47 protein-coding genes are annotated in these 52,159 nt (G+C 72.5%); 17 read left to right on the top strand and 30 right to left on the bottom strand.

The window, feature by feature from the left end:
- Nucleotides 1-604: 604 nt before the first annotated feature.
- Entirely contained in the window at nucleotides 605-1,606 is a 1,002-nt protein-coding gene (gene trpS / locus ACWC91_RS33545) for a tryptophan--tRNA ligase (RefSeq protein WP_225076865.1), read from the top strand.
- A gap of 47 nt (nucleotides 1,607-1,653) precedes the next feature.
- On the opposite strand, the gene proC is transcribed toward trpS, so the two are convergent.
- The 6 genes from proC to ACWC91_RS33515 form a co-directional block, all read right to left on the bottom strand.
- The gene (gene proC / locus ACWC91_RS33540) at nucleotides 1,654-2,463 is read right to left on the bottom strand and encodes a pyrroline-5-carboxylate reductase (RefSeq protein ID WP_225076866.1); all 810 of its coding nucleotides are present in this window, start codon (nucleotides 2,461-2,463) and stop codon (nucleotides 1,654-1,656) included.
- Between the two features lie 77 nt (nucleotides 2,464-2,540).
- Nucleotides 2,541-3,314 (bottom strand): ABC transporter permease, encoded by a 774-nt coding sequence (locus ACWC91_RS33535; protein WP_225076867.1) that lies wholly within the window; start codon nucleotides 3,312-3,314, stop codon nucleotides 2,541-2,543.
- Nucleotides 3,311-4,108 (bottom strand): ABC transporter ATP-binding protein, encoded by a 798-nt coding sequence (locus ACWC91_RS33530; RefSeq protein WP_225076868.1) that lies wholly within the window; start codon nucleotides 4,106-4,108, stop codon nucleotides 3,311-3,313. Before ACWC91_RS33530 ends, ACWC91_RS33535 begins: the two co-directional genes overlap by 4 nt.
- 59 nt (nucleotides 4,109-4,167) lie before the next feature.
- Nucleotides 4,168-4,947: a class I SAM-dependent methyltransferase gene (locus ACWC91_RS33525; protein ID WP_450644028.1), complete on the bottom strand. Its 780-nt coding sequence runs from the start codon at nucleotides 4,945-4,947 to the stop codon at nucleotides 4,168-4,170.
- Between the two features lie 85 nt (nucleotides 4,948-5,032).
- Nucleotides 5,033-5,536 (bottom strand): EamA/RhaT family transporter, encoded by a 504-nt coding sequence (locus ACWC91_RS33520; RefSeq protein ID WP_281157304.1) that lies wholly within the window; start codon nucleotides 5,534-5,536, stop codon nucleotides 5,033-5,035.
- 43 nt (nucleotides 5,537-5,579) lie between these two features.
- On the bottom strand, nucleotides 5,580-5,918 hold the full coding sequence (locus ACWC91_RS33515) for an SH3 domain-containing protein (protein ID WP_281157306.1): 339 nt from the start codon (nucleotides 5,916-5,918) through the stop codon (nucleotides 5,580-5,582).
- Between the two features lie 182 nt (nucleotides 5,919-6,100).
- Here ACWC91_RS33515 and ACWC91_RS33510 point away from each other — a divergent pair, with 182 nt between their 5' ends.
- The gene (locus tag ACWC91_RS33510; RefSeq protein ID WP_450644025.1) at nucleotides 6,101-8,311 is read left to right on the top strand and encodes a serine/threonine-protein kinase; all 2,211 of its coding nucleotides are present in this window, start codon (nucleotides 6,101-6,103) and stop codon (nucleotides 8,309-8,311) included.
- Between the two features lie 119 nt (nucleotides 8,312-8,430).
- On the opposite strand, the gene ilvD is transcribed toward ACWC91_RS33510, so the two are convergent.
- The 4 genes from ilvD to ACWC91_RS33490 all read right to left on the bottom strand — a co-directional run bounded on the left by ilvD (nucleotide 8,431) and on the right by ACWC91_RS33490 (nucleotide 12,976).
- Nucleotides 8,431-10,284: a dihydroxy-acid dehydratase gene (gene ilvD, locus ACWC91_RS33505; protein ID WP_225076873.1), complete on the bottom strand. Its 1,854-nt coding sequence runs from the start codon at nucleotides 10,282-10,284 to the stop codon at nucleotides 8,431-8,433.
- 272 nt (nucleotides 10,285-10,556) lie between these two features.
- Nucleotides 10,557-11,162, bottom strand: a complete 606-nt coding sequence (locus ACWC91_RS33500; protein WP_225076874.1) for a TetR/AcrR family transcriptional regulator — start codon at nucleotides 11,160-11,162, stop codon at nucleotides 10,557-10,559.
- A complete protein-coding gene (locus ACWC91_RS33495) occupies nucleotides 11,159-11,986 on the bottom strand; it encodes a sugar phosphate isomerase/epimerase family protein (protein WP_225076875.1) in 828 nt (275 codons plus the stop codon). The genes ACWC91_RS33500 and ACWC91_RS33495 overlap by 4 nt, the downstream gene beginning before the upstream one ends.
- A gap of 63 nt (nucleotides 11,987-12,049) precedes the next feature.
- On the bottom strand, nucleotides 12,050-12,976 hold the full coding sequence (locus ACWC91_RS33490) for a Ppx/GppA phosphatase family protein (protein WP_281157309.1): 927 nt from the start codon (nucleotides 12,974-12,976) through the stop codon (nucleotides 12,050-12,052).
- Between the two features lie 107 nt (nucleotides 12,977-13,083).
- Here ACWC91_RS33490 and ACWC91_RS33485 point away from each other — a divergent pair, with 107 nt between their 5' ends.
- Nucleotides 13,084-13,914 (top strand): hypothetical protein, encoded by an 831-nt coding sequence (locus ACWC91_RS33485; RefSeq protein ID WP_225076877.1) that lies wholly within the window; start codon nucleotides 13,084-13,086, stop codon nucleotides 13,912-13,914.
- Nucleotides 13,915-14,009: 95 nt separating this feature from the next.
- On the opposite strand, the gene ACWC91_RS33480 is transcribed toward ACWC91_RS33485, so the two are convergent.
- Complete coding sequence (locus ACWC91_RS33480; RefSeq protein ID WP_225076878.1) at nucleotides 14,010-15,827, bottom strand: BACON domain-containing protein; 1,818 nt, start codon at nucleotides 15,825-15,827, stop codon at nucleotides 14,010-14,012.
- 257 nt (nucleotides 15,828-16,084) lie between these two features.
- Here ACWC91_RS33480 and radA point away from each other — a divergent pair, with 257 nt between their 5' ends.
- Nucleotides 16,085-17,494 carry a DNA repair protein RadA gene (gene radA, locus ACWC91_RS33475; RefSeq protein WP_225076879.1) on the top strand — a complete coding sequence of 470 codons (1,410 nt, stop codon included), beginning with the start codon at nucleotides 16,085-16,087 and terminating at the stop codon, nucleotides 17,492-17,494.
- Nucleotides 17,495-17,575: 81 nt separating this feature from the next.
- A complete protein-coding gene (disA, locus tag ACWC91_RS33470) occupies nucleotides 17,576-18,700 on the top strand; it encodes a DNA integrity scanning diadenylate cyclase DisA (protein WP_141359566.1) in 1,125 nt (374 codons plus the stop codon).
- Nucleotides 18,701-18,859: 159 nt separating this feature from the next.
- Here disA and ACWC91_RS33465 read toward each other — a convergent pair whose 3' ends face one another.
- Nucleotides 18,860-19,711 carry a hypothetical protein gene (locus ACWC91_RS33465; protein ID WP_450640238.1) on the bottom strand — a complete coding sequence of 284 codons (852 nt, stop codon included), beginning with the start codon at nucleotides 19,709-19,711 and terminating at the stop codon, nucleotides 18,860-18,862.
- A gap of 203 nt (nucleotides 19,712-19,914) precedes the next feature.
- On the opposite strand from ACWC91_RS33465, the gene ACWC91_RS33460 reads away from it, so the two are divergent.
- The 5 genes from ACWC91_RS33460 to cseC all read left to right on the top strand — a co-directional run bounded on the left by ACWC91_RS33460 (nucleotide 19,915) and on the right by cseC (nucleotide 24,770).
- A complete protein-coding gene (locus ACWC91_RS33460; protein ID WP_225076881.1) occupies nucleotides 19,915-20,901 on the top strand; it encodes an HhH-GPD family protein in 987 nt (328 codons plus the stop codon).
- Between the two features lie 390 nt (nucleotides 20,902-21,291).
- Nucleotides 21,292-21,831 (top strand): SigE family RNA polymerase sigma factor, encoded by a 540-nt coding sequence (locus ACWC91_RS33455; protein ID WP_100568556.1) that lies wholly within the window; start codon nucleotides 21,292-21,294, stop codon nucleotides 21,829-21,831.
- Nucleotides 21,819-22,484: a hypothetical protein gene (locus ACWC91_RS33450; protein ID WP_225076882.1), complete on the top strand. Its 666-nt coding sequence runs from the start codon at nucleotides 21,819-21,821 to the stop codon at nucleotides 22,482-22,484. The genes ACWC91_RS33455 and ACWC91_RS33450 overlap by 13 nt, the downstream gene beginning before the upstream one ends.
- 223 nt (nucleotides 22,485-22,707) lie before the next feature.
- Nucleotides 22,708-23,409 (top strand): two-component system response regulator CseB, encoded by a 702-nt coding sequence (gene cseB, locus ACWC91_RS33445; RefSeq protein ID WP_141359570.1) that lies wholly within the window; start codon nucleotides 22,708-22,710, stop codon nucleotides 23,407-23,409.
- Between the two features lie 11 nt (nucleotides 23,410-23,420).
- Complete coding sequence (cseC, locus tag ACWC91_RS33440; protein WP_281157055.1) at nucleotides 23,421-24,770, top strand: two-component system sensor histidine kinase CseC; 1,350 nt, start codon at nucleotides 23,421-23,423, stop codon at nucleotides 24,768-24,770.
- A gap of 261 nt (nucleotides 24,771-25,031) precedes the next feature.
- Here cseC and ACWC91_RS33435 read toward each other — a convergent pair whose 3' ends face one another.
- Entirely contained in the window at nucleotides 25,032-26,624 is a 1,593-nt protein-coding gene (locus ACWC91_RS33435) for an MDR family MFS transporter (RefSeq protein WP_225076884.1), read from the bottom strand.
- A gap of 150 nt (nucleotides 26,625-26,774) precedes the next feature.
- Here ACWC91_RS33435 and ACWC91_RS33430 point away from each other — a divergent pair, with 150 nt between their 5' ends.
- Complete coding sequence (locus tag ACWC91_RS33430) at nucleotides 26,775-27,371, top strand: TetR/AcrR family transcriptional regulator (RefSeq protein ID WP_225076885.1); 597 nt, start codon at nucleotides 26,775-26,777, stop codon at nucleotides 27,369-27,371.
- Nucleotides 27,372-27,429: 58 nt separating this feature from the next.
- Here ACWC91_RS33430 and ACWC91_RS33425 read toward each other — a convergent pair whose 3' ends face one another.
- Both ACWC91_RS33425 and ACWC91_RS33420 read right to left on the bottom strand, forming a co-directional pair.
- On the bottom strand, nucleotides 27,430-28,008 hold the full coding sequence (locus ACWC91_RS33425) for a M23 family metallopeptidase (protein ID WP_225076886.1): 579 nt from the start codon (nucleotides 28,006-28,008) through the stop codon (nucleotides 27,430-27,432).
- A 436-nt stretch (nucleotides 28,009-28,444) separates the two neighbouring features.
- A complete protein-coding gene (locus ACWC91_RS33420) occupies nucleotides 28,445-30,970 on the bottom strand; it encodes an ATP-dependent Clp protease ATP-binding subunit (protein ID WP_141359575.1) in 2,526 nt (841 codons plus the stop codon).
- A 452-nt stretch (nucleotides 30,971-31,422) separates the two neighbouring features.
- On the opposite strand from ACWC91_RS33420, the gene ACWC91_RS33415 reads away from it, so the two are divergent.
- Nucleotides 31,423-32,109: an SCO3374 family protein gene (locus ACWC91_RS33415; RefSeq protein WP_450640233.1), complete on the top strand. Its 687-nt coding sequence runs from the start codon at nucleotides 31,423-31,425 to the stop codon at nucleotides 32,107-32,109.
- On the opposite strand, the gene ACWC91_RS33410 is transcribed toward ACWC91_RS33415, so the two are convergent.
- From ACWC91_RS33410 to ACWC91_RS33365, 10 genes are all read right to left on the bottom strand, one after another.
- Nucleotides 32,088-32,423, bottom strand: coding sequence for a histone-like nucleoid-structuring protein Lsr2 (locus tag ACWC91_RS33410; protein ID WP_141359577.1), 336 nt, complete (start codon nucleotides 32,421-32,423; stop codon nucleotides 32,088-32,090). The two genes, ACWC91_RS33415 and ACWC91_RS33410, sit on opposite strands and share 22 nt — an antisense overlap.
- A gap of 217 nt (nucleotides 32,424-32,640) precedes the next feature.
- The gene (locus ACWC91_RS33405) at nucleotides 32,641-33,174 is read right to left on the bottom strand and encodes an amino-acid N-acetyltransferase (RefSeq protein ID WP_141359578.1); all 534 of its coding nucleotides are present in this window, start codon (nucleotides 33,172-33,174) and stop codon (nucleotides 32,641-32,643) included.
- 9 nt (nucleotides 33,175-33,183) lie between these two features.
- A complete protein-coding gene (locus tag ACWC91_RS33400; RefSeq protein ID WP_450640242.1) occupies nucleotides 33,184-33,648 on the bottom strand; it encodes a BlaI/MecI/CopY family transcriptional regulator in 465 nt (154 codons plus the stop codon).
- Nucleotides 33,649-33,810: 162 nt separating this feature from the next.
- Nucleotides 33,811-33,999 carry a hypothetical protein gene (locus ACWC91_RS33395; protein ID WP_450640231.1) on the bottom strand — a complete coding sequence of 63 codons (189 nt, stop codon included), beginning with the start codon at nucleotides 33,997-33,999 and terminating at the stop codon, nucleotides 33,811-33,813.
- 54 nt (nucleotides 34,000-34,053) lie between these two features.
- Nucleotides 34,054-34,824 carry a hypothetical protein gene (locus ACWC91_RS33390; protein ID WP_450640230.1) on the bottom strand — a complete coding sequence of 257 codons (771 nt, stop codon included), beginning with the start codon at nucleotides 34,822-34,824 and terminating at the stop codon, nucleotides 34,054-34,056.
- Between the two features lie 76 nt (nucleotides 34,825-34,900).
- A complete protein-coding gene (locus tag ACWC91_RS33385; RefSeq protein WP_376503261.1) occupies nucleotides 34,901-35,698 on the bottom strand; it encodes a type III pantothenate kinase in 798 nt (265 codons plus the stop codon).
- A 5-nt stretch (nucleotides 35,699-35,703) separates the two neighbouring features.
- On the bottom strand, nucleotides 35,704-36,681 hold the full coding sequence (nadC, locus tag ACWC91_RS33380) for a carboxylating nicotinate-nucleotide diphosphorylase (protein WP_376503263.1): 978 nt from the start codon (nucleotides 36,679-36,681) through the stop codon (nucleotides 35,704-35,706).
- Nucleotides 36,682-36,686: 5 nt separating this feature from the next.
- Nucleotides 36,687-38,417, bottom strand: a complete 1,731-nt coding sequence (locus tag ACWC91_RS33375; protein WP_450640227.1) for an L-aspartate oxidase — start codon at nucleotides 38,415-38,417, stop codon at nucleotides 36,687-36,689.
- On the bottom strand, nucleotides 38,414-39,424 hold the full coding sequence (gene panC, locus ACWC91_RS33370) for a pantoate--beta-alanine ligase (protein WP_225077071.1): 1,011 nt from the start codon (nucleotides 39,422-39,424) through the stop codon (nucleotides 38,414-38,416). Before panC ends, ACWC91_RS33375 begins: the two co-directional genes overlap by 4 nt.
- Nucleotides 39,425-39,432: 8 nt before the next feature.
- A complete protein-coding gene (locus tag ACWC91_RS33365) occupies nucleotides 39,433-40,365 on the bottom strand; it encodes a Rossmann-like and DUF2520 domain-containing protein (RefSeq protein WP_225076894.1) in 933 nt (310 codons plus the stop codon).
- A gap of 197 nt (nucleotides 40,366-40,562) precedes the next feature.
- On the opposite strand from ACWC91_RS33365, the gene ACWC91_RS33360 reads away from it, so the two are divergent.
- Both ACWC91_RS33360 and ACWC91_RS33355 read left to right on the top strand, forming a co-directional pair.
- Complete coding sequence (locus tag ACWC91_RS33360; RefSeq protein WP_450640226.1) at nucleotides 40,563-41,768, top strand: threonine aldolase family protein; 1,206 nt, start codon at nucleotides 40,563-40,565, stop codon at nucleotides 41,766-41,768.
- A 668-nt stretch (nucleotides 41,769-42,436) separates the two neighbouring features.
- Nucleotides 42,437-43,543, top strand: a complete 1,107-nt coding sequence (locus tag ACWC91_RS33355; protein WP_450640224.1) for a DUF5937 family protein — start codon at nucleotides 42,437-42,439, stop codon at nucleotides 43,541-43,543.
- Here the strand turns inward: ACWC91_RS33355 and ACWC91_RS33350 are convergent.
- From ACWC91_RS33350 to ACWC91_RS33340, 3 genes are all read right to left on the bottom strand, one after another.
- On the bottom strand, nucleotides 43,540-44,208 hold the full coding sequence (locus ACWC91_RS33350) for an AAA family ATPase (RefSeq protein WP_225076897.1): 669 nt from the start codon (nucleotides 44,206-44,208) through the stop codon (nucleotides 43,540-43,542). The genes ACWC91_RS33355 and ACWC91_RS33350 overlap by 4 nt on opposite strands.
- Before the next feature lie 32 nt (nucleotides 44,209-44,240).
- The gene (locus ACWC91_RS33345; RefSeq protein ID WP_141359589.1) at nucleotides 44,241-44,912 is read right to left on the bottom strand and encodes a response regulator transcription factor; all 672 of its coding nucleotides are present in this window, start codon (nucleotides 44,910-44,912) and stop codon (nucleotides 44,241-44,243) included.
- A 97-nt stretch (nucleotides 44,913-45,009) separates the two neighbouring features.
- Entirely contained in the window at nucleotides 45,010-46,215 is a 1,206-nt protein-coding gene (locus ACWC91_RS33340) for a sensor histidine kinase (protein ID WP_225076898.1), read from the bottom strand.
- Nucleotides 46,216-46,353: 138 nt separating this feature from the next.
- On the opposite strand from ACWC91_RS33340, the gene ACWC91_RS33335 reads away from it, so the two are divergent.
- On the top strand, nucleotides 46,354-47,463 hold the full coding sequence (locus tag ACWC91_RS33335) for an SAM-dependent methyltransferase (protein WP_450640223.1): 1,110 nt from the start codon (nucleotides 46,354-46,356) through the stop codon (nucleotides 47,461-47,463).
- On the opposite strand, the gene ACWC91_RS33330 is transcribed toward ACWC91_RS33335, so the two are convergent.
- Nucleotides 47,428-48,579: an NADH-quinone oxidoreductase subunit D gene (locus ACWC91_RS33330; RefSeq protein ID WP_225076899.1), complete on the bottom strand. Its 1,152-nt coding sequence runs from the start codon at nucleotides 48,577-48,579 to the stop codon at nucleotides 47,428-47,430. The genes ACWC91_RS33335 and ACWC91_RS33330 overlap by 36 nt on opposite strands.
- Nucleotides 48,580-48,610: 31 nt before the next feature.
- On the opposite strand from ACWC91_RS33330, the gene ACWC91_RS33325 reads away from it, so the two are divergent.
- Together ACWC91_RS33325 and ACWC91_RS33320 are read left to right on the top strand one after the other, a co-directional pair.
- Nucleotides 48,611-49,117 (top strand): PH domain-containing protein, encoded by a 507-nt coding sequence (locus ACWC91_RS33325; RefSeq protein ID WP_450640220.1) that lies wholly within the window; start codon nucleotides 48,611-48,613, stop codon nucleotides 49,115-49,117.
- A 128-nt stretch (nucleotides 49,118-49,245) separates the two neighbouring features.
- Nucleotides 49,246-50,583, top strand: a complete 1,338-nt coding sequence (locus ACWC91_RS33320) for a PH domain-containing protein (protein WP_450726157.1) — start codon at nucleotides 49,246-49,248, stop codon at nucleotides 50,581-50,583.
- Between the two features lie 98 nt (nucleotides 50,584-50,681).
- On the opposite strand, the gene ACWC91_RS33315 is transcribed toward ACWC91_RS33320, so the two are convergent.
- The gene (locus ACWC91_RS33315; protein WP_450640217.1) at nucleotides 50,682-52,100 is read right to left on the bottom strand and encodes a hypothetical protein; all 1,419 of its coding nucleotides are present in this window, start codon (nucleotides 52,098-52,100) and stop codon (nucleotides 50,682-50,684) included.
- Nucleotides 52,101-52,159 lie beyond the last annotated feature (59 nt).

The raw sequence follows: 52,159 nt of genomic DNA, 5'->3' as shown, positions 1-52,159 counted from the left end.
TTCCCTTCGGTGTTTCCGACTCTATCAGATCTTTTTCCGATCCGATTTCCTCGGCGCTTTCCAGTTCTTCGCTCTCGCGTTTCCCTTTCCGGCGGCTCCGACTCTATCAGATCCTTTCTCGACCTGATCCCCAGTCAGCGGGGTTTGTCTTCGCGACCGTTGGGCCGTTCCGACGAGTGAGACTTTAGCGGATTCCCTGCTCCCGTGCGAATCGGGGGCTGCGTCCTTTCGGGCGCGGATTCCTCATTCCATGAATACGCATGCCATGCCGCGACAACAGACAGACTGCGACTGCCGTCGAGTAAGGGCTGGTACTTAGGAATGGTTGTCCGGGGACCGACCGAAGTCGGCTCTCACGTCGGGCAACTCGGAGAACACTACGTATCCCTGCGAGGTGTGTCAACTCACGGGCGGACGGCACCCCGAGGTCCTATCCTGGGGCCATGACTACGCGTACGTGCACCTGTCTGTGGTGGGCCGCCTGACGGCGGCCGTACTCACGTATGCATCCAACGGCCGCCACCTCGGCGGCCGTTCTCGTATCTCCCTCCAGGACTCCGGGGGCCGGCCGAGCGGGGACGGCGGCTCGACCAGGAGGTGGAGTGTGGAGAGGACTCGGGTCTTCAGCGGGGTCAAGCCGACGGGACACCTGACGCTGGGGAACTACCTGGGCGCCATGCGGCGGTGGGCCGAGGTGGACCAGCACCGGTCGGAGGCGCTGTTCTGCGTCGTCGACCTGCATGCGCTGACCGTGGACCACGACCCGGCGCGGGTGCGCAGACTCAGCCGGCAGGCGGCGACGCTGCTGCTGGCGGCGGGGCTCGATCCGGAACTGTGCACCCTGTTCGTGCAGAGCCACGTGGACGAACACGCCCGGCTGTCGTACCTGCTGGAGTGCGTGGCCACGGACGGCGAGATGCGGCGGATGATCCAGTACAAGGAGAAGGCGGCGCGCGAGCAGCGGCGGGGCGGGAGCGTACGGCTGTCGCTGCTGACGTATCCGGTGCTGATGGCGGCGGACATCCTGGCGTACGGAACGGACGAGGTGCCGGTCGGTGACGACCAGACGCAGCACGTGGAGCTGACCCGTGATCTGGCGGTGCGGTTCAACCAGCGGTACGGGCACACGTTCGTGGTGCCGAAGGCGACGCCTCCGAAGGTGGGGGCGCGGGTGATGAACCTCCAGGACCCGGTGTCGAAGATGGGGAAGTCGGACGACTCCGGGCCGGGCATCGTCTATCTGCTCGACGAGCCGGAGGTCGTGGAGAAGAAGGTCATGCGGGCGGTGACCGACAGCGGGCGGGACGTCGTCTACGACCCGCAGGAGCGGCCCGGCCTGGCCAATCTGCTGGAGATCCTGGCCGCTTGTCAGGGCGGGAACCCGGAAGCCCTGGGCGGTGTATATGAGTCGTACGGCGCTTTGAAGAAGGACACCGCGGAGGCCGTGGTCGAGCTTCTCAGGCCGGTACAGGCAAGGCACAGGGAGCTGTGCGCGGATCCCGCGTATGTGGAAGGGGTGTTGCGCAGGGGTGCGGAGAAGGCCAGGGAGATGGCGCGGCCGAGAGTGGACGCGGCGTACCGGGCGATCGGGTTGCTGCCCGCCTGAGGGGAGGGCGGCTGGGCGGGCGGCCTGCGCCGACCGCCCGGTGCCGGTCAGTTGTTGCCGGAGGCCAGCTCGCGGCTGCGGTCGCGGGCGGCTTCCAGCGCGGCGATGAGCGCGGCGCGCACGCCGTGGTTCTCCAGTTCGCGGATGGCGTTGATCGTCGTGCCGGCCGGCGAGGTGACGTTCTCGCGGAGTTTCACGGGGGGCTCCCCGCTGTCGCGGAGCATCACCGCGGCGCCGATCGCGGACTGGACGATCAGGTCGTGGGCCTTGTCCCGGGGCAGGCCGAGGAGGATGCCGGCGTCGGTCATGGCCTCGACCAGGTAGAAGAAGTAGGCCGGGCCCGAGCCGGAGAGGGCGGTGCAGGCGTCCTGCTGGGACTCGGGGACGCGGAGCGTCTTGCCCACGGCGCCGAAGATCTCCTCGGCGTGGGCGAGGTGTTCGGCGGTGGCGTGGGTGCCGGCGGAGATGACGGACATGGCCTCGTCGACCAGGGCGGGGGTGTTGGTCATGACGCGGACGACCGGGGTGCCGGAGGCCAGGCGCTCCTCGAAGAAGGAGGTGGGGATGCCCGCGGCGCCGCTGATGACCAGACGGTCGGCGGGGACGTGCGGGGCGAGTTCGTCGAGGAGGGTGCCCATGTCCTGGGGCTTGACGGTGAGGATCAGGGTGTCGGCGGTTTTCGCCGCTTCCGCGTTGGTGACCGGGGTGACTCCGTGGCGGGCGCGGAGTTCTTCGGCCCGTTCCGGGCGGCGGGCGGTGACCAGCAGGTCGGCGGGGGTCCAGCCGGCTCGGATCATTCCGCTGAGCAGGGCTTCGCCGATCTTTCCGGTGCCGAGAACTGCGACTTTCTGGCTCATGGTGCTCATCCTCGCACCGGTGGTCCGAAGTGCGGGTGGACCGTCCGGCTGGCGGGACACCCTCCGGTCCTGTGGGGCTATGCGGTTCGCCGCCTGAGGGTGGCCGCTCCCAGGCCGAGGACGAGCAGGGCGCAGCCCGCCACGATCAGCGCGTCGCGTACGAACGTCGTCGTCACCTCGGTGTGGCGCAGGACCTCGTTCATGGCGTCGACCGCGTAGGACATCGGGAGGACGTCGGAGACGGCCTCCAGGACGGGGTGCATGTCGGACCGCGGAGTGAACAGGCCGCAGAGGAGGAGCTGAGGGAAGATCACCGCCGGCATGAACTGGACCGCCTGGAACTCGGAGGCGGCGAAGGCGGAGACGAAGAGGCCGAGGGCGGTGCCGAGCAGTGCGTCGAGGAGGGCGACCAGCAGGAGCAGCCAGGGCGAGCCGGTGACGTCCAGGCCGAGGAACCAGACGGCCAGTCCCGTGGCCAGCGCGGACTGGACGATCGCGAGGGCGCCGAAGGCGAGCGCGTAGCCGGCGATGAGGTCGCCCTTGCCGAGCGGCATGGCGAGGAGGCGTTCGAGCGTGCCGGAGGTGCGTTCGCGCAGGGTGGCGATCGAGGTCACCAGGAACATGGTGATCAGCGGGAAGATGCCGAGGAGCGAGGCGCCGATGTTGTCGAAGGTGCGCGGGCTGCCGTCGAAGACGTAGCGCAGCAGGAGCAGCATCACACAGGGGACCAGCAGCATCAGTGCGATGGTGCGCGGGTCGTGGCGGAGCTGGCGCAGTACCCGGGCCGCGGTGGCGGTGGTGCGGGCGGCGCTCAGGGCGCGGGGGGCGTGGGGCGCGGTGGTCGTGCTCATCGTGCTGTCTCCTTGGCGCGGCCTGCTGCGACCGCCTCGTCGACCAGGTGCAGGAAGGCCGCCTCGACGGTCTCGGTGCCGGTGCGGGACCGGAGTGCTTCGGGGGTGTCGTCGGCGAGGATCCGGCCCTCGCGCATGAGGAGGAGCTGGTGGCAGCGCTCGGCCTCGTCCATGACGTGGGAGGAGACGAGGAGGGTGGCGCCTCGGGTGGCGGCGATGTCGTGGAAGAGGTTCCACAGGTCGCGGCGCAGCACGGGGTCGAGGCCGACGGTCGGTTCGTCGAGGACCAGCAGTTCGGGGGTGCCGAGGAGGGCGACCGCGAGGGAGACGCGGCTGCGCTGGCCGCCGGAGAGGTTGCCGGCGAGGGCGTCGGCGTGGCCGGTGAGGTCGACGTCGGCGATGGCCCGGCCGACGTTGTCCCGGCGGCGTTCGGCCGCCGCGCGGCCGGGGTCGAGGATCGCGGCGAAGTATTCGAGGTTCTGGCGGACGGTCAGGTCGTCGTAGACGGAGGGGGCTTGGGTGACGTAGCCGATGCGGTTGCGGAGGGTGGCGTGGCCGGCGGGCAGGCCGAGGATCTCCAGGGTGCCGTCGACCTTGGCCTGGGTGCCGGCGATGGCGCGCATGAGCGTGGACTTGCCGCAGCCGGAGGGGCCGAGGAGGCCGGTGATGCGGCCGCGCGGGACGGTGAAGCCGAGGCCCCGCAGGACGGTGCGGGGGCCTCGGACCACGGTGAGTGCTTCGGCTCGGACGGCATCCGTTTCGGGGCGGGGTGGCCCCGAAGAAATATTCATCATGCGATGATTAATGCGCGCTGGAGAGGGCGCCGTCAAGTGGGGTGAGGGGATGAGCAGCGTCAGGGTGTGGTGGCGACGAGGAGGAGGACGTCGTAGGTCTCCTCCACGAAACCGTCCGGGAAGACCTCCAGCAGGTGGTCGCGCTCCTCGGCGAGGAAGGCGTCCCTGTGTCCCTCGGGGCAGACCAGAAGGCGTGAGTGGCTGCCGAGGTTGGCGAGGTGGGTGTCGAGCGGGACCCGGCGGCTCCAGCGGACCTCGCGACGGGTGAAGCGGAGTCGTTCGGTGTGCTGTGCCTTGACGGCGCGGGCGGCGGCCGCCCCCTTCTCGGCGTAGGGGTCGATGCTGAAGAGGCGGCAGATGCGGTCGTTCTGCCGCGCGATCCACTCGATGTCGGCGGCGTCCCTGTTCCACCACAGCGCCAGGGCACCGCCCGGTCGCAGTACCCGCAGGGCCTCCGGGACGGCCCGGTCGGGGTCCGTCCAGTGCCAGGACTGGGCGTAGGTGAGGAGGTCTGCGCAGGAGTCGGCGAGCGGGAGGGCGTTGCCGTCGCCCCGCACGATCGGGATGCCGGGGCGGGTGAGGCGGAAGTGGGCCGCCATGCCGTCGCCGGGCTCGACGGCCAGCACTTCGGCGCCGCGCTCGTGCAGCAGGGCCGTCGAGATGCCGGTCCCGGCGCCGATGTCCGCGACGCGGGCGCCGGCGAGTGGCCGGCCGGTGAGTTCCTCCAGCGCGTCGAAGAGGGCGGGCGGATAGGAGGGGCGGTTCGCCGCGTACTGGGCCGCTGCGGCGTTGAAGGAGCGCGCTCGGTCCGCGTGAGTGGGCGGCGGAGATGAGGTCATACGGCCATCGTGCGACCTCGTGACCTCCCCGTGACAGGGGGTTCCGGCCGCGCGGACCGGTTCGCCGGCCGCGCGGCCCCCGCGGTCAGGAGCGGCGGCGCTTCTTGGAGGGGTTGCCGGAGCGGCGGGTGGTCCGGCGTTCGTACTGTTCGCGGGCCTGTTCGTACTCCTTGCGGTGCAGCTTCTCGCCGGGGGCCTCGACGAGCGAGCGGAAGAAGTAGGCGAGGAGGGAGCCGATGAAGCCGACGGCGAGCAGGCCGCGCAGGGAGGACTGGCGGTCGGGGTCGGGACGCTTCCCGAAACCGTCCCAGGTGTTGCGGAAGGCGAGCGCGCTGCACACCGCGAACATCACCACGACCAGGAGTTCCACGAAGGCGCCCGAGCCGGCGATCTGGAGTCCCTGGTAGGCGAAGCGGAGCACGAAGCAGGAGACGGCGGCCGCGGCGAGTGAGCCAGCGGCGACGCCGATACGGCGGGCGGTGTAGCCGTCGTCGTGGTCCACCCAGGTGGTGCCGAAGAAGCGCAGGGGCTCGGGGCGGGGCCCTGCGGAGCCCGCGGGGGTGCCCGGGGTGCCGTTGTCGTCGCTCACGGGTCGATTATGGCTCCGGGGTGCCCGCGGGCTCCGTCGGGGATCAGCCGCAGCGGCCGGCCACGTAGCCGTCGCTGCCCGTCCTCACATAGGTGTCCGAGACGTACTGGCCGCTTCCGATGTTGTTCCAGATGTTCGACGTGCCGTAGTAGCCCGACACGGTCGTACCCGGCGTCTGGCAGTAGACCGGCACCTGGGCGCCCGCGCCCAGGGTGCGGACGATGCTGTAGCCGGTGCCGGGGCCGCTGCGGACGTTGAGCTGGACGCCCGGCGCGACCGGGTAGTACTGCACGGCCGCCGCGGTCGCGACGGTTGCCGCCGCCGCGTCGCCGGCCTCCTCGGCACGCTCCCCGGCTTGTTCTTGGGCACGGTCGACAGACATGAGAAACCTCCCCCGTAACACCCCATGACTGCCATGGGCCCCGTTTGATTCCCCGGGAACGCGTTGCGAAACACATGTACGCGATTCGCACGTGGAGTCCCGCAAGCCGCCTCGGCCCGGTTCGGGTCATCGACTAGGCTCCGTGCGTCGCACGCGCGAACGAACAGCACGGGGGGTGGTCCATGACGCCACGGCGCAACACCGGTGCGGGCGCGGAAGCGGAACTTCCGGAGTACGCCGGTCACTACCGCCTCGAGTCGTGCCTGGGCTCCGGCGGCATGGGCGTGGTGCATCTGGCCCGCAGCACCTCGGGTCTGCGGCTCGCGGTGAAGGTCGTGCACGCCCAGTACGCCTGGGACCCCGAGTTCAGGGGGCGGTTCCGGCAGGAGGTCGCGGCGGCCCGGAGGGTCAGCGGCGCCTTCACCGCGCCCGTCGTCGACGCCGACCCGGAGGCCGAACGGCCCTGGATGGCCACCCTGTTCATTCCCGGCCCCACGCTCGCCGACCAGGTGAAGCAGAACGGGCCGCTGCCTCCCGCCCAGTTGCGGCGGCTGATGGCGGGGCTCGCCGAGGCGCTGCGCGACATCCACCGGGTGGGGGTCGTCCACCGCGATCTCAAGCCGAGCAACGTGCTGCTCGCCGAGGACGGGCCGAAAGTCATCGACTTCGGCATCTCCCGCCCGAAGGACAGCGAACTGCGCACCGAGACCGGCAAGTTGATCGGTACGCCGCCCTTCATGGCGCCCGAGCAGTTCCGCCGGCCGCGGGAGGTCGGTCCGGCGGCGGACATCTTCGCGCTCGGCTCCGTGCTGGTGCACGCGGCGACCGGGCGGGGGCCGTTCGACTCCGACAGCCCGTACATCGTCGCCTACCAGGTCGTGCACGACGAGCCCGACCTGACCGAGGTGCCGGAGGACCTGGCGCCGCTGGTGCTGCGCTGCCTGGCCAAGGAGCCCGAGGACCGGCCCACCCCGGACGAGCTGATGCGCGAACTGCGCTCGGCGGCCGCCTCGTACGACACGCAGGCGTTCATACCGGAGCCGCGGACCCCTGGGACCGGGGTGTTCTCCGGAACCGGCGGGACGGACGCGGACGGGAACCACGGCGGTGACGCGTCCCCGGCCGGGCCCCCTGACGAGGACGCCGGGGGGAAGCCGGAAGACCGTACGGGGCGGCGGTCCGGGCGGCTGACGGGGATCCTCACCGGGCGGCGCCCGCGGTCTCGGCGGCTCGCCGTGGCCGCCGGGGCCCTCGGCCTGGTCGTCGGCGGCGGACTCGCCACGGTCCAGTTGCTCGACCTCGGGATGTCTCCGCACGACTCGGCGCCGGAGAGCACTCTGCCCGGAGCCACCGCGGCCGCGTTCTCCGAGTGGGTATCCAGGCCCGTGTCCGGCGACGGCACCTCCCAGTGTTCGTACGGGGCCGGAAAGCTGTTCTGCGCGCGGCCCGGACTGGTCTACGCCCTCGATCCGGCGAACGGAAGCCTGCTGTGGCGGCACTCCGTACCCAAGATGGTCACCGGTGTGCCGCCGGTCGTCGCGGGTGGTCTGGTGCAGCCGATGACGGACCACGGCCGGCGTCTGGAGGCGCTGGACCCGGACTCGGGCAGGCCGCGCTGGCAGTCGGACGTGCCGGCCTACAGCGGAGTGCGCAGCGTCGGCGGAATGGTGCTGCTCACCGGCACGGACGGGCTGGTGCGCGCGGTCGACGCCGCGTCGGGCGAGACCAAGTGGAGCCGGCCGGTGCCCGGTCTTCCCCTGCCGCACTTCTTCGCGTTCGCCGGGGATCCGCTGGCGTACGCGGTGAGCTCGTCGCCCGACGGGACGTCCACCCGGGTCGTCGCGGTGGACCCGGCGACGGGCGATGTGCGCTGGGAGGCCCGACTGCCCGGAATGCTGACGCCCGTCGGCGGCCGGGACGGCTCCCTCGTCCTGCTCTCCGCCGAGCCTGCCTTCGGCCGGGTGGACGCCGTGGTCCGCTACACGCCGCGGACCGAGGCGTCGGTACGGGTCGCGCTGCCCGTTCCCCGCGACACGGTGCAGGCGAGCGTGCGCGGCGACGTGGTGCACCTGCTGGGCGGCGGCGGCTCGCTGGACGCGGTCGACCTGGCGGCGCGGAAGGTGCGGTGGCGGCTGGAGACGGCCGTGAGCCGGGGTTCCACGCCGATCGCCGACGCCCGCCACGTGTACTTCCTCGCCGGGGACGGGCGGCTGCTGGCGGTCGGGGCGCGCACCGGGCGGATCGTCGGCCAGACCCAGCCGCGGCTCGGCGCGCACACGGACCGGGTGGCGGCGGAGCTGCCCGCGCCCGTGATCGTCAAGGGCCGTGTCTACTCCGGAGCCCCCGACGGCACCGTCTTCGCCGTCGACGGCCACGACCCGTCGTCCTGGTGACCCGACGAAGGGGGGCCGCCTCGCGAGAGGCGGCCCCCTTCGGGTCCGCGTGTTCAGGCCGCGTCAGCCGTCAGCCGTCAGCCGTCAGCCGTCAGCCGTCAGCCGTCAGCCGTCAGCCGTCAGCCCAGCTTCGACACGTCCCGCACGGCGCCCTTGTCGGCGCTGGTGGCCATCGCGGCGTAGGCCCGCAGCGCCGCCGACACCTTCCGGTCGCGGTCCTTCGGGACGTACGCGCCGTTCAGGGCCTGCTCACGGCGGGACAGCTCCGCGTCGTCGACGAGCAGGTCGATGGAGCGGTTCGGGATGTCGATACGGATGCGGTCGCCGTCCTCGACGAACGCGATCGTGCCACCGGAGGCCGCCTCGGGCGAGGCGTGGCCGATGGACAGGCCCGAGGTGCCGCCGGAGAAGCGGCCGTCCGTGATCAGCGCGCAGCTCTTGCCCAGGCCGCGGCCCTTCAGGTACGAGGTCGGGTAGAGCATCTCCTGCATGCCGGGGCCGCCCTTGGGGCCCTCGTAGCGGATGACGACGACGTCGCCCTCCTTGATCTGCTGGGTGAGGATCTTCTGGACGGCCTCCTCCTGCGACTCGCAGACGACCGCCGGGCCCTCGAAGGTCCAGATCGACTCGTCGACGCCCGCGGTCTTCACCACGCAGCCGTCCACGGCCAGGTTGCCCTTGAGCACCGCCAGGCCGCCGTCCTTGGAGTAGGCGTGCTCGGCGGAGCGGATGCAGCCGTCGGCGGCGTCGGTGTCCAGAGCCTCCCAGCGCTCGGACTGGGAGAAGGCCTCCGCCGAGCGCACACAGCCCGGGGCCGCGTGCCACAGCTCGACCGCCTCCGGGGACGGAGAGCCGCCGCGCACGTCCCAGGTCTTGAGCCAGTCCCCCAGGGAGGGGCTGTGCACCGCGTGCACGTCCTCGTTCAGCAGGCCCGCGCGGTGCAGCTCGCCGAGCAGGGCGGGGATTCCGCCGGCGCGGTGCACGTCCTCCATGTAGTACGTGCGGTTCTTGGTGACGTTCGGCGCCACCTTCGCCAGGCAGGGCACCCTGCGGGAGACGGCGTCGATCTGCTCCAGGCCGAACTCGACACCGGCCTCCTGGGCCGCCGCCAGCAGGTGCAGGATCGTGTTGGTGGAGCCGCCCATCGCGATGTCCAGGGCCATCGCGTTCTCGAAGGCCGCGAAGGTGGCGATGTTGCGGGGCAGGACCGTCTCGTCGTCCTGCTCGTAGTGGCGGCGGACGAGGTCCATCACCGTGCGGGCCGCGTTCTCGTACAGGGCGCGGCGGGCGGTGTGGGTGGCGAGGACCGAGCCGTTGCCCGGCAGGGACAGACCGATCGCCTCGGTCAGGCAGTTCATCGAGTTGGCGGTGAACATGCCGGAACAGGAGCCGCAGGTCGGACAGGCGTTCTCCTCGATGCGGAGGATGTCCTCGTCGGAGATCTTGTCGTTGGCGGCGTCGGCGATCGCGTCGATGAGGTCGAGCGTGCGGACGGTGCCGTCGACGAGCGTGGCACGGCCGGCCTCCATGGGCCCGCCGGAGACGAAGACCGTGGGGATGTTCAGGCGCAGGGCCGCCATCAGCATGCCCGGGGTGATCTTGTCGCAGTTGGAGATGCAGATCAGGGCGTCGGCGCAGTGCGCCTCGACCATGTACTCGACGCTGTCCGCGATCAGGTCGCGCGAGGGCAGCGAGTACAGCATGCCGCCGTGGCCCATGGCGATGCCGTCGTCGACCGCGATGGTGTTGAACTCGCGCGGGATGCCGCCCGCCTCCCGGACCGCCTCGCTGACGATCCGGCCGACCGGCTGGAGGTGGGTGTGACCGGGCACGAACTCCGTGAAGCTGTTGGCGACCGCGATGATCGGCTTCCGGCCGATGTCCGCACCGGGTACACCGGAGGCGCGCATAAGGGCGCGGGCGCCCGCCATGTTGCGGCCGTGGGTGACTGTGCGGGACCTCAGCTCGGGCATCGTCGCTAGCTCCTTCGGGAAGTTCTGCCGGGCGGCAGGGAGTCGCCGGCAGAGTTCTGGCTCAGTCGAGCCTACGCCGGTCATCCAGGGGTCGGGACGCGCTGTCCGGAATACGGGACGCGTGTCTCGGTGCGGCGGGGCTGCGCGTCCCGGATCGCCGGGGCGCACACATCGCGCGACGGGCTACGCGTCCCGGAGCGGCAGGGGCGCACACATCGCGCGACGGGACTACGCGTCCCGGAGCGGCGCGACGCGCGAAAGCCGTCCGGGCGTCACGTCCCCGTGAGGTGCCGCTGCACCACGGGTGCCACCCGCGCGATGATCTGCTCCACGTCCGCCGTCGCCAGCGGCTCCACCTTGATCACGTACCGCAGGATCGCGCAGCCCACCAGCTGCGCGGCCGCCAGCTCGGCGCGCAGCTCCGCGTCGGGCAGGTCGAACCGGCCGGCGATGCGCCGCAGCAGCTGCGAGACGATCAGGCGGCGGAAGACGGCGGCCGCGGTGTCGTTGCTCAGCGCGGAGCGGACGATCGCCAGCAGGGGCGTACGGGTGGCCGGTCTCTCCCAGATGCCGAAGAAGAAGCGGGCGAACCGCTCTCCGACGCCGTCGAGCGGACCGTCGACGAGCGCCTCAGGGGCGTTCAGCGCGGGCGCGAGGACGACCTCGATCGCCGCCTCGAACACCTGCTCCTTGGTGCCGAAGTAGTGGTGGACCAGGGCGGAGTCCACTCCGGCGGCCTTGGCGATGCCGCGTACCGAGGTCTTCTCGTAGCCGCGCTCGGAGAACTCCTCGCGGGCCACGGTCAGGATGCGGTCGCGGGTGTCGGCGGCCTCCTCGCGGCGGGGGCGGCCACGGCGGCGGGTGGTGGCGCCGGTCATCGCCCGGACACCTTCACCGCGGAGGCCAGGTGCAGCCGGGTGAAGGCCAGGGCCTCGGCGAGGTCGGCCTCGCGCTCGGCGCTGGACATGGCCCGGCGGGTGTTGACCTCGATCACGACATGGCCGTCGAAACCACTGGTGGCGAGACGTTCCAGCAGTTCGGCGCAGGGCTGGGAGCCACGGCCGGGCACCAGGTGCTCGTCCTTCGCCGAGCCCCTGCCGTCGGCGAGGTGCACATGGCCGAGCCGGCCGCCCATGCGGTCGGCCATCTGGAGCGCGTCGGTGCGGGCCGTCGCGGCATGGCTGAGATCGATCGTGAAGTGGCGGTAGTCGTCCTTCGTGACGTCCCAGCCGGGGGCGTAGGCGAGCATCTCGCGGTCGCGGTAGCGCCAGGGGTACATGTTCTCCACCGCGAAGCGCACATCCGTCTCGCTCGCCATCCGCCAGACCCCGGCGACGAAGTCACGGGCGTACTGGCGCTGCCAGCGGAAGGGAGGGTGGACCACGACCGTGCTCGCGCCGAGCTTCTCCGCGGCCGCCCGGGCGCGCTGGAGCTTGGTCCAGGGGTCGGTGGACCACACCCGCTGGGTGATCAGCAGGCAGGGGGCGTGCACGGCGAGGATCGGTATCCGGTGGTAGTCGCTGAGTCTGCGCAGCGCCTCGATGTCCTGGCTGACCGGGTCGGTCCACACCATGACCTCGACGCCGTCGTATCCGAGGCGTGCGGCGATCTCGAAGGCCGTCGCCGTCGACTCCGGGTAGACGGAGGCCGTCGAAAGCGCGACCTTCGCATCCGGAATGCGTACGGGTTCGGGTTCCACCACGAGGGACAGGTTACGGGGTGCGGTGGGTGGGGGTGGGGCCCTCGGCCGCCGTTGTGGTCTTCGTCATCCCATGTGGTCGAGACGCCGCAGGATCACTCCCTCCCTGAGGGCCCACGGGCATATCTCCAGGCGTTCCACGCCGAAGAGGTCCATGGCGCCCTCGGCGACCAGGGCTCCCGCCAGGAGCTGTCCGGCCCGGCCGTCGGAGACTCCGGGGAGCTCGGAGCGCTCGCCGGACGTCATGCCGGACAGCCGCGGCACCCACGACTCCAGGGACTCCCGCTTCAGCTCGCGCTGGACGTACAGCCCCTCGGCGGAGCGTGGGGCGCCGGCCAGCCGTGCGAGCTGTTTGAAGGTCTTCGAGGTGGCGACGACGTGGTCGGGGGCGCCGAAGCGGCTGAACTCGCCGACCGTCCGCGCGATCTCGGCGCGCACATGGCGCCGCAGCGCCCTGACGTCGTCCGCGGTGGGCGGGTCGCCGGGCAGCCAGCCGGCGGTGAGCCGGCCCGCGCCGAGCGGCAGCGACACGGCCGCGTCGGGCTCCTCGTCGATGCCGTAGGCGATCTCCAGTGAGCCGCCGCCGATGTCCAGGACCAGCAGTTTCCCGGCCGACCAGCCGAACCAGCGGCGGGCGGCGAGGAAGGTGAGGCGGGCCTCCTCCGCGCCGCTGAGCACCTGGAGCCTGACCCCGGTCTCCTCCTGCACGCGGGCGAGGACGTCGTCGGCGTTGTCCGCCTCGCGCACGGCGGAGGTGGCGAACGGCAGCAGGTCCTCGACGCCCTTGTCCTCGGCGGCCTGGAGTGCTTCGCGGACCACGGCGACGAGTCTGTCGACGCCGTCGGAGCCGATCGCGCCGCTTGCGTCGAGGAGCTGTGCGAGCCGCAGTTCGGCCTTGTGCGAGTGCGCGGGCAGCGGGCGCGCGCCGGGGTGCGCGTCGACCACCAGCAGATGCACCGTGTTCGAGCCCACGTCGAGGACACCGAGTCTCATGTACGGAACGCTACTGCCACCTGGCACGTCGTCCGTCCCCGATGCCCTGTGCGAGGCACCGCTCGGGAGGGTCCCGGCACGGCTGCCCGGCGACTTACCCTGGACGGGTGCCAAAGACGAAAAAGGCGAAGACCGATAAATCGGCGAACCCGGCGAAAGCAGTGAAGCCGAAGAAGCGGGGCGCGGAATCCGACGAGAAGGGGCTCGACTTCCCGCGCGCGTGGGTGGAGTTCCCGGATCCGGCGGACGACGAGCAGGTCTTCCGCTGTGATCTGACATGGCTGACCTCTCGTTGGACCTGCATCTTCGGAAGCGGCTGCCAGGGCATCCAGGCGGGCCGCGCGGACGACGGGTGCTGCACCCTGGGCGCCCACTTCTCCGACGAGGACGACGAGAAGCGGGTCGCCGAGCACGTGGCGAGGCTCACACCGGACATCTGGCAGAACCATGCCGAGGGCGTGGAGCACGGCTGGGTGGCCGAGGACGAGGAGGGCTCCCGGCAGACGCGCCCCTTCCATGGCTCGTGCATCTTCCAGAACCGGCCCGGCTTTGCCGGCGGCATGGGCTGCTCGCTGCACATCCTCGCCCTGCGAGAGGGCCGCGAGCCGCTGGAGACGAAGCCGGACGTGTGCTGGCAGCTGCCGATCCGGCGGACCTTCGAGTGGATCGACCGGCCCGACGACACACGCGTGCTGCAGGTGTCGATCGGGGAGTACGACCGCAGGGGCTGGGGTCCGGGCGGTCACGACCTGCACTGGTGGTGCACCTCGGCGACGTCTGCGCACGGCGCGGGCGAGCCGGTGTACGTCTCCTACCGGGCCGAGCTGACCGAGCTGATGGGCAAGGCCGGCTACGACCGCCTGGTCGAGCTGTGCGAGCAGCGTCTGGCCTCCGGGCTGCCGCTGGTGGCACCGCATCCGGCGGATCCGGCCGTCTGACGGGCCGCCGGCCGCCGCCTCGGCGGCTGGCCGGAAGGCCCCGCAGGTGCCCGGGCCCGATCGCCGGCTGTGGACCCGCCGGCGATCGGGGCCCGCTACCGGCGGCCGCCCGCAGAGGCCGGGGCCGGGCATCCGCGGTCGCGCTTGGCGTGCCGGCCCGAGCCGTCGCACCCCCTGCCCTCGCGCCGTCCTCCCGGCCGGCCCTCGGCCGCGCCGGGTGTGTCGCCGCCCGCGGAGGGCGGCGGCGTGCTGTCCGGGTCGGTCGGCGACGGCTCGGTGGGAGTGGGCGTGGGGTCGGTCGTCGGCGGCGGGTCGGTCGGGGTGGGTGTGGGCTCGGAGGGCGCCGGAGTGGTCGGCGTGGGGCGCGGGCCGGACGTCGCGGACGGGTCGGCCGGGTGCCTGGGCCCGGCTCCGGAGGGCCTGGGTGCCGTGCCGTAGCCGTCGATGGAGACGACGGCACCGGCGGGCGCGATCGCCACGCGCGCGCTCCAGCGGCCGGAGGGCTCGCGCAGGTGGTCGACGTACACCTTGATCGTCAACGACTCGCCGGGCTGGAGGGTTCCCGACGAGCGGCTCGGGTAGAGCCAGGCCGCTCCGGTGGACGCGGACCAGTGGACCGGGCCTGGCCCGGCGGCGGTGAGCGTGATCAGGGTGGTGTCACCGGTGTTGTCGGCGCTCACCGTCAGGCGGCCGTCCTTGCGGCCGGTGCCGGTGACGCTGATGACCTCCACGGAGACGTCCGGCCGGCCGCTCGTGCCGAAGCGGGTGCCGGGCCCGGGCCCCGCGTTGCCGGTGTTCTCGTAGCCCCTGCCGGCCCCGTCGCCGCCGAGGGCGCCGGGGCCGTGCCCCTCGTGCGCGCTGGCGGCGGGACCGTCGGGGCCCTCGCCGACCGGGCCGCCGCGGTAGGCGGCCCACACGGCCAGCACCGGCGCGGCCACCACCGTGGCCACCACCGTGGTCGTGACGGCACGCGCGCGGAGCCGGTCCCTGCGGGCGGCGCGGTCCTTCGGGTCCATCGGGAAGCCGCGCCGGTCGAAGCGGGGAGCGGTGCTCCGCGCGCGCGGGTGGTGGGCCAGGGCCTTGTGCAGGGCCGCGCGGGGCGCGGGCAGTACGGGCAGTTCGGCGGGGGTGACGGTGGCGCCGGGCCACTGACCGGGCAGGGCGCGCTCGGCGGTGCGGCGGCAGTGCGGGCAGTCGTCGACGTGCCGGACGAGTTCGCGCCGCAGTGCCGCGCCGAGGACGAGCCGGCTGTCCCCGGTGAGGCGGGACACGCTCGGGCAGGTGCCGGTCTCCACCACGGCGAGCGCCGCGCGGGTGCGCTCCACCTCGCAGGCGGCCGCGGCGAGCAGTTCCCGCGCGGCGGCGAGGCCCATGCCGAGGACGGCGGCGACCTCGTGTGCGGCGAGGTGGTGGCGTACGGCGAGTTCGAGCGCCTCGCGCTGCTCCGGGGTGGTGCCGGCGGCCTCCGGCCAGGCGAGCTGGGCGAGTTCGCGGCGCCGCTCCCGCCGGACCTCGTCGGGGACGGGCGGCGGCACGGCCCGCGCGGCGGCGTGCCGGCCGTCGCCGGTGCGGCCCGCGGCGTGCGTGCCCTGACGTTTCTGCTTGGCCTCGGCCAGCTTGCGCAGGCACGCCCAGCGGGCCAGCGCGTACAGCCAGGCCCGGCGTTCGCCCGCGGTCCCGGGTGCGCGCTGCCCGCGCCGCTCGGCGAACACCAGCGCGTCCCCGAGGGCGGCGGTCGCCGCCTCGTGGTCGCACAGCACGGACAGGCAGTAGGTGAACAGGCCGTCGAGATAAGGCTCGTAGCGCGCGGGCAGGCGGCACGCCACGGCGTGCGCGGCAGCGCGGTCGCGCGCCTCGCGGTGTGCCCGGTGCGCACCGGTCGTGCGGGTCGAGGTGTCCGGACTGCTGCTCATCACCTGTGCGACCGTAGGCGGCCCGGGATCGTCCCTCTGTGCACCTTGAGCACTTTTAATCCGTACGGGTGAAACGATCCCTCTTAAGGGGAACGGAACCTCGGGTTCCATGACCCGTTCGAGTGTGCCCGCCCGACGACGACCGGGCGCGGGGCCGGCCCGGGGTCCCGCACGATGTCCGGCACAGGGTCCGGCGCGGGGCACGTACCGGACCACCGGCGGCCGGGCTGTCGGTGCCGGCGGTTACGGTTTTCTCCATGGCTGCCCGTACCAAGACCACCAAGGACCGCCCGTCCTACCGCTGCACGGAGTGCGGCTGGCAGACGGCCAAGTGGCTCGGCCGCTGCCCCGAGTGCCAGGCCTGGGGCACGGTCGAGGAGTACGGCACGCCCGCGGTCCGTACGACGGCGCCGGGCCGGGTCACCACCTCCGCGGTGCCCATCGGCCAGGTCGACGGCCGCCAGGCCACCGCCCGCTCCACCGGCGTGCCCGAACTCGACCGGGTCCTGGGTGGCGGGCTGGTCCCCGGCGCCGTCGTCCTCCTCGCGGGCGAGCCCGGAGTCGGCAAGTCCACGCTGCTGCTGGACGTGGCGGCCAAGTCCGCCAGCGACGAGCACCGCACGCTCTACGTCACGGGCGAGGAGTCCGCCAGCCAGGTCCGCCTGCGCGCCGACCGCATCGGCGCCATCGACGACCACCTGTATCTGGCCGCCGAGACCGATCTGGCCGCCGTCCTCGGCCACTTGGACGCGGTCAAGCCCTCCCTGCTCATCCTGGACTCGGTGCAGACGGTCGCCTCGCCCGAGATCGACGGCGCGCCCGGCGGAATGGCGCAGGTCCGCGAGGTCGCGGGCGCGCTGATCCGCGCCTCCAAGGAACGCGGCATGTCCACGCTCCTGGTGGGCCACGTCACCAAGGACGGCGCCATCGCGGGCCCGCGCCTGCTGGAGCACCTGGTCGACGTGGTGCTGCACTTCGAGGGCGACCGGCACGCGCGCCTGCGCCTGGTCCGCGGCGTCAAGAACCGCTACGGCGCGACGGACGAGGTCGGCTGCTTCGAACTGCACGACGAGGGCATCACCGGTCTGGCCGACCCGAGCGGCCTGTTCCTGACCCGCCGGGCGGAGCCCGTGCCCGGCACCTGCCTGACCGTCACCCTGGAGGGCCGCCGCCCCCTGGTCGCGGAAGTGCAGGCGCTCACCGTCGACTCCCAGATCCCCTCCCCGCGCCGCACGACGTCGGGCCTGGAGACCTCCCGGGTCTCGATGATGCTGGCCGTGCTGGAGCAGCGGGGCCGGATCAGCGCGCTGGGCAAGCGGGACATCTACTCGGCGACGGTCGGCGGGGTGAAGCTCTCCGAGCCGGCCGCGGACCTCGCGGTCGCCCTCGCGCTGGCCTCGGCGGCGAGCGACACCCCGCTGCCGAAGAACCTGGTCGCGATCGGCGAGGTGGGTCTGGCGGGCGAGGTCAGACGGGTCACCGGCGTGCAGCGCCGGCTCGCCGAGGCCCACCGCCTGGGCTTCACTCACGCCCTCGTGCCGGGCGACCCGGGCAAGGTCCCGGCGGGGATGAAGGTCCTGGAAGTGGCCGACATAGGCGACGCGCTGCGGGTCCTGCCCCGCTCGCGTCGCCGGGACGCCCCACGGGAGCAGGAGGAGCGCCGGTAGACTTTGCCCTGGTCTCGCCCGTCCGTACGACCGAGTGTGCGAAACGGCAGCGCCTGAAGAACCTGCGACCGGAGGAGTGCAGTGGCAGCCAACGACCGGGCAGCAGCTCCCGGAAAGTCCGGCGGGAGTTCCGGCGCCGATGGCCTGATGCGCGCCTCCCTGAGCGCCGTGGCACCTGGCACGGCCCTGCGGGACGGCCTCGAACGGGTGCTCCGCGGCAACACCGGCGGGCTCATCGTGCTCGGCGCCGACAAGACCGTGGAGTCGATGTGCACGGGCGGTTTCGTCCTGGACGTCGAGTTCACGGCGACCCGGCTGCGGGAGCTGTGCAAGCTGGACGGCGGCATCGTGATCTCGTCCGACCTGTCGAAGATCCTGCGCGCGGGCGTCCAGCTGGTCCCGGACCCGACGATCCCGACCGAGGAGACCGGCACCCGGCACCGTACGGCGGACCGGGTGAGCAAGCAGGTCGGCTTCCCCGTGGTCTCGGTCTCGCAGTCCATGCGGCTGATCGCCCTCTACGTCGACGGCCAGCGCCGCGTCCTGGAGGACTCCGCGGCGATCCTCTCCCGCGCCAACCAGGCCCTGGCGACCCTGGAGCGCTACAAGCTCCGCCTGGACGAGGTGGCGGGCACGCTGTCGGCGCTGGAGATCGAGGACCTGGTGACGGTCCGGGACGTCTCGGCGGTCGCGCAGCGCCTGGAGATGGTGCGCCGTATCGCGACCGAGATCGCCGAGTACGTGGTGGAGCTGGGCACCGACGGCCGCCTCCTGGCCCTCCAGCTCGACGAGTTGATCGCGGGCGTGGAGCCGGAGCGCGAACTGGTGGTGCGGGACTACGTCCCCGAGCCCACCGCCAAGCGCTCCCGCACGGTCGAGGAGGCACTGGCCGAGCTGGACAAGCTCTCCCACGCCGAGCTGCTCGAACTGTCCACCGTCGCCCGCGCCCTGGGCTACACCGGCTCCCCGGAGACCCTCGACTCCGCGGTCTCCCCGCGCGGCTTCCGCCTGCTGGCCAAGGTGCCCCGGCTGCCCGGCGCCATCATCGACCGCCTGGTCGAGCACTTCGGCGGCCTGCAGAAACTGCTCGCCGCGAGCGTCGACGACCTCCAGACGGTGGACGGTGTGGGCGAGGCGCGGGCGCGCAGCGTCCGCGAGGGCCTGTCGCGGCTGGCGGAGTCGTCGATCCTGGAGCGCTACGTCTGACCGGCGCCGGCCACGGCCGGCCCGCCTCAGGCCTCTTCGGTGACCGTTGACCCTCCTGGCTCTCCTCGGTCACCCTCGGCCCGGTCACCCTCGGCCCGGTCGGCCCGGGTCCGCTCAGCCCGGGTCCGCTCAGCCCGGGTCCGCTCAGCCCGGGTCCGCTCAGTCCTCCGACAGCACGAACGACGTCCGCTGCTTCGCGTACCCCGGCGCCTTCGCCTCGACCAGGTAGGTGCCCGCCCCGGCCGAACCGGCCGGCGGTGTCGCGCACTGCGGGGCGCTCGGCTTGCGGTCCCAGCGGACGGTGTAGGTGATGGCGCTGCCCGCCGGCACCCGGTACAGCCGGCTCCCGGCCGTCGTGGGGCAGTCGGCCGAGGACCAGTAGGCGGAGCTGCTCTCGGCCTGGCTGATCGTCACCACCGCGGACTTCGGCCCGAGATCGACCTTGCAGTCGCTGCCGGAGGAGTTCGTGGCAATCAGCTCGAACACCGGCGTCTGGCCGGGCCCGTAGGAGTTGTGCACGCTGCGCAGCGTCAACTTGACCGCGTTCGCGGTGCAGTTGGGCAGCGTGCTGCCGGCCGGCAGCACCGCACCCGGACCGCCGCCGCCCTTGGCGCCCTCGTCCCCGCCGCCGGCGGACGCGCCGGAACCGGAACCGGCGCCGTCTCCGCTCCCGCCGGAGCCGTCGGAACCGGCGGTGTCACCGGTGCCCCCGGTGTCGCCGGTCCCGGACCCCGATCCACCGGAGTCACCGCCGCCGGACTCCTTCCGGCCACCGGGGTGTTGGCTGATCGCGGGACCGGAACCGGAGGGCCCCGGCGTGATGGTCGAGGTCGAGGGCGCCGGATGCTTGCCGTCCGGCCCCTCGCCGTTGGTCTTGCGGCCCCCGCCCCCCAGGGGGACGATCCAGACGATCAGCAGCGCCAGCAGGGCGACCACGGACAGCATGACGAGCCGCCGTCGCCAGTAGATGGAGGCGGGAAGCGGACCGACCGGATTGCGCAGAGATCCCACGGCCCAAACTGTACGAGAGATCGTCGGCTTCCCCGGCCCCACCCGCCGCGCCGGCGACAACTTTTCCGGATCATCATCACGGCAACGCCCATATTCACGGGCCGCCTTGGCCTCGCCGTGATCACCCGGGCACGGTTCGTGACGACACCGGCCCGCGCCGGGTCACACGGCCGCCCACCCTCACGTGGCAGGATCGGAAGGCCATGACTGCGCCCACACTGCCCCCGCACAGCAGCCCCGACACCCCGGCCAACGCCACCGGTGCCCGGACGGGCACCGGCACGCCCGCCGGCGCCGAGGCCTCCGGCACCTCCCTCGGCCCGACTCTGCACACCCAGGTCATCACCTGGTTCGACGACCACGCCCGCGACCTGCCCTGGCGACGCCCCGATGCCGGCGCCTGGGGCGTGATGGTCAGCGAGTTCATGCTCCAGCAGACGCCGGTGAGCCGTGTGCTGCCGGTCTACGAGCAGTGGCTCGACCGCTGGCCCCGGCCCGCCGACCTCGCCAAGGAGGCACCGGGCGAGGCCGTCCGCGCCTGGGGCCGGCTCGGCTACCCGCGCCGCGCCCTGCGCCTGCACGGCGCCGCGGTCGCCATAACGGAACGGCACGGCGGCGACGTGCCGACCGAGCACGCGCAACTGCTCGCCCTGCCGGGCATCGGCGAGTACACGGCCGCGGCGGTCGCGTCCTTCGCCTACGGCCAGCGGCACGCCGTCCTGGACACCAACGTCCGCCGGGTGCTGGCCCGCGCGGTCACCGGTGTGCAGTACCCGCCGAACGCCACGACCGCCGCCGAGCGGCGTCTGGCACGCGCCCTGCTGCCCGAGGACGAGGGGACCGCGGCCCGTTGGGCGGCCGCCTCCATGGAGCTCGGCGCGCTGGTGTGCACGGCGAAGAACGAGTCGTGCCCGCGCTGCCCGATCGCCGCGCACTGTGCCTGGCGGCTCGCGGGCAAGCCCGCGCACGACGGGCCGCCGCGCCGCGGGCAGACGTACGCCGGCACGGACCGGCAGGTCCGCGGCAAGCTGCTCGCCGTGCTCCGCGAGGCCCACGCGCCCGTCCCGCAGCCGGTGCTCGACCGGGTCTGGCACGAGCCGGTCCAGCGGGCCCGGGCCCTGGACGGTCTCGTCGCGGACGGCCTGGTGGAGCCGCTGCCGGGCGGACTGTACCGACTGCCGCTGACCTGACCCACCGTCACCCGACCTCTGAAGTCCGGTGCCTGACACCCGGCATCCGACCCCGGACACCTGATTCAAAGTCACCTCACGGGCCCGCCACGCCTTCAGGACGTGTCGCGGCTGTCCGTGTCACACATCCGCACATCACTCGACCCCTCAAATCACCCTCAAAGGGGACCAATCGGGACACCGCTTTACCCCGTTCCTACTTCCGTTACACAACCGACGCACAGCCGAGGGCTGGCCGCAGGCTGCTTCGGACAGCGCCGTGACAACGCCTCCGTACCTTCATTTGCGTGCCTGTCAGGCACCGGACGGCTGCCGACCACAGCCCGTCCGCTCACGGCTTGGAGACCGGCGACAGGCGGGTCGGGAAACGGGGATCGGAGGCGGTCGTACATGGCGCAGGGAGAGGTGCTCGAGTTCGAGGAGTACGTGCGTACCCGGCAGGACGCGCTGCTGCGCAGTGCGCGCCGGCTGGTACCGGACCCGGTCGAAGCCCAGGACCTGCTCCAGACGGCACTCGCCCGGACCTACGGACGCTGGGAGGGCATCGCCGACAAGCGGCTCGCGGACGCCTATCTGCGCCGGGTGATGATCAACACGCGTACCGAGTGGTGGCGGGCCCGGAAGCTGGAGGAGGTCCCCACCGAGCAGCTCCCGGACGCCCGCGTCGAGGACTCCACCGAGCAGCACGCCGACCGCGCGCTCCTCATGGACATCCTGAAAGTGCTCGCTCCCAAACAGCGCAGTGTCGTGGTGCTGCGACACTGGGAGCAGATGTCCACGGAGGAGACGGCCGCCGCCCTCGGCATGTCGGCGGGTACGGTCAAGAGCACGCTGCACCGGGCGCTCGCCCGGCTCCGCGAGGAGCTGGAGGCGCGCGATCTGGACGCACGCGCGCTGGAGCGTGAGGAGCGGGAGCGTTGCGCGGCCTGACCGGCAGGGGTACAGGCTCGGGGCCCAGGCGCGCCCGGGACACCTTCCAGGCGGCGATCACGGCGGCGGCCGTGCTCGCCGCCCTCGCCCTTTCCGCGTCCGCCTGCGGCACCGGGGGGACCGGCGCGCGCGACGAGGGGCCGGCCCGCGCCGGCTCGGTGGCGGGCACCGTCCCGGCCCCCTCCCCCGACCCCACCGGCCGGGCCCAGCAGGTGGACGCGGTCCGGCTGATCAAGGACGACCCGCAGGTCTCGGCCGCGGTCAAGCGCGGCCTCAAGCCGTGTGTGGCCGACGACTACCCCGTCGACGTGTCGTACGGCGACCTGACCTCGGGATCGGCCGAGGACATCGTCGTCAACGTGCTGACCTGCGGAGACGCGGTGGGTGTGGGCGCCTATGTGTACCGCGAGCAGGGGGGCCGGTACGAGAACGTCTTCAAGGCCGAGGAGCCCCCGGTCTACGCCGAGATCGACCGCGGCGACCTCGTGGTGACCAAGCAGGTGTACGCGCGGGGGGACCCGGTGTCGAGTCCGTCCGGCGAGGACGTGATCACGTACCGCTGGTCGGCGGGCCGGTTCACCAAGGAGTTCAGCACGCGCAACGAGTACAGCAAGGCCGTCGGGGGCATCGCGACGCCGGTCCCCGGCCACTGACGGCAGCGTGGGGGAGCTCGGGCGGCGGCCGCGCGACAATGGCGAGGGCGTGAGGCGGCCGGGGCCGCCCGTCCGGTCTCCTGGTGAACCGGTCACGGATGGACGCGTCCGGCCGCGGACGTGCCCGCACGGTGGGCCAGGAGCGCACGAAGACCAGAGCGCACGAGCAGAGCGCACGAGCAGAGCGCACGACGAGAAGCACACGAGGACTGAGAGCACCCGGATGGCAGAACAGACCCACGTCCTGTTCGTCGAGGACGACGACGTCATCCGCGAGGCCACACAGCTCGCCCTGGAGCGGGTCGGCTTCGCGGTCACGGCGATGCCCGACGGGCTGTCCGGCCTGGAGGCGTTCCGGGCCAGGCGGCCCGACATCGCGCTGCTGGACGTCATGGTTCCCGGCCTCGACGGGGTCAGCCTGTGCCGCCGCATCCGCGACGAGTCGACCGTTCCGGTGATCATGCTCTCCGCGCGGGCGGATTCCATCGACGTGGTGCTGGGTCTTGAGGCGGGCGCCGACGACTACGTGACCAAGCCGTTCGACGGCGCCGTCCTGGTCGCCCGCATCCGCGCGGTGCTGCGCCGCTTCGGGCACGCCGGCGGCGTCCGGGCCGACGCGGACCCGGCCGCGGTGGACGGCGGGGTGCTGAGCTTCGGCGACCTGGAGATCGACACTGAGGGGATGGAGGTGCGCCGGGCCGGGCAGCCGGTGGCGCTCACGCCCACGGAGATGCGGCTGCTGCTCGAGTTCTCGTCGGCTCCGGGCACGGTGCTCTCCCGGGACAAGCTCCTGGAGCGGGTGTGGGACTACGGCTGGGGCGGCGACACCCGCGTGGTCGACGTCCATGTGCAGCGGCTGCGTACGAAGATCGGCCAGGACCGCATCGAGACGGTGCGCGGCTTCGGCTACAAGCTGAAGGCCTGAGCGGGGCGGTCATGCCCGGGATCACACGGCGTCTGCTCCCCGAGCGCCTGGAACGCGCGGACATCCGCACGGGGCTGAGGTGGAAGCTCAGCGCGGCCATCGCGCTGGTCGGCGCGCTGGTGGCGGTCGCGCTCAGCCTGGTCGTGCACAACGCCGCACGGGTGTCGATGATGGACAACGCGCGCGACCTGGCGGACGAGCGGGTCCAGATCGCCCAGCGCAACTTCGAACTGTCGGGGCGGCCGAACTTCCCCGGCATCAGGATCGACGACCCGGCACTGCCCTCCGAGCTGCGGGAGAAGGTCGAGCAGGGCCGGCGTGCGACATACGTCACCGACCGCGCCGGCAAGCTGCCCGACATCTGGGCGGCCGTACCGGTCAAGGACGGCCACGTGCTGTCCCTGCACACGCACTTCACCGACCGCAGCACGAACATCCTCAACGACCTCGACCAGGCCCTGGTCATCGGCTCCATCACGGTCGTCCTCGGCGGCAGCGCGCTGGGCGTGCTCATAGGGGGTCAGCTCTCGCGCCGGCTGCGCAAGGCGGCGACCGCGGCCAACCAGGTCGCCAAGGGTGAGACGGACGTACGGGTCCGGGACGCCATCGGAGGTGTCGTACGCGACGAGACCGACGACCTCGCGCGGGCGGTGGACGCGATGGCGGACGCGCTCCAGCAGCGGCTGGAGGCGGAGCGCCGGGTCACGGCGGACATCGCGCACGAGCTGCGCACCCCGGTGACCGGGCTGCTGACGGCGGCCGAGCTGCTGCCGCCCGGCCGGCCGACGGAACTGGTCCTGGACCGCGCGAAGGCCATGCGCACGCTGGTGGAGGACGTGCTGGAGGTGGCGCGGCTCGACGGCGCCTCGGAGCGGGCCGAACTCCAGGACATCGTGCTGGGCGAGTTCGTCGCCCGGCGGGTGGCGGCCAAGGACCCGGACGTCGAGGTTCGTGTGGTGCACGAGTCCGAGGTCACCACCGACCCGCGGCGTCTGGAGCGGGTGCTGTTCAACCTGCTCGCCAACGCCGCCCGGCACGGCAAGCCGCCGATCGAGGTGACCGTCGAGGGCCGGGTCATCCGGGTGCGCGACCACGGCCCCGGCTTCCCCGAGGACCTGCTCGCCGAGGGCCCGAGCCGGTTCCGCACCGGCAGCAGGGACCGTGCCGGGCACGGCCACGGCCTCGGCCTGACCATCGCCGCGGGGCAGGCCCGCGTCCTCGGCGCCCGCCTGACCTTCCGCAACGTGCGTCCCGCGGGCGCCCCTGAGCACATCCCGGCCGAGGGCGCCGTCGCCGTCCTGTGGCTCCCCGAACACGCCCCGACGAACACGGGCAGCCATCCCCTGCTTCCGGGGCAGTGACGCCCGGTAGCGGACGTACGAGGGCCGTCCCCGGGCACTTGCCTCCGGGCCCCGGGGGCGGGCCGGCCCCGGCCACCGTGGTGCCGGCCGGCCGGGAGCTACGACCGGGCGTGGCGGACGGGGCCACCCCGACGCGGTCCTGCTCACGGCAGAGGGTGGGCGGATGGCCGCGGGCCGGGGCGGACATGCCGGGGGCCCGTGGAAATCCGCTTCCGGCGGACTTCCACGGGCCCCTGGGTCACCCCCGTTCGGCTCGGGCGGTCAGACGGCCTCCGCCACGTCCTGACGTGCCTGCGCCTCGCCCGCGTCGGCGCGGTCCCCCGTGGCCGGTCCCGCTCCCCTCAGCGGGACCTCCTTGACGAACACCGCCGCGACGAGCGCGACCACCGCCACCACGGCGCCCAGCAGGAACGCCGAGTGCGTGCCGGCGGACACCGCGTGCTGGTAGGCCTCGCGGGCCTGGGCCGGCAGCTTGGCGAGGCTCGCCGCGTCCAGCTGCGCGGACTGCTCGGTGATCCCGCGGCCCAGGGCGCCGGCCCGCTCGGCCATCTCGTGCTGGACACGGTTGTTGAACAGCGCGCCCATGATCGCGACACCGAAGGAGGAGCCGAGCGTACGGAAGAGGGTGGTGGACGAGGAGGCCACGCCCATGTCCCTCATCTCCACGCTGTTCTGCGCGACCAGCATGGTGATCTGCATCAGGCAGCCCATGCCCGCGCCCAGGACGGCCATGTAGAGGCCGGAGGTGAGGCGGGTGGTGCCGGTGTCCATGAGGGACAGCAGGTAGAGACCGGCGATCATCAGGACACTGCCGACGATGGGGAAGACCTTGTACCGGCCGCTGTTGGTGGTGACCCGGCCCGCGATCAGCGACACGACCATCATCGCGGCCAGCATCGGCAGGAGCAGCAGACCGGAGTTGGTCGCGGAGGCGCCCTGCACCGACTGCTGGTACAGCGGCAGGAACAGCACCGCGCCGAACATCACGAAGCCGGTGATGAAGCCGATCAGCGACATCAGGCTGAAGTTCAGGCTCCGGAAGATGTGCAGCGGCACGATCGGCTCGGCGGCCTTGGTCTGCCAGAGCACGAACCCGACGAGCGCGACGACGCCGATCGCCATGAGCTCCATGATCCGCGCGGAGGTCCAGGCGTACTCCGAGCCGCCCCAGGTGGTGACGAGCACGATGGAGCTGATGCCCACGGTCAGCAGCACGGCACCCAGGTAGTCGATCCGCGCCTGGGAGCGCTTCTTCGGCAGGTGCAGTACGGCGCTGATCGCGACGAGTGCCACCGCGCCGAGGGGGAGGTTGATGTAGAAGGACCAGCGCCAGCCCCAGTTGTCGGTGATCGTGCCGCCGACCAGGGGGCCGCCGATCATCGCGAGCGCCATGACGCCGGCCATCATGCCCTGGTACTTGCCGCGCTCCCGCGGCGGGATCAGGTCGCCGATGATGGCCATCACACCGACCATCAGACCGCCCGCGCCGAGGCCCTGGACGGCGCGGAAGCCGATCAGCTCGCCCATGTTCTGGGCCATGCCGCTCAGCGCGGACCCGAGCAGGAAGATGACGATCGAGGACATGAAGGCGCCCTTGCGCCCGTACATGTCGCCGAGCTTGCCCCACAGCGGGGTGGCCGCCGCGGTGGCCAGGGTGTAGGCGGTGACCACCCAGGAAAGGTGCTGAAGGCCGCCGAGATCACCGACGATCGTCGGCATCGCGGTGCCCACGATCATGTTGTCGAGCATCGCGAGCATCATCGCGATCATGAGGGCGAGCAGGACGACCCGCACGCTCCTGGGTTGTTTGCCGGCTTGAGCCGTCTCGGGCCCGGCTTTCGCGCTGTCCGCCATCCGTCCTGCTCCCCCAGTCGATTGGGACTTACTTGCCGCCCGGCAAGTTGACTACACTCTGGAAAGTAGACCTCCAGCTAGCCGGTCGTCAAGTAAGTTTTGCCGACCGGCCGGCAGGCAAGGTGTCCAGGGAGCTCGAGGAGTACGAGGATGGGCGTCACGATGGACGGCACCAGGCAGCAGCGCCGCGGAAACACCCGCCAGCGCATCCAGGACGTGGCGCTCGAACTCTTCGCCGAGCAGGGCTACGAGAAGACCTCCCTGCGCGAGATCGCCGAGCGTCTCGACGTCACCAAGGCGGCCCTGTACTACCACTTCAAGACGAAGGAAGAGATCCTCGTCAGCCTGTTCGAAAGCCTCACGCGTCCGATGGAGGAGCTGATCGAGTGGGGGCGGCGGCAGCCGCACACACTGGAGACCAAGCAGGAGATCGTCCGCCGTTACGACCAGGCGCTCGCCGACGCGGCGCCGCTGTTCCGCTTCATGCAGGAGAACCAGGCGACCGTGCGGGAGCTGCGCATCGGGGACGCCTTCAAGGACCGGATGCGCGGCCTGCGGGACATCATCATCGACCCGGGTGCGAACATGGCCGACCAGGTCCGCTGCGTCAGCGCCATCTTCACGCTGCACGCCGGGATGTTCGTCATGCAGGACATCGAAGGCGACCCCGAGGAGCGGCGCAAGGCCGTGCTCGAGGTCGCCATCGACCTGGTGACTCAGGCGCACCGGGGCGCGCGGGAGTCCTGACGCGTCCGCCGCCCGCCGTTGGTCGGCAGGGCGGCGGTGCGGTGCGCTGTTCGGCCGGTCAGACGGCCACGCCCTGCGAGCGCAGGAAGGCGAGCGGGTTGAGCGCGGAGCCGTAGTTCGGGGTGGTACGGATCTCGAAGTGCAGGTGCGGGCCGGTGGAGTTGCCGGTGTTGCCGGACAGGGCTATGTGCTGACCGGTGGCGACGACCTGGCCGATCCTCACATCGACGCGCGAGAGGTGGGCGTACTGGGAGTACGTGCCGTTGGCGTGCTTGATGACGACGGCGTTGCCGTAGGCGGGGCCGTCACCGGCGCCGTTGGGACCGGCCTTGACGACGGTGCCGGCGTTCGCGGCGACGACCTTGGTGCCGGTCGGCACGGCGAAGTCCTGGCCGCTGTGCTTGTGCACCCAGTGACCGCCCGCCTGGTTGAAGCCGGCACTGAGCGCGAACTGCTTCACCGGCGCCGTCCAGGCGGCGGCCTGCGCGACGGCGGCGTTGGGGGCCGCCGTGGTCTCGGCGGCGGACGCTACTCCCGCACCCATGGCGACGGAGACCCCCAGACCGGCGGCCAGGACGGCGGCGCGGGTACGGAGCTTGGTCGTACGGGCGGAACGGGACGTGGCGCGCTGGAACATCGAAACCTCTGGGGGTGGGGGACATGAGGACCACCCGGACGCATGTGCCTTCGCCGGGCGGGCCATCCCTTGGTAACCCCGCCGGTCACCGCCGCTCAAACACCCCCACTACGACGGAAAGTAGTAAGAGTGGGCAGTGTCGTAGCTCTCTTGACGTCTCCCCCATTCAGGACAAATGCCCTGCAGGGGGCCCGTTTCGTAACATTTCATTGTCTTGAATGTCCGCTTTTTCAGCCCCTGTCCCCCACTAAGCACCGTAGTACGGGTCGGAGCGCTTGTGTGCCATGTCACCGGTGAGCGGGGGTGGGCCCCCTTTCCCTGTGACCGGGGCCATGTGGCCCCCGTCTCACGGGCGGACCACTCGGCCGCGGGCACACGGGCACGCGAGAGGGGCCGGTGCCCGAAGGCGCCGGCCCCTCTCGGTTGCCGCTGAGGCTTACGCCTCCTTGCTCAGGTTCGGCCCGGGTCCTCCGGCCGCCTGCTCGATCGGCGGGACGTCCGGCAGCGCGGACTTCTCCTCGCCGCGGAAGGTGAAGGTCTGGGACTCGCCCTCGCCCTCGGTGTCCACGACCACGATGTGACCGGGGCGCAGCTCACCGAAGAGGATCTTCTCCGACAGCGTGTCCTCGATCTCGCGCTGGATGGTCCGGCGCAGCGGCCGGGCGCCCAGAACGGGGTCGTAGCCCTTCTTGGACAGCAGTTCCTTGGCCGACTGGGAGAGCTCGATGCCCATGTCCCGGTCCTTCAGGCGCTCGTCCACCTTGCCGATCATCAGGTCGACGATCCGCAGGATGTCGTTCGGCGTCAGCTGCGGGAAGACCACCACGTCGTCGACGCGGTTGAGGAACTCGGGCCGGAAGTGCTGCTTGAGCTCGTCCGACACCTTGTTCTTCATGCGCTCGTAGTTGGTCTTCGTGTCGCCCGAGGCCGCGAAGCCCAGGTTGAAGCCCTTCGAGATGTCCCGGGTGCCGAGGTTGGTCGTCATGATGATGACCGTGTTCTTGAAGTCCACGACCCGGCCCTGGGAGTCGGTCAGGCGACCGTCCTCCAGGATCTGCAGCAGCGAGTTGAAGATGTCCGGGTGGGCCTTCTCGACCTCGTCGAACAGGACGACCGAGAACGGCTTGCGGCGCACCTTCTCGGTGAGCTGGCCGCCCTCCTCGTAGCCCACGTAGCCGGGGGGCGAACCGAAGAGACGGGAGACCGTGTGCTTCTCGCTGAACTCCGACATGTCGAGGGAGATCAGCGCGTCCTCGTCGCCGAAGAGGAACTCGGCGAGCGCCTTGGACAGCTCGGTCTTACCGACACCGGACGGGCCGGCGAAGATGAACGAGCCACCCGGACGCTTGGGGTCCTTCAGACCCGCACGCGTACGGCGGATCGCCTTGGAGAGCGCCTTGACGGCGTCCACCTGGCCGATGACCCGCTTGTGGAGCTCGTCCTCCATGCGGAGCAGGCGGCTGGACTCCTCCTCGGTCAGCTTGAAGACCGGGATGCCGGTGGCCGTGGCGAGGACCTCGGCGATCAGCTCGCCGTCGACCTCGGCGACGACGTCCATGTCGCCGGCCTTCCACTCCTTCTCCCGCTTGGCCTTGGCGGCCAGGAGCTGCTTCTCCTTGTCGCGCAGGGAAGCGGCCTTCTCGAAGTCCTGCGAGTCGATCGCGGACTCCTTGTCCCGGCGGACCGCGGCGATCTTCTCGTCGAACTCGCGCAGGTCCGGCGGCGCGGTCATCCGGCGGATGCGCATCCGGGAGCCGGCCTCGTCGATCAGGTCGATCGCCTTGTCGGGCAGGAAGCGGTCCGAGATGTACCGGTCGGCCAGGGTGGCGGCCTGGACCAGCGCCTCGTCGGTGATGGAGACGCGGTGGTGCGCCTCGTACCGGTCGCGCAGGCCCTTGAGGATCTCGATCGTGTGCGGCAGGGACGGCTCGGCGACCTGGATGGGCTGGAAGCGGCGCTCCAGGGCCGCGTCCTTCTCCAGGTGCTTGCGGTACTCGTCCAGGGTGGTGGCGCCGATGGTCTGCAGCTCACCGCGGGCCAGCATCGGCTTGAGGATGCTCGCCGCGTCGATGGCGCCCTCGGCGGCACCCGCACCGACCAGCGTGTGCAGCTCGTCGATGAACAGGATGATGTCGCCGCGGGTGCGGATCTCCTTGAGCACCTTCTTCAGGCGCTCCTCGAAGTCACCGCGGTAGCGGGAGCCGGCGACCAGGGCACCGAGGTCCAGGGTGTAGAGGTGCTTGTCCTTGAGGGTCTCGGGCACCTCGCCCTTGACGATGGCCTGGGCGAGGCCCTCGACGACGGCGGTCTTGCCGACGCCGGGCTCACCGATCAGCACCGGGTTGTTCTTGGTGCGGCGGGACAGCACCTGCATGACCCGCTCGATCTCCTTCTCGCGCCCGATGACCGGGTCGAGCTTGGATTCGCGAGCGGCCTGCGTGAGGTTCCGGCCGAACTGGTCGAGGACCAGGGACGTCGAGGGGGTGCCCTCGGCAGGGCCGCCGGCGGTGGCGGTCTCCTTGCCCTGGTAACCGGAGAGCAGCTGGATCACCTGCTGCCGCACCCGGTTGAGGTCTGCGCCCAGCTTGACCAGGACCTGGGCGGCGACGCCCTCGCCCTCACGGATCAGGCCGAGCAGGATGTGCTCCGTGCCGATGTAGTTGTGGCCGAGCTGAAGGGCCTCCCGGAGCGACAGCTCCAGGACCTTCTTGGCACGGGGAGTGAAGGGGATGTGGCCGGAGGGCGCCTGCTGGCCCTGGCCGATGATCTCCTCCACCTGCTGGCGGACCGCCTCGAGCGAAATCCCGAGGCTCTCAAGGGCCTTGGCGGCGACACCCTCACCCTCGTGGATCAGGCCCAGGAGGATGTGCTCAGTGCCGATGTAGTTGTGGTTGAGCATCCGGGCTTCTTCCTGAGCCAGGACGACAACCCGCCGCGCGCGGTCGGTGAACCTCTCGAACATCGTTAATCGCTCCTCAGAGCGGTCAGGCAGTGGGGGGAACTTCCCCTCCCTGTCCTTCCGCAGCTTAGTCCCGCAAGCGGGGACCGCTCATTCCAACTGCCGACACCGGACCGAGAACCAACACTGCCTCCTGACCCCGAACGCCGACATCTGCTCCAACCCGATGGTGCGAGACGATGTTCCCGCAGGCCAGGCAGTTACCCCAGTCGCCAGTACGCCGATGGCGAACGTGAGACTCCGCTGCCCGGGTGCCGCCTGCGTGTCGCCCCCTCCCACTAGGCATCTCTTACCCGTAACGACTGACCATGCATGCCGCGTGACCGGGTTCCCTCAGCTATGGGCGAACAACCTTGCGCCCTTTCCCGCCCCCGCGCGCCCCTCTCGCCCACGACATTTCGCACACACACTGATACCGAGCGTAACTCCAGCGCGTTTCGGATGGTTTCTCAGGCATGGTCGGCAGCCCTTCCACGGTCCCCGTTCCGGTTCCGTCTCCCCGTCGGCCGCCGGTCCCCGGCGACGGGGGGCGGCAGTCGCGGCACCGGCTGTGCTGGCGCCACTGGTACGAGAACGAACTGGGCTGGGCCACGGTGCCCGGAGCACCGCTGCGACTTGTGGTGGGCCGCCGCTTCGACGTCCTGGACGTGCCCGCCGAGGCCGGGCGTGCGGCGCTGCGCCATCTGGGGCCCGGCTCTCCGGTGGCCTTGCGGGGGGACCGGATGCGGCTGCTGATGGCGGCGGGCAGCGCGGAGGAGCTGCCGGGGCTGCTGGAGTGGCTGGAGTGGGGCCCGTCGGCGCTGGGTCTGGACCTGGTGGCCCTGGGCGCGGGCGCGCTGATGGACGCGCCGCCGCCTCCGGGCGCCGTTCCGCCCGGGCCGCGGCCGGTCAGCCCCGGCCGCTCCGGTTCACAGGGGGCCGCCGTGTGGCTGCGGCCCCCCGGGTCCGGGTGCGAGGTCGAGGCCTCGCTGCCGACGCTGTCGGCCGTGGGGGGCGGTGGGGGCACCCCCGATCTCGTACGTCTGGTGGACACGGTGGCGACACACGTCCACCGGATCCGGCTGCGGCGCGCGTGCGCCCAGCCGTTCCCGTTCCACGAGGGCCCGGCACAGGCCCCTGATCAGCCGTTGGCCTTCTCGTAGGCCTCGCGAATGGACGCGGGGACCCGGCCGCGGTCGTTGACCTCGTAGCCGTTCTCCTTCGCCCAGGCGCGGATCTGCGCGGTGTCCTGGCTGCCGCCGGAAGCGGCACGCGCCTTTCCACGTCCGCCCGAAGCGCGGCCCCCGGTGCGCCGGCCGCTCTTGAGGTACGGCTCGAGAAGGCCACGGAGCTTGTCCGCATTGGCGGTGGTGAGATCGATCTCGTACGTCTTGCCGTCCAGCGCGAACGTCACGGTCTCGTCCGCCTCGCCGCCGTCGAGGTCGTCGACAAGAAGGACCTGAACCTTCTGTGCCACCGGATTTCCTTTCATCGATAACGTGAGGACCGGGGATGGTCGGTGTCCGCCGATTCGCCGTCCCCTGTTATATGCAGTGCAGCAGTACGTCGGAAAGCAAACCGCTTTTGCGGGAAAAACACAAACCCCTGGGAGAGACCAGGTACTCACCCCGTCCGGAAACATGCGCGTTTCGGACATAGGGAACGCGGGCAGGCCCGGCCGGGCGGAATGTCGATCACAGATGCAGAAGCATCCGGCTGTTGCCCAGGGTGTTCGGTTTCACTCGTTCGAGACCGAGGAACTCCGCGACGCCCTCGTCATAGGAACGCAGCAGCTCCGCGTAGACATCGGCGTCGACGGGCGTCTCGCCGATCTCCACGAAGCCGTGCTTGGTGAAGAAGTCCACTTCGAAGGTCAGGCAGAATACGCGGCGAACACCGAGCCGGCGTGCCGTCTCGAGCAACTTCTCCAGCAGCCGATGTCCGACCCCGGCGCCCTTGAGACCGGGCTTCACCGCGAGAGTGCGCACTTCCGCCAGGTCTTCCCACATCACGTGCAGTGCGCCGCAGCCGACGACCTCGGCGTTGTCGTCCCGTTCGGCGACCCAGAACTCCTGGATGTCCTCGTAAAGCGTCACCGTGGCTTTGTCGAGCAGGATGCGCCCGCGAACGTAGGCGTCCAGCAGTCGGCGCACTGCGGGGACATCGCCGGTCCGGGCCCGTCGGACGGTGATGGATTTTGCGGTCTCTTCGGGACGTTCTACGGACATGAGCGGACGCTATCGCTCGCGGCCGTCCCGTGCCGAGCCGGGGTTCTCGTCAAGGGTTTCCGGAGCTGGGACGGTATCCGGGGCCTGGACGGTATCCGGGACTTCACCGGCGACTTCGGGTGTACCGGTTCCCCCGACGGCGCCTTCCGCGGTGCCTTCGACGATGCGCACGGCATCCCGCAGGGCCTGCCGCTGTTCGTCGCTCATCATCCCGAAGAAGGCGACGAGAGCGGCGGCGGCGTTGTCGCTCTGGGACCAGGCGTCGTTCATCAGTGCGGCGGCGTAGGCGGCACGGGTGGAGACGGCCTCATATCGATAGGCCCGGCCCTCGGCTTCGCGGCGCACCCAGCCCTTGTGATGGAGATTGTCCAAAACGGTCATCACCGTGGTGTACGCGATGGACCTCTCGCGCTGAAGGTCTTCCAGGACCTCTCGAACGGTCACCGGGCGGTTCCACTTCCACACCCGCGTCATGACCGCGTCTTCGAGTTCTCCCAGGGGCCGAGGCACAACTCAGCACCCTAGTGGGAGAACCCGGCGATGGCGTGCCGAACATACGCCTTCGGCGTCAAACGCGAACAAAAAGGGCGTACGACCCCATGGTGAGGTGTCCTCACACGGGGGTCGTACGCCGCTTCAGGCGTCGGTGGGCGCGCCGGCTCCGGAGGTCCGGGAGCCGCTCTGTGCGCGCGCGAGGGCGGCGTCCACGGCCGCGTCCTCCTTGGCCTTGGCGGCCCCGCCCTGGGTCTTCACGATCACCCTGACCAGAGCGATGAAGAACGCGGCCATGACGACCGGGGGAACGAGTGCGGAGACGTAGTCCATGGATCCAGAGTAGTCACGGCGGCGGGACAAACAGGGGCGGGGTGGCCCGGAGCGTCACACCGCCGCGAGACACTGCTGCGGCTTCCCGGAGGGCGGGCCCGGCTTCCGCCGCGGGAAGACCTCGCCCGGCGTGGGCACGGGTCGCCGAACGGGCTTCGGCGCGGGCGCCGTCCCGGGCTGCGCGGGGGCGGGCCGCTCCCCCGGCTTCGCGGCGGGCTTCTGGGCGGGCTTCTCGTCCCCGCCGTCCTTCTGCTGCGCCCCCCGGCCGTCCGGCGGACCGCCACCCATGAGCGCCTGAAGCAGGCCGAGGGAGGCCGTGACGGCCGACGGGGCTCCTCGGCCGGGGCGGAGGGGGCCGATCGGGTGGGCCGGGGCGGCGGCCCGGGCGACGGGGGCCGGGCGGGCGACTGGGACCGGGTGCGCGGAGGCCGGCTCGCGAGGGAGCGCCACGGGCGGGGTGAGCGTCCGGCAGCGGCTCAGGAGGGCCGCCGCGGCCGGGGCGCCGCGCAGGGCGCCCAGGGCGGCCAGGTCGTCGGCCGTGGGCCGGTGGCCCGCGTCCAGGCACTCGGCGAGGAGCGCGAGGTAGCCGGCGGCCGCGCCGGGGAGGGCGGCGCGGTACCGGGCGAGATCGGCCACCAGGAACGCGCGCAGCCGGACACCCTCGTGCATCGCCTCGTCGAGTGACTCGGCGAGCCGGCGGCACTCCTGCACGTCTTCGGCGCTGGCGGGACGGGGCTGAAGGGCGAGGGCGAGGGCGCGGCGGAGCACGGGCAGCTCCTCCGCGCCGAACGCCATGCCGCCGCGGGTTCCGTATGGCGTAGGCATAGGCCGACGATACGCGCTAATCAGACAAATTCGACATAAGGCGCGGGTGTGGCGTGCGGGGGTGTCGCCGCCCCGGTCAGGGGCGCGAGACGTTCCGCTCGTAGACCAGCCGCAGCCCGATGAGGGTCAGCCACGGCTCGTGCTCGTCGATCAGCGAGGACTCGCCGAGCACCATCGGCGCCAGCCCGCCCGTCGCGATCACCGTCACGTCGTCCGGTTCGTCGGCCAGCTCCCGGGCCATCCGGCTGACCACGCCGTCGACCTGCCCGGCGAACCCGTAGATGATCCCGGCCTGCATCGCCTCGACCGTGTTCTTGCCGATCACGCTGCGCGGGCGGGCCACCTCGATCTTCCGTAGCTGCGCCGCCCTGACGCCCAGCGCCTCGACGGAGATCTCGATGCCGGGCGCGATGACCCCGCCGACGTACTCCCCACGCGCGCTGATCGCGTCGAAGGTCGTCGCCGTGCCGAAGTCGACGACGATCGCCGGGCCGCCGTACAGCTCGTTCGCCGCCACCGCGTTGATGATGCGGTCGGCGCCGACCTCCTTGGGGTTGTCGAAGAGGATCGGCACGCCCGTCTTGACGCCGGGTTCGACGAGCACGGCGGGTACGTCGCCGTAGTGGCGCCGCGTCACCTCGCGCAGTTCCTGGAGCACCGACGGGACGGTCGCGCAGATCGCGATGCCGTCGATGCCCTCGCCCAGTTCGTCGCCGAGCAGCGGGTGCATGCCCATCAGGCCCTGAAGCAGCACCGCCAGCTCGTCGGCCGTGCGGCGCGCGTCGGTGGAGATGCGCCAGTGCTCGACGATGTCCTCCCCGTCGAACAGGCCGAGCACGGTGTGCGTGTTGCCGACGTCGATCGTCAGGAGCATGGCCGTCACTCCGCCTCGCGCAGGTCCAGGCCGATGTCCAGGATCGGCGAGGAGTGGGTCAGGGCCCCGACGGCCAGGAAGTCGACGCCGGTCCCGGCATACGCCCCGGCGTTCCCCAGGGTCAGCCGGCCCGACGCCTCCAGCAGTGCCCGGCCGTCGACGATGGCCACGGCCTCCTCGCACTCGCCGGGCGTGAAGTTGTCCAGCAGGATCAGATCGGCGCCGGCGTCCACGACCTCGCGCAACTGGTGCAGGGTGTCGACCTCGACCTCGATCGGTACGTCCGGGAAGGCCTCCCGTACGGCCTTGAAGGCCTGCCCCACGCCGCCGGCCGCCACCACGTGGTTGTCCTTGACCAGGGCCGCGTCCGACAGCGACATGCGGTGGTTCACGCCGCCGCCGCACCGGACGGCGAACTTCTCCAGCGACCTGAGGCCCGGCGTGGTCTTGCGGGTGTCGCGCACGCGCGCCTTGGTGCCCTCCAGGGCGTCCGCCCAGGCGCGCGTGGCGGTCGCGATGCCGGACAGGCGGCACAGCAGGTTGAGCGCGCTGCGCTCGCCGGTCAGCAGGTCACGCGTGCGCGTGGTGACCGACAGCAGCTTCTGCCCGGCCTCGACGCGGTCGCCGTCCTCGACGTGCCGCTCGACCTCGAACTCGTCCGTGCAGACCACCGAGAGCACCGCCTCGGCGACCCTGAGGCCGGCCACCACGCCCGCCTCGCGCGCGGTGAAGTCGCCCGTGGCCACGGCGTCCTCGGGGATGGTCGCGACCGTCGTCACGTCCACGCCGTTGTCGAGGTCCTCCTGGATGGCGACGTTCGCGATGTCCTCGACCTCGAGGGGGTCGAGTCCGGCGTCCGCCAGGAGCTGGGCGAGCGCGGGGTCGAGCCCGCACTCCAGGTACTCCTCGTCGGCGTCCGCGCCGCAGGCACAGCCGTCGCCGCAGCCGCCGCTGGGGGCGAGGGGAAGGTCTTCGCTGCTCACTTGTGTCACTGCTCCAGAGGACGCGGGGCCGGGGCCCCGGGGCGGGTCGGGGGGAACTCTGCGGTGTCCGTGGTGTGCACGGCGGGTGTGCCGTCGGGGTTCAGCCGTACGACGATGTGGCGGCGCCAGTGGGTGTCGTCCCGCTCGGCGCGGTCCTCGCGCCAGTGGCAGCCGCGGGTCTCCTCGCGCAGCCGGGCGGCGGCGACCAGGACGCCGGACACGCACATGAGGTTCGTGGCCTCCCAGGTGTCGACGCCCGGCTCGGCGGTCTTGCCGTTCTCCTCCAGGGCCGAGCGGGCCTCGGCGTGCAGCCGCTCCAGCTGGTCGGCGGCCCGGGCCAGCGACGCGGCGGACCGCAGCACGCCCGCTCCCTCGCTCATGATCCGCTGGATCGCGAACCGGGTCTCGGGGGCGAGCAGGGGGCGGGAGGGCCGCTCGGTGTACGGAACGGGTTCCGGCACGCGCGCGTGCAGGCCGTTCCCCGACCGCTCCCGCGCGATGTCGGCGGCGATGCGCTCGGCGTAGACCAGTCCCTCCAGGAGGGAGTTGGAGGCGAGGCGGTTGGCGCCGTGCACGCCGGTGCAGGCCACCTCACCGCACGCGTACAGGCCCGGCACGGTCGTCCGGCCGCGGGAGTCGGTGCGCACGCCTCCGGAGGCGTAGTGGGCGGCCGGCGCGACCGGGACGGGCTCGGTGACCGGGTCGATGCCGTGGGCGCGGCAGGCGGCCAGGATCGTCGGGAAGCGGTGCTTCCACATGTCGGCGCCGAAGTGCCGGGCGTCGAGGAACATGTGCTCGGTGCCCTGCTCCCGCATCCGCCGCATGATGCCCTTGGCGACGATGTCCCGGGGCGCGAGTTCGGCCAGCTCGTGCTGTCCGGTCATGAAGCGCACGCCGTCGCCGTCGACCAGGTGGGCGCCCTCGCCGCGCACCGCCTCGGAGACGAGGGGCTGCTGGCCCTCCGCGTCCGCGCCGAGGAAGAGCACCGTCGGGTGGAACTGCACGAACTCCAGGTCGGAGACCTCGGCGCCCGCGCGCAGGGCGAGCGCCACGCCGTCGCCGGTGGAGACGGACGGGTTGGTGGTCGCGGAGAAGATCTGGCCCATGCCGCCGGTCGCGAGGACCACCGCGGGCGCGTGCACGGCGCCCACGCCGTCGTGCTGGCCCTCGCCCATGACGTGCAGGGTCACGCCCGCGGTTTGGCCCTCGGCGTCCGTGAGCAGGTCCAGGACGAGTGCGTTCTCGACGGTGTGCACTCCACGCGCGCGCACCGCCTCGACGAGGGCGCGGGAGATCTCGGCGCCGGTCGCGTCGCCGCCCGCGTGCGCGATCCGGCGGCGGTGGTGGCCGCCCTCGCGGGTGAGCTGGATGCCGCCCTCGCCGTCGGTGTCGAAGTGCGCGCCGGTGGAGATCAGCCGGCGTACGGCGTCGGGGCCCTCGGTGACGAGGATCCGTACGGCCTCCTCGTCGCACAGGCCGGCGCCCGCCACCAGGGTGTCGTCCAGGTGCTGCTCGGGGGTGTCGCCCTCGCCGAGGGCCGCGGCGATGCCGCCCTGGGCCCAACGGGTGGAGCCGTCGTCGAGGCGGGCCTTGGTGACGACGACGGTCGTCAGGCCGGCCGCCTCGCAGCGCAGGGCGGCGGTGAGGCCGGCGACGCCGGAGCCGATGACCACGACGTCCGCCGCGATGGACCAGCCGGGCGCGGGCGCGTGCAGTCGTATGCCTGTGCTGGTCACGAGGCGGCTCCCAGGGTTCCGAAGGTGAGCGGGAGGTTGTCGATCAGCCGGGTCGCCCCGACCCGCGCGGCGACGGCGAGGACGGCCTCGCCGGTGAAGCCGTCGCCGATCTCGGTGAAGTCGGACGGGTCGACCAGGGCCAGGTAGTCGAGTTCCAGCGGCGGGTCGAAGCGCGCGGCCTCGTCCAGGACCAGCTGGGCGGCCGCGCGGACGGCCGCCGCGGCGCCCGGGGAGGCCTTGGCGACGGCCGCGGCGTCGGCCGCCGCGCGGGACTCCCCGAGGGCGCTCAGGGCCTCGGCACGCGCACGCGTGGAGGGCACCTCACGGGCCCGCGCGCGCAGCGCCTCCTGGGCTGCGTGCCGGTCGCGGCCCGCGAACAGGGCCTGGGAGAGGGCCAGGGCGGTGTACCGCTCCTGCGGGGAGAGGTAGCGGTTGCGGCTGGACAGGGCCAGTCCGTCGTCCTCGCGCACGGTCGGTACGGAGACGATCTCCACCCCCATGTCGAGGTCGCGCACCATGCGGCGGATCAGGGCGAGCTGCTGGGCGTCCTTCTGCCCGTACAGGGCCACGTCGGGGCGGGTGAGGTGCAGCAGCTTGGCGACGACGGTGAGCATGCCGTCGAAGTGCCCGGGCCTGCTGGCGCCCTCCAGGCGCTCGCCCATGGCGCCTGCGGTGATCCTGACCTGCGGCTCGCCGTCGGGGTAGATCTCTTCGACGGACGGCGCGAACACGGCGTCGGCGCCCGCCTGCTCGGCCACCTTGAGGTCGGCCTCCAGGGTGCGCGGGTAGCGGTCGAGGTCCTCGCCCGCGCCGAACTGGAGCGGGTTGACGAAGACGGTGACGATCACGAAGCCCTCGTCGCCGACGTGGTCGCGAGCCGCGCGGATCAGGGTGGCGTGGCCCTCGTGCAGGGCGCCCATGGTCATCACGACGGCGGTGCGTCCCCGGGCCGCGCGGTGGTCGCGCACGTACGTCAGATCGCCCGCCGTGGGAGCGAGTTCGAGCATGCGGCGGCTCATCGGTCTTCCCCGTTCTCGGGCAGGTTCGTGCCTCCGGCGAGTACCCCCAGCAGGTCCTCGGCCAGCTCGGGCTTGAGCAGGCCGTGGGCGAGCGCGCGGTCGGCGGTGGCGCGGGCCATCGCCAGGTAGCCGGCGACGGTCTGCGGGGCGTGCCGGCGCAGTTCGGCGACGTGGGCGGCGACCGTGCCGGCGTCCCCTCGCGCGACCGGTCCGGTCAGGGCCGCGTCGCCGGAGCGCAGGGCGTTGTCCAGGGCGGCGCCGAGCAGCGGGCCGAGCATCCGGTCGGGGGCCTCGACGCCGGCCTCGCGCAGCAGCTCCATGGACTGGGCGACCAGCGTGACCAGGTGGTTGGCGCCGAGCGCGAGCGCCGCGTGGTACAGCGGGCGCATCTCCTCGGCGATCCACTCCGGCTCGCCGCCCATCTCGATGACCAGGGCCTCGGCGGCCAGCCGCAGCTCCTCGGGGGCGGTGACGCCGAAGGAGCAGCCGGCCAGCCGCTGCACGTCCACGGGCGTGCCGGTGAAGGTCATCGCGGGGTGCAGGGCCAGTGGCAGCGCGCCCGCGCGCAGGGCGGGGTCCAGCACCTTCGCGCCGTACCGCCCGGAGGTGTGCACGAGCAGCTGCCCGGGCCGTACGGCGCCGGTCTCGGCGAGGCCCGCGACCAGTCCGGGCAGGGTGTCGTCGGGGACGGTCAGCAGCACCAGGTCGGACCGCTCGAGCACGTCGGCGGGCGGCACCACGGGCACGTCGGGGAGCATCAGCCCGGCACGGCGCCTGGAGGTGTCGGAGACCGCGGAGACGGCCACCGGGCGGTGCCCGGCCAGCTGGAGGGACGCGGCGAGGGCGGGGCCCACCCGGCCGGCGCCGACGACGCCGACGGTGAGCCGTGCCGGGCGGTCCCTGGGGTCTGGTTGTTGGCTACTACTCACGCGATGGTGACCTTCCCGTTCCAGTCCGCTCGGGGTACCGGACGATTTCTCGTCATGTTAACGCGATCGGTTCCGGGGGCGGTCCGGTCGTCCACAGGCTGTGGGTCGGCCCACAGTGCCGCGGGGCGGGAGACGAAGGGCCGCGGGGCGGGAAATGCGGGTGACCGCCGTGTCCCGGACGCGCGATGATCCGGGACATGAGTGATACGGCGGAGCAGGACGCACGGGACGTACGGCTCGAAGAGCGGGTCCCGGACGGGGAGCGGCACAAGCGGCTCCGGGAACGGCGCGCGGCCGCGTGCCGGAGCGCGGAGCGCGTGCTGGCGCGCCCCGGGTTCCTCGGGACGCTCCGGGAGCGGCTGGCGCTGCTGGACGGCGCGCGGGAGGTGTACGACCTCGACGAGGCGTCGGACATGTACGGCAACGGGGTCGTCGAGGCCCTGGAGGAGAAGGTCGCCGGCCTGCTCGGCAAGGAGGCCGCCGCCTTCTTCCCGACCGGCACGATGGCCCAGCAGGTGGCCCTGCGCTGCTGGGCGGGCCGTACCGGCAACCCGGCGGTCGCGCTGCACGCGCTGGCCCATCCCGAGGTGCACGAGAGGCAGGCCTTCAGCCAGGTCGCCGGGCTGCGGCCGGTGCGGGTGACGAGCGAGCCGTGCCAGCCGACCGCCGAGGAGGTGCGCACCCTCGACGAGCCCTTCGGGACGCTGATGCTCGAACTGCCCCTCAGGGACGCCGGGTTCCTGCTGCCCACGTGGGAGGAGCTCCTCGAGCTCGTGGACGCGGCACGCGAGCGGGACGCGGTGGTGCACTTCGACGGCGCGCGCCTGTGGGAGTCCACCGTGCACTTCGGCCGGCCGCTGGAGGAGATCGCGGACCTGGCCGACAGCGTGTACGTGTCGTTCTACAAGTCCCTCGCCGGTTACGGCGGCGCCGCGCTCGCCGGGCCGCGGGAGCTGGTGGAGGAGGCCAAGGCCTGGCGGCACCGGTACGGCGGCAACGTCTTCCAGCAGTTCCCGACGGCGCTGTCGGCACTGGCCGGGCTGGAGCGGGAGCTGCCCCGGCTGCCGGAGTACGTGCGGCACGCGCGCGTGGTGGCCGCCGCACTGCGCGAGGGGTTCGCCGCGGCGGGGCTGCCCTGGAGCCACGTCCACCCGGCCGAGCCGCACACCCACGAGTTCCAGGTCTGGCTGCCGTACGACGCCGAGGCGGTCGCGCGGACCGCGATCCGGACCGCGGAGGAGACGGGCACGATGCTCTTCACCGGCGGCTGGGACGCCCCGGCCACCCGCCTGGCCCGCACCGAGGTCTCCGTCCGGGCCGAGGGCCTGGCCTGGACCGCGGCCGACGTGCGAGCAGCGGTCGCCGACTTCACCGCCCGCCTCCCCAAGGAGCTCGACGAGTAACCCACCGGCCCCACCTGAGCCGCGTCCGCCCACGGTCCGGACGACCACCCGGGACACCACGGGGAACGCGGCCCGTCCCTCGGCTCGCACACCACTTGCCACCCGCGCAGCCGACCGCGGGCAGCGCGCGGCACGGACCGCGGCCGCGGGGTGGCGGGGGGCGGGTTGCGCAGCGGCAGCGAGCCGGGTGACGGGCCGGGCGGGCCGGGCGGACCGGGCGGGCCGGACACAAGCGGCGGGCGTGGGCCGTTCCGCCACACCGGGCGGCAGGGGTCTGTGCCGGGATACCGCACAGAACGCGGCCCGTCCCTCGGCTCGCGCGCACCACTTGCGGCCCTCGGACCCGGCGCGGGAGGGCGCGGGTGTCCGGCGTCGGCGGGCCGCCGCGTCGTCGGTTGGCCCTGGGCAGAGCCCGGCGTCGGGGGCGGCGGGCGCCGACGGAACCGCCACGCCAGGTGTCCCAAGACTGCGCCAAAGCGCCCGGTACAGGCTTCGGCAATCCTGCTGTTCGCCCGCCACCAGCCGCTAACAGGCGGCTTGCGGGGCAGGCGCGGGGCCGGGCCGGGGCGGGCCGCCGTGCTCGTCGGTGGGGGGCGGGCCGGGCGTTGGCGGGGCGGTTCTGGACGGCGGGCGACGGTGTTGTCAGCTGGGCCGGGCACCATGGGGGCATGAGCGTGCGGATCGATATCGCGGGGTTGCGGCCGGAGAGGGTCGCCGTCGTTCCCGCGCCCCTGGCCGAGCTCTGCATGGCGCTGCACACGCTGTCGGAGCCGGGACACCACCCCGGTCTGCAGGGCTGGGTCACCGGCGTCACCGCCCGGCTCGACTCGCACCTGGCCGACCGGATGTGCGAGGCGGACTTCCTGTGGCGGACGACGTTCTCCGACCTCTTCCTGCCGTGCGCGGGCGTGCCCGGCGGCTCCACGCTCCCGGGCGCGACGCTCGCCGACGAGCTGGACATCCTCGACAAGCTGTCCGACGAGCAGTTCGTGGACGCTGCCCTGGAGTTCACCTGCGCCCTGCCGTACGGCCTGCCGGGCCCGGGACCGCTCGCCGACGCCGGTCTTCGCCGCCGCGCCGTGGAGCTGGCCGCGGCGCGCGGCCCGCAGCAGGTGCGCTTCACCGAGCGGCTGCTGGCCGACCCACCGCGCATCAGGGCCTGGCTGCGGCAGTTCCTCGAGGACTGCGACGAGGCGTTCTTCGCGCAGACCTGGTCCCGGCTGCGCCACCAGCTCGCGGCCGACACCCGGCACAAGACGGAGCTGCTGCGCCGCAAGGGCCTGGCCGAGGCCCTTGCGGCGGTGTCCCCGGCGGTGACGCTGGACGAGGCGGCCGGCCGGATCACCGTCGACAAGCTGGGCGAGGGCCGCACGGCCACGGCGCAGGGCGGCCTGCTGCTCGTGCCGACGAGCCTGGGCTGGCCCCACCTGATGGTGCTGCACCGGTACGGCTGGCAGCCGGTGCTGCACTACCCGGTCGGTTCCCCGGAGCTCGCCGCCCCGCCCTCGGTGGAGCAGCTGACCCTGCGGATGACCGCCCTGTCCCACCCGGTGCGGATGCGGCTGTGCCGCAGCCTGGCCCGCAGCGCGTTCACCACCAGCGAGCTGGCCCAGGTGCACGGCATGACCGCGCCGGAGATATCCCGGCACCTGAGCCTGCTGAAGAAGGCGGGCCTGGTCACCACCCGGCGCCGGGGGCGGTACGTGCTGCACCAGCTGGACGTCGCGATGGTCGCCCGGCTGGGCAGCGACTTCCTCGAAGGCGTGCTGCGCTAGTCAGCTGGGCCGGAGTCCGGCGTGTGCCGGGGCCCGTCGAACCGGATGTGCCGGACGCCGACCTTCGCCTGCCGCAGCCGTGTCCGCAGCGGACCCTCGGTGTTGGGCCGCAGCGTCAGGCCGGCCAGGACGGCGATCCGGTCCGCGGTCTTCGGCACGGTCGAGTGGTCGGTCCACAGGTGCTCGGCGAACTCCGGCTCGCGCAGCCGCTCGAGGCAGTCGTCGAGCTGCCGCACGGCCCAGCTTTCCCGGCCCGGACCGGAGTTCTTCCCGGCGACATACCCGACGAGGTGTCCGAACCCACGCTCCCGCAGCCGCTTCAGAACGGTCTCGCGTTCCGCGAGGAGCGTGAAGTGCCGTACGTCGTGGCCCAGTTCGCGCAGCCGCCCGACGGTCTCGGCGAACTGACCGGAGTCCGTGACGGTCATGGGGGCGATCACGACCCCCTCGTGCCGGGTGAGGGCCAGGTCCAGGACCTCCACCACCCCTTGCCGCCAGGCCACCAAGTCCCTGAAGTCCGCGCGCAGTTCGGGTGGCAGCATGCGGCGCAGGCCGAACCCGGCATGCTCGGGATCGCAGACGACGCTGCCGGGCAGACGGCGCTGGATCTCGTGTGCGGTCTGTGTCTTGCCGCCCCCGAAGGGGCCGTTGATCCACAGGAGCATGCGCAGACCCTACCGACGGCCGCGTACGCCGTTCAGCCGTGTCCGCCGGCCCGGACGAGCCCCGTCTCGTAGGCCAGGACCACCACCTGCACCCGGTCCCTCAGCCCCAGCTTGGTCAGGATGCGGCCCACGTGGGTCTTCACCGTCGCCTCGGACAGCACCAGCCGGGCGGCGATCTCGCCGTTCGACAGGCCCTGCGCGACCAGGACCATGACCTCGCGCTCGCGCTCGGTGAGCCGCTGGAGCTCCTTGTGCTGGGGCTCCTTGCCGGCCGTGGGCAGCATCGGGGCGAACCGGTCGAGCAGCCGGCGGGTGGTGGAGGGCGCGACGACGGCGTCGCCGCTGTGCACGGAGCGGATCGCGGCGAGCAGGTCGCCGGGCGGCACGTCCTTGAGCATGAACCCGGAGGCACCCGCCTTCAGCCCGGAGAAGGCGTACTCGTCGAGGTCGAAGGTGGTCAGGATGAGCACCTTCGGCGGGTCGGGCTCGGAGCAGATGCGGCGGGTGGCCTCCACACCGTCCAGCTTCGGCATGCGCACGTCCATCAGCACCACGTCGACGGCGGTGGCGCGCAGCACCTGGAGGGCCTCGACACCGTCGCCCGCCTCCGCGACGACCTCCATGTCCGGCTGGGCGGCGAGCACCATCCGGAATCCCGTGCGCAGCAGCACCTGGTCGTCCACGAGCATCACGCGGATCGTCATCGGGGTCCTCTTCCGTTCGTCATCGGCGGTTCGGGTCCGTTCGTCATCGGCGGGCCGGGCGGGTGCGTGACCGGGGTGAGCGGGGTGTGCGCCGGCGTCAGTGCACCGGTTTGAGCGGCAGCAGGGCGCTGATGCGGAAGCCTCCGCCGGGGCGCGGACCCGCGTCCAGGGTGCCGCCCACCATGCCGACGCGTTCGCGCATGCCGATCAGGCCGTGCCCCTCGCCGTCGGCGCCGCCCTCCTCGTACAGCTCGTGCGGCGCGCCCTTGCCGTCGTCCTCGACGAGCAGTCCGAGGCCGTCGTCGAAGTAGACCAGACGCACGCTCGCGCCCGCGTTGGGTCCGCCGTGCTTGCGGGTGTTCGTGAGGGCCTCCTGCACGATGCGGTACGCGGTGAGCTCGACCCCGCTGGGCAGCGGGCGCGGGGTGCCCTCGATCCGGAAGTCGACGGGCAGTCCGGAGCCCCGGCACTGCTCGACGAGGTCCTCGATCTGGTCGACGTCGGGCTGCGGCACGTACTCGCCGCTCTCCTGGTGCTCGCCGGTGCGCAGCACGCCCAGCAGGCGGCGCATCTCGGCGAGGGCCTGGCGGCCGGTGGAGGAGATCGTCTCCAGGGCCTTCTTGGCCTGGTCGGGCGCGGCGTCCAGGACGTAGGCGGCGCCGTCGGCCTGCACCACCATCACCGACACGTTGTGCGCGACCACGTCGTGCAGCTCGCGCGCGATCCGGGCGCGTTCGGCGGCGACCGCGACCTTGGACTGCGCCTCGCGTTCCTTCTCCAGGCGGGCGGCGCGCTCCTCCAGTTGCGCGAAGTAGGCGCGGCGGGTGCGCATGGAGTCGCCGAGCACCCAGGCGAGGGCGAACGGCACCGTCTGGAAGACGGTTATCGCGACGTTGCCCAGGGCGCTCGCGTCGTGCTGCGGCCAGCGCATCTGCGCGAGGGTCGCCGCGCACAGCCCGCCGGCCAGGGCGAACCGGGAGGCCCAGCGAGCGCCTATCGCGGCGACCGTGTAGATGATCACCAGCATGGCGAAGTTGGCGACCATCGTCTCGACGTCCAGGACGAGCTGCGCCACGCCCGCCGCGCCCGCCAGCACCAGCATCTTCTCCGGCACCCGGCGGCGCAGTGCGACGACCACGCACAGCACGAGGGACAGCGCCAGGGCCGCGCCGACCGAACCGTGGTGGCCGGGCGCCCCGTTGATGCTCGACACGCTCACGCCGGAAAGCCCGAGGAGGATGAGGGCCCAGGAGCCGTCCACCCACGTCGGGTGCCTGCGGAGGAAGTCATAGAGGCGCTGCACGTAACCCAGAGTAGGGAAGCGGCACAGGTGCGGGGGTCAACCGAAGGGCCGATCCGCACGGGCCCCTCGTACTCCGCAAGGTGGAGGCAGTGATCACTTGTGCGCCTCGCTCCGCCGGACGGACCTTAGTCTGTCCGGGTGGCGGACGACACGGCGGGCAGCACCGCGCGCACCACGGCCGGCAGCACCCGGCGCACCACGGCGCAGAGCGCGGCGGAGGGCCGGGCCGGGGAGTGGCGCGGCTGGCGGGCGGCGACCGAGGAGGCCCTGTACGGGCCGGACGGCTTCTACCGGCGGCCCGAGGGCCCGGCCGGTCACTTCCGTACGTCCGTGCACGCCTCGCCCCTGTTCGCGGCGGCCGTGGCGCGGCTGCTGTGCCGGGTCGACGTGGCGCTGGGCCGCCCGGCGGCGCTCGACTTCGTCGACATGGCGGCCGGGCGGGGCGAACTGGCCACGGGCGTGCTCGGCGCGCTGCCGGCGGACGTGGCGGCACGCACGCGCGTGCACGCGGTCGAGATCGCCGCCTGGCCGGAGGGGCTGGACGACCGGATCGCATGGTCGGGGCAGGCACCTCGGGGGATCACCGGACTGCTGTTCGCCAACGAGTGGCTGGACAACGTGCCGCTGGAGGTCGCGGAGGTGGACTCCGCGGGCGTACCCCGGCGGGTCCTGGTCCGGCGGGACGGTACGGAACGGCTCGGGGAACCGCTGTCGGGGGCGCAGGCGCGGTGGCTGGCCCGGTGGTGGCCGCTGCCCGCCGAGCAGGGTCTGCGCGCGGAGATCGGGCTGCCCCGCGACACCGCCTGGGCCGACGCGGTCTCGCGGGTCGAGCGGGGCCTCGCGGTCTCCGTCGACTACGCGCACACGGCCGGCGCGCGACCGCCCTTCGGAACGCTCACCGGCTTCCGGGAAGGCCGGGAGACGGCGCCGGTGCCGGACGGGTCGTGCGACATCACGGCGCACGTCGCTCTGGACGCCTGCGCCGCGTGCGCGCCTCCGGGCGTCCGGCTGCTGACCCAGCGCGAGGCCCTGCACGCCCTGGGAATCACCGGCGAGCGCCCCCCGCTCACGCTCGCCTCCACGAACCCCTCGGACTACGTACGCGCCCTCGCACGCGCCGGGGAGGCCGCCGAACTCACCGCGGCGGGCGGGCTCGGCGACTTCGGCTGGCTGGTGCAGCCTGTCGGCCTCGCGGAGGCGGACGCGGCGGCCCTACTTGTCGATGTCCCCGACCACGAAGAACATTGACCCCAGGATGGCCACCATGTCCGCCACCAGCGTGCCCGGCAGCAGCTCGGTGAGCGCCTGGATGTTGTTGTACGACGCCGAGCGCAGCTTCAGCCGGTACGGGGTCTTCTCACCCTTGCTGACCAGGTAGTAGCCGTTGATCCCGAGCGGGTTCTCGGTCCACGCGTACGTGTGCCCCTCGGGTGCCTTGAGGACCTTCGGCAGCCGCTGGTTGATCGGGCCGGGCGGCAGCTCGGCCAGCCGGTCCAGACAGGCGTCGGCGAGGTCCAGCGCGTTGTGGGCCTGCTCCAGCAGGCACTCGAAGCGGGCCAGGCAGTCGCCCTCCTGCCGGGTGACCACCTTCAGGGTGTCCTGCACCTCCGCGTACGCCAGGTACGGCTCGTCGCGGCGCAGGTCGAAGTCGACGCCCGAGGCGCGCGCGATGGGACCGCTCACGCCGTAGGCGTGCACGGCCCGCGGCGTCAGGACGCCCACGCCCCGGGTGCGGCCCCGGAAGATCTCGTTGCCGAGCACCAGGTCGTCGAAGACGTCCATCCGCGAGCGCACGGCGGCCACCGCGGCACGCGCGCGCGTGGCCCAGCCGGCCGGCAGGTCCTCCTTCAGGCCGCCGACACGGTTGAACATGTAGTGCATCCGGCCGCCGGAGACCTCCTCCATGACGTTCTGGAGGACCTCGCGTTCCCGGAACGCGTAGAAGACCGGGGTGATGCCGCCCAGCTCCAGCGGGTAGGAGCCGAGGAACATCAGGTGGTTGAGCACCCGGTTCAGCTCGGCGAGCAGGGTGCGCGTCCACACCGCGCGCGGGGGCACCTCCATGCCGAGCATCCGCTCCACGGCGAGGACCACGCCCAGCTCGTTCGAGAAGGCCGACAGCCAGTCGTGGCGGTTGGCCAGCATGATGATCTGGCGGTAGTCCCGTGCCTCGAACAGCTTCTCCGCGCCGCGGTGCATATAGCCGATCACCGGCTCGGCGCGCATGATGCGCTCGCCGTCCAGCACCAGCTTCAGCCGCAGAACACCGTGCGTGGACGGGTGCTGGGGCCCGATGTTGAGCACCATGTCGGTGCTCTCCGCGGCGCCGCCGATCCCGACCGTGGTCTCCTTCGTGGGAGTCATGGACACAGTCTCTCGTACGTACGCTTGCCCCATGGAAACGGGGATCCCGGAGGACGAACGGGCGGCGGCCGGGAGCGCGCCGGCCTGGAGAGCGCTGCCGCGCGGCCTGCTGCGTCTGCGCCGGCTGCTGCTGGTGGTGTGGATGGGCCTGTTCGCCCTGGCCGCGGGGTTGCTGCCGGGCCTGCTGGCCGGTCCCGCCTGGTCGGCGTTCGCGCTGCTGCCGCTGGCGGTGATGGCGTGGGGCTGGGTGCTGCTGGGCCGCAACTGGTGCTCGTGGCGGTACACCGAGCGCGCCGACGACCTGCTGATCAGCCGGGGTGTGCTGTGGCGCGGGGAGACCGTCGTGCCCTATGGGCGGATGCAGCTGGTCGAGGTCACCTCCGGGCCCGTCGAGCGGCACTTCGGGCTGGCCACCGTGCAGCTGCACACGGCCGCCGCCGCGACCGACGCGACCATCCCCGGCCTCGACCCGGCCGAGGCGGAACGGCTGCGCGACCGGCTCACCGAACTCGGCGAGGCACGATCGGCGGGGCTGTGACGGCGGCGGAGGACGAAGAGGCCATACGCGAAAAGGCCGTACGCGAAAAGGCCGTACGCGAAAAGGCCGCACTCGGAGAAGCCCTACGCGCAGAAGCCGCACCCGAAGAGCCCGTGAGCGGCGGGGACGTGTCCGAGAAGGCCGTGAGCGACACGGCCGTACGCGACGGGCGGCCCGTGACCGAGCGGCGGCTGCATCCCGTCACGCCCCTGAGACGGGCGTGGGCGCCGGTCGCCGTCCTCACGGGCTGGGCCGTGCACGACCCCGACCAGGCGCAGCGGCACCTGACGCGGCTGACGACGACCACGCTGCTGATCGGGCTCGCGGTCGTCATACCCGTGGCCGCCCTCTACGGCTTCCTGTCCTGGTGGTTCACGCACTTCGCGGTGACCGGCACCGAACTGCGCATCCGTACCGGGCTGTTCTTCCGCCGCACCGCGCACATCCGGCTGGAGCGGATCCAGGCCGTCGACGTCACCCGGCCGCTGCTCGCACGGGTCGCGGGCGTGGCCAAGCTGAAACTCGACGTCATAGGGACGGACAAGAAGGACGAACTCGCCTTCCTCGGCGAGGAGGAGGCCCGGGCGCTGCGCGCCGAACTGCTCGCGCGCGCGGCCGGGTTCGCGCCCGAGACGGCGCACGAGGTCGGTGAGGCACCCGCGCGGGAGCTGGTGCGCGTACCCGGGCGCGTGATCGCCGCCTCGCTGCTGCTGACCGGCGCGACCTGGGGATCACTGGTCGCCGCCGCCGTCGTACCGCCGCTGCTGTGGCTGGCCACCCACAGCCTGTGGACGGTGCTCGCCACCGTCCTGCCGCTGCTCGGCAGCGCCGTGGCGAACAGCGCGGGTCGCTTCGCCGCCGAGTACGACTGGCTCGTGAGCGAATCGCCCGACGGGCTGCGGATCGACCGGGGACTGCTGGACCGCACGCACGAGACGGTGCCGCCGGGGCGGGTGCAGACCGTGCGGATCGTGGAACCGCTGCTGTGGCGGTGGCGCGGCTGGGTGCGGGTCGAGCTGGACGTCGCCGGGTCGTCGAACTCCGTGCTGCTGCCGGTCGCTCCGCGGGAGGTCGCCGAATCGTTGATCGCGCGGGTCCTGCCCGGGGTGACGGTGCCGCAGGCCACCGACCTGCTCCGGCCGCCGCGGCGCGCCCGGTGGTGCGCGCCGGTGTGGTGGCGCGGGCACGGGATCGCCGTCACCGACGCGGTGTTCGCCGCACGGCACGGACTGCTGCGGCGCCGGCTCGCGCTGGTCCCGCACGCGAAGGTGCAGAGCGTACGGCTGCGGCAGGGGCCCTGGCTGCGCGTGTGGGGCCTCGCCGGCGTGCACGTGGACAACGGGGCCGACAAGACCGTGACGGCCCGCCTGCGGGACGCTCAGGAGGCGGCCCGGCTGCTGCGGACCCAGGCGGAGAGGTCGCGCACGGGCCGCCGGAGCGCTCGGCCTGACCGGTGGATGACCTGACCGGTGAATAACGGGCCGGTGGATGACGGGCCGGTGGATGAAACGAGCGCGACGCCGGGCGGGCGCCCGGCGTCGCGGTGTGGCGTGGGAGACGGCCGTCAGGAGGCCGCGGTGCGCAGCCCCGGAAGGTCGATCCGTTCCGTCTCGTCGTGGGCCGTCAGGTCGATGATCTGACGGCCGGCGGCCGGCGCGTCCGCGTCGGCCGGCTTGTACTGGGACTCGGCCTCCGCCTTGTGCAGGGCGAGCGCCTCCTGGCCCACCACGTCGACGAGGTCGTCGTTCCGGACGGCGCCCGGCCCGGTGTCCGCCGCTTCCTTCTTCGTGCCGAAGAAGTCGAATCCGCCCTCGACCAGCGGGCGCCGCGCGGGCGCGGCCGGTACGACGGCCACCGCGGTCGGCACGGTGAAGTGCCCGGAGGGCAGTTGCGACTGCGGCGCGGCCTTGGCCGGCTCGACCGCCGTGGCGGAGGGGTCCGGTGCGGCCTGCTCGCCCGAATCGGCGGCGGTGGACCGGTCGGCGGGATCGGCAGCTTCGGCGGGTCCGGCGGGTCCGTCAGCTTCGGCGGGTCCGGCGGGTCCGTCAGCTTCGGCGGGTCCGGCGGGTCCGGCGGGTTCAGCCATCCCGGTCACCTCGGCGGGGTCACTAGGGTCGGCCGCCTCGGTCGTCTCAGCCGTCTCAGCCGTCTCGGTCGTGGCGGCCGCGTGCTCGGGCGTCTCGCCCGTCCCGGTCTCCCGCGCGGGATCCGGGTCGGTGTCGCCGTCCGCCGTCACGGCCGTGTCCCGCACCGGGTCGGTCTCCGACGCCGTGTCAGATTCCTCGGAGGAGCCCGTCCTCGTGGCCTCGTCCGTCCGCGCCGCCCGGGCGCCGCCCTTGCCCAACCGCGACAGCGCGGCCTCGGCACGCAGGTACAGCTCGGACCCCTCCGGGGAGAACACGGCGGGGGCCGCGGCCCCCGGCTTCTTCTCGGTGGGCCCGGTCACGGGGGCCGCGGACTCGTGCGTCTCCGTGCCCGCGGCGTCCGGAGCGGCCGTCGGCGCGGCGGGCAGCGCGAGCATGTCGGAGCCGGTCTCGATCTCCAGCAGGCGGCGGCCCTCCAGCGCGGTCGCACGCTCGGTCTCCGCCGTGGCGTACCGCCGCAGGAGCGACGCGTGCTCGTTGCGCAGCCCCGCGAGTTCCGTGCGCCTGGCGCGCAGCTTCTGCTCGAGGCGGCCGCGCAGTTCGCGCGATTCCTCGAGGTCGGTCTCGAGTTCGGCGACCCGTTCCTCGAACCGCCACTCGTCGCTCGCACGCGCGCGCGTGAGGTCGGCTACCCGCCGTCCGGCCTGCGCGTCCCAGCGGCGCATGACGAACGCACCGAGAACAGCGGTCACCGCGGCGGTCCCGGCGAGCAACCGCAGCACCACCGCGTCCGTGAACGCCCAGGGACCAAGGGCGCAGACGACAGCGACGCCGGCGATCGCCGAGGAAGGCAACAGCCTGTGCAGGGGTGGGGAATGGCGGTGACGTCCACGTGGCATGGCCAGAAACTTACCGCGCGTACGCGAATCATGCCGGGCCGCCCCGCAAAAAGACAGCC

The sequence above is a fragment of the Streptomyces sp. NPDC001204 genome (assembly GCF_053598035.1).
This window is presented reverse-complemented; position numbering and strand designations above follow the sequence as displayed.

Coding starts and splice junctions, on each gene's coding strand:
- proC (WP_225076866.1), bottom strand. CDS start 2,463: ATGAGCCAGAAAGTCGCAGTTCTCGGCACCGGAAAGATCGGCGAAGCC.
- ACWC91_RS33535 (WP_225076867.1), bottom strand. CDS start 3,314: ATGAGCACGACCACCGCGCCCCACGCCCCCCGCGCCCTGAGCGCCGCC.
- ACWC91_RS33530 (WP_225076868.1), bottom strand. CDS start 4,108: ATGATGAATATTTCTTCGGGGCCACCCCGCCCCGAAACGGATGCCGTC.
- ACWC91_RS33525 (WP_450644028.1), bottom strand. CDS start 4,947: ATGACCTCATCTCCGCCGCCCACTCACGCGGACCGAGCGCGCTCCTTC.
- ACWC91_RS33515 (WP_281157306.1), bottom strand. CDS start 5,918: ATGTCTGTCGACCGTGCCCAAGAACAAGCCGGGGAGCGTGCCGAGGAG.
- ACWC91_RS33510 (WP_450644025.1), top strand. CDS start 6,101: ATGACGCCACGGCGCAACACCGGTGCGGGCGCGGAAGCGGAACTTCCG.
- ilvD (WP_225076873.1), bottom strand. CDS start 10,284: ATGCCCGAGCTGAGGTCCCGCACAGTCACCCACGGCCGCAACATGGCG.
- ACWC91_RS33500 (WP_225076874.1), bottom strand. CDS start 11,162: ATGACCGGCGCCACCACCCGCCGCCGTGGCCGCCCCCGCCGCGAGGAG.
- ACWC91_RS33490 (WP_281157309.1), bottom strand. CDS start 12,976: ATGAGACTCGGTGTCCTCGACGTGGGCTCGAACACGGTGCATCTGCTG.
- ACWC91_RS33480 (WP_225076878.1), bottom strand. CDS start 15,827: ATGAGCAGCAGTCCGGACACCTCGACCCGCACGACCGGTGCGCACCGG.
- radA (WP_225076879.1), top strand. CDS start 16,085: ATGGCTGCCCGTACCAAGACCACCAAGGACCGCCCGTCCTACCGCTGC.
- ACWC91_RS33460 (WP_225076881.1), top strand. CDS start 19,915: ATGACTGCGCCCACACTGCCCCCGCACAGCAGCCCCGACACCCCGGCC.
- ACWC91_RS33455 (WP_100568556.1), top strand. CDS start 21,292: ATGGCGCAGGGAGAGGTGCTCGAGTTCGAGGAGTACGTGCGTACCCGG.
- cseB (WP_141359570.1), top strand. CDS start 22,708: ATGGCAGAACAGACCCACGTCCTGTTCGTCGAGGACGACGACGTCATC.
- cseC (WP_281157055.1), top strand. CDS start 23,421: ATGCCCGGGATCACACGGCGTCTGCTCCCCGAGCGCCTGGAACGCGCG.
- ACWC91_RS33435 (WP_225076884.1), bottom strand. CDS start 26,624: ATGGCGGACAGCGCGAAAGCCGGGCCCGAGACGGCTCAAGCCGGCAAA.
- ACWC91_RS33430 (WP_225076885.1), top strand. CDS start 26,775: ATGGGCGTCACGATGGACGGCACCAGGCAGCAGCGCCGCGGAAACACC.
- ACWC91_RS33425 (WP_225076886.1), bottom strand. CDS start 28,008: ATGTTCCAGCGCGCCACGTCCCGTTCCGCCCGTACGACCAAGCTCCGT.
- ACWC91_RS33420 (WP_141359575.1), bottom strand. CDS start 30,970: ATGTTCGAGAGGTTCACCGACCGCGCGCGGCGGGTTGTCGTCCTGGCT.
- ACWC91_RS33415 (WP_450640233.1), top strand. CDS start 31,423: ATGGTCGGCAGCCCTTCCACGGTCCCCGTTCCGGTTCCGTCTCCCCGT.
- ACWC91_RS33405 (WP_141359578.1), bottom strand. CDS start 33,174: ATGTCCGTAGAACGTCCCGAAGAGACCGCAAAATCCATCACCGTCCGA.
- ACWC91_RS33400 (WP_450640242.1), bottom strand. CDS start 33,648: ATGACGCGGGTGTGGAAGTGGAACCGCCCGGTGACCGTTCGAGAGGTC.
- ACWC91_RS33395 (WP_450640231.1), bottom strand. CDS start 33,999: ATGGACTACGTCTCCGCACTCGTTCCCCCGGTCGTCATGGCCGCGTTC.
- ACWC91_RS33390 (WP_450640230.1), bottom strand. CDS start 34,824: ATGCCTACGCCATACGGAACCCGCGGCGGCATGGCGTTCGGCGCGGAG.
- ACWC91_RS33385 (WP_376503261.1), bottom strand. CDS start 35,698: ATGCTCCTGACGATCGACGTCGGCAACACGCACACCGTGCTCGGCCTG.
- panC (WP_225077071.1), bottom strand. CDS start 39,424: ATGCTCGAACTCGCTCCCACGGCGGGCGATCTGACGTACGTGCGCGAC.
- ACWC91_RS33360 (WP_450640226.1), top strand. CDS start 40,563: ATGAGTGATACGGCGGAGCAGGACGCACGGGACGTACGGCTCGAAGAG.
- ACWC91_RS33355 (WP_450640224.1), top strand. CDS start 42,437: ATGAGCGTGCGGATCGATATCGCGGGGTTGCGGCCGGAGAGGGTCGCC.
- ACWC91_RS33350 (WP_225076897.1), bottom strand. CDS start 44,208: ATGCTCCTGTGGATCAACGGCCCCTTCGGGGGCGGCAAGACACAGACC.
- ACWC91_RS33345 (WP_141359589.1), bottom strand. CDS start 44,912: ATGACGATCCGCGTGATGCTCGTGGACGACCAGGTGCTGCTGCGCACG.
- ACWC91_RS33330 (WP_225076899.1), bottom strand. CDS start 48,579: ATGACTCCCACGAAGGAGACCACGGTCGGGATCGGCGGCGCCGCGGAG.
- ACWC91_RS33325 (WP_450640220.1), top strand. CDS start 48,611: ATGGAAACGGGGATCCCGGAGGACGAACGGGCGGCGGCCGGGAGCGCG.
- ACWC91_RS33315 (WP_450640217.1), bottom strand. CDS start 52,100: ATGCCACGTGGACGTCACCGCCATTCCCCACCCCTGCACAGGCTGTTG.